The organism is Methanohalophilus sp. DAL1, from assembly GCF_001683555.1.
Classification (GTDB): Archaea; Halobacteriota; Methanosarcinia; order Methanosarcinales; family Methanosarcinaceae; genus Methanohalophilus; species Methanohalophilus euhalobius.
This window is the reverse complement of record NZ_MAFX01000049.1, coordinates 1-56955: the sequence shown is the minus strand read 5'-3', so window position 1 is coordinate 56955 and position 56955 is coordinate 1. Positions and strand designations below refer to the sequence as shown.

Here is a 56955-nt window from a genome sequence, read left to right as displayed (position 1 = left end):
ACAAGAAATATGAGAAATTTGCCGCTGCAATCGGAACTGAATGTGATTACCTGATCGCTATCGGTACAGACTGGAAAGTCATCCCTCTGGAAAACCTCATAGCACAACTCCAGGAAAAAGAAGTGAGTATAATATCCGGTGTCAGAGACGCCGATGAGGTTAAACTTGCCCTGGAGACCATGGAGCATGGGTCAGATGGCGTCCTGCTGGATACCGCCAATCCCGATACCCTGAAGGAAACCGTAAAACTTGCAGAAGAAGCAGGTGTAGAGGGAATTGATCTTGTACCTGCCACCATCACCAAAATAGAGCCTGTCGGAATGGGGGACAGGGTTTGCGTGGATACCTGTAACCTGATGGAAAGAGGGGAAGGTATGCTTGTGGGCTCCCAATCCTCCGGAATGTTCCTTGTACATTCTGAATCCGAAGAAAGTCCCTATGTAGCATCCAGGCCATTCAGGGTAAATGCCGGAGCAGTTCATGCTTATGTTAAGATCGGGGATAAAACAAGATACCTGTCCGAGCTGGAAGCAGGTGACGAAGTAACGATTGTCAATTCAGAAGGCCAGCAGCGTAAGGGAATTGTGGGCAGGGTTAAGATCGAACGCCGCCCCCTGATGCTTGTGGAAGCCCAATCCAAAGACGGCAATACAGTGAAAAATATCCTCCAGAATGCAGAAACAATAAAACTGGTTTCAAGCAATGGAAAACCGGTATCCATAGCCTCTCTGAAGGAAGGGGACGAGGTCCTGGTGCATATGGAAGATACTGGCAGGCATTTCGGGATGAAAGTCCAGGAAACAATCATAGAGAAATGAACATGACAGATTTTGTCCCCGACAAAGATGTAAAAATTGTCGCATCCATTGACAGCGACCCTCTTTTACAGGCACGCATCGCCAAAGTGCTTGGTGCGGATATTCTGGAAATCAGGCTGGATTTGCTTGAACAAAAAGAGGCTGTGCAGGCAAAGAAATTGTTCGACTTGCTGGATTCACAGGGTGAATTACCTCGTATTGCAACCAATCGTGCACATTCCGAAGGCGGCAACTGGCAGGGACCAGAAGAGCAAAGAATGACCCTGCTGGAAGATTTGATTCCTTATGTGGATATGATCGATATCGAGCGCAAAAGTACCGATTGCCTTCGAAACCGTTTGGTAGAGGAGGCAAAATCACAGGGAACAAAGGTAATTATGTCCTCCCATTTCTTTGAGACCACACCTCCTCTAAAAGAGATGGTTGCTATTCTCAACGAATGCACGGATAAGGGAGCCGATATAGCCAAACTCGCCGTCATGCCTCAAAAACCCGAAGATATACTGGAACTTTTCCATGCTGCATTGCAGGCAAGGGGAGAAGTTTGTGTTATTGCTATGGGGGATTTGGGACGTCACAGCAGGGTTATTGCCTGCAGATACGGTTCATTACTGACCTACGGCTGCGTGGAAAAACCGGTCGCTCCGGGACAGATCAGAATAGACCAGCTTAAAAAGGCCCTGGAGACTATTGTATGAAAAAGGTATTCGGTGTACTGGGAGACCCTATCGAACATTCCCTCTCCCCGGCAATGCACAATGCAGCGTTCAGGAAACTGAAAATGGATTGTGAATACCATGCATTCAGGGTAATGAAAAAAAATCTCAAAGACGCCATTCAGGGAGCACAGGCAATGGGTTTTGGCGGCCTCAATATCACTGTGCCCCATAAAGAAAAAGCATTAGAATTTACAAACCCTGATACACTGGCCCGCAGGATAGGGGCTGTCAATACTGTATCCTTCAATGATGGGATACGTGGCCACAACACAGATGGGCTGGGAGCTGAATTGGCTCTGCGGGAAGCAGGAGTGGGAATAAAATCCTCTAACGTCGTTCTTGTCGGTGCCGGGGGTGCCGCCCGTGCAATTGCCTTTCATTTCGCAGAAAAGGGAGCTTGTGTAACAATTGCAAACCGTACCCCTGAAAAGGCAGAAGCTCTTGCAGAGGATGTCGGTTGTAGTCATGCAGGACTGGAGGATCTAAAAGGACTGTTGCAAGACAGTGACATACTGATCAATGCCACGTCCGTGGGAATGCATCCACATATTGATGCAACCATTGCCAATCGGGATATCCTGCATCCGGATCTGGCTGTTTTTGACATAGTTTATAATCCCCTGCAAACAAAACTGCTGCATCAAGCAGAACTTGCAGGCGCCAAACCTATCAACGGGGTTGCAATGCTTGTCCACCAGGGTGCCGAAGCTTTTAGGATATGGACCGGCCAAAAACCACCGGTGGAAGTCATGCGCAAGGCCGTACTGGAGGGCCTGGATTGAAAATACTCATTATCGGTGGTACGGGGGAAATGGGTCAGTGGTTTGCAACCTTTTTCAAAAAACGTGGTTATGAAGTATGGATAAGTGGCCGCAGTGGAAAAGTGGAAGTTGCCGAAAGACTGGGTGTGCATTTTACAGCTGAGCCTGAGATTGTGATCCCGATATGTGACATTGTGATAATTTCAGTACCAATCAACATAACACCTACCATTATAGCACAGACGGCCCCTAAAATGAAAAAGGGGAGTTTGCTCATGGACCTGACATCATTGAAGAAAAAACCTGTTGAGGCCATGAAAAAATATGTTCCTGAAAATGTAGAATTTCTGGGGACCCATCCAATGTTTGGTCCTTCTATTCCCTCCCTGCAGGGCCAGACCTTTATACTCACCCCCGTAGAAGGCAGGTGTGATCAATGGTTTGACCATATATTCAACCTCTTAAGTGAAGAAGAGGCGAATATAGAAATCATAACTCCCGATGAACATGACCATTTTGTATCCATTGTGCAGGGACTCACCCATTTTGCCTATATTACCATTGGCGCAACCATGCAGACGCTGGATTTTGATGTGAAAGGTTCCCGGCGTTTTATGAGTCCGGTATATGATATAATGCTGGATTTTGTGGGACGTATTCTGGGGCAAAACCCCGAACTTTATGCCCTCATCCAGATGGAGAATCCTGAAGTTATCCACGTACATGACGTGTTTATAGATCAATGCAGACATTTTTCTTCAATGGTACGTTCCCATGACACAGGACAATTCTGTGAAGAAATGAAAGCCGCAGCCCTACATTTTGGCGACACGGCCTCTGCTTTACGTCGCTCGGACAAACTCATAAACAGTAAGGTAGCCGAATTCGAGGAACTCGTACACTCCACAGGTCAAGAGAGGGGACTTTTGCACATATATTCCAGAAATATACATGTTGGAATTATCAAAAAGGTTACTTCACATAATGTAACCCTTAAAGAAGGGAAAAGGGAACTGCAACTCAAAATAGGTAACATAAGGACCCTGTCAGCAGATGAATTGAATCACTGGAAAGAGAATAAACTCAAACCAACTCTGCGCGACATCTCTGTTTTCATTCCCCGTTCTGCCAGACCTTTTACGATACAACAAATCCTGGATTGTCACATAGATGGGGTAAAAGTCGAAACAATCGATACGTATCTCCACAAAATGGGTCCTAGTGCAACCTTCCGTTTGAACATACGCGGCGATCTGGATGCCTGCGAAATACAAAGGGATATGGAAGAATTATTGGAAGGTATGGGATGTAGCCTGCGCAATTAAAGCAATTATTTATGCCAGCAGCCACATATCCAATCGAAGATATAGCAGGGTGATAGGTTGAAAAAACAAACACAAAAAAGCGGAGTGAAAGCTGCTTTCGGCAAAGATATTACCGAATATCTCAGGTTTTACAAAATGGGACTGATCCTGATATCAGGACTTGGCATATATCTGGGACTCCTGGGATTATACCTGATAATTGTTGATAATAACTATATTCCAGGCATTGCCCTCTTTATTGCAGCCCTGCTCATATCCCCGCCACCTATCGGGATATCAAATATGATTATGAGGCATTTCAACATAGAACTTTCAATGGGATTAAAATTAGGAATAGCCACCTTGCTTATGTTTATTGCATGGTGGCAACTGGGTTTTTAAATCTGGCTGACAAGATCTTCCAGGGCTGACCTGGGATCTTCTGCCTTTACTATACCTGATGCAAGCAAAACGCCTACAGAACCAAGATCCATTGCGGCGGAGAGGTCTTCTCCCCGGGAAATACCCGCCCCACACAAAACCTGAACATCAGGATTTATTCTTTTTACAGCTTCAACCGACCCCCTCACTACCTCCGGATCAGCCTGGGAGACCGGTACACCCGTGCCAATGAGCTCGGGAGGTTCCACTGCAACATACTCCGGATTCAAAGCTGCAGCTGCTGCTGTTGTGGGAATGTTATTGGTGCACACAATCGTGGTAATGCCTTCTGCCCGGGCTGCACGCACCGATGCTTCAATATCCGCCAGTTTGAGCCTGCGTTCGGAATGGTTGATAAGAGATCCCACCGCCCCTGCCTGTTGTACACAGGAGGCCATTACATGGCCGGTATTGCTACCCGGGGAAACACCATCCACATGCTGGGCATAGACAGGTACATCCACCTGAGAAGAAACCCTGTAGATGTCACAAAGCTGGGGAGCAACCCCAATGGTCACTCCCGCATCTGCGGCTACATCCCTGCAGGCAGCAGCAATTTTTACTGCTGCCTCACCTGTACTCTGTGAATAGGTTTTGAAGTTCACAACTATAAGGGGCGAGTCCATGGGAATCTCCTCAGAAATCAGTCATTACTCTGAACTGGTCTATCTCGGGTTTGTTCAGGCCTTCGACGAACTGTTCTGCAGACTGGCGAATTTCCCTGGAATTTGTAATTGCACGTCCGACAACAAGGATATCGGCTCCTGCCTTGAGAGCATCAGGTATCGTATGCACACGTACACCACCGGCAACTGCCACAAGGATCTTCGGGGACAGTTCCTTGATAGCCTCAATACTACCCCAGGCATAAGCGGTATCCTCTACATCTATGGCGCGGTGAAGTTCCACAACATCAGGAAGCTCATCGAGTTTTTCCAGTACATCCATAGGATCAGGATGATTGAGTGTGTCCATTACAGCATAAATACCTGTCTTGTGGGCCTCTGAGATTGCCTTTTCAAGAGTTGGCACCGGTGCAAGGGCGGAAACCACAATTGCATCAGCTGTGGCATCTGCCACCATACGTGCCTCAAGGTTACCGGTATCCAGTGTTTTCAGGTCAGCCACGATGAAAGCATCAGGTTTGACTTCACGCAGTTTGGTGATTACATCCACACCGTAACGTTTTATCAGAGGAGTGCCTGCTTCAAGGATGAGGTGGTCACTCTTGGGCAGCTGTCTTACAACATTGAGCACTGCTTCCAGGTTTGGATTATCCAGTGCTACCTGCAGGTATGGAGGGTCCCATAGTCTGGAAACTTTGAATCCCATAACTGCATGGGAACCTTTGTCTTTTTCATCCAGTACAGTGTCTATGGCAGGGAAATTCTCCATTGCTCTTTTCAGTGCAAGTTTGGTCGCACCGTAATTATACCTGTAGATGCGGTTGTAATCCAGAGCCTGAGGGTGTATGAATACGCTGGCCACGATCACAAGATCGTCAGCTTTTTCTTTGGGTACAATTCCTTCTTCCACGGCATCTGCAACCGCTTTTGAAACAGCTGCCTGTGCAGGACCAAATATCTGGGATGCCTGGTCCATATTCTTTACCGTTACCTTGGGAACGATGAGGGTCGAAGGTTTTGTGGGTAGGTTCGGCCTGATCACAGAAAGCAGGGGAGTATGTCCTGCGGATAACTGAGTCATACCGGTAGCAAAGGCCTGCCCAACAGGTCCTTCCTTATCACCGATCATAAGATCAATATGTGCGAGTTCGGGTTCCTCGCCAATAAGTGCTTCTCCAATTAACATCATGCTCGATCAGCTGCTAGATTGGAATGAACGTATATATGATTTCTGATGAAATGAACTCGAACCGTATATACATAATTATTTATTTTTTGTGCAACTGATAGTGATATGTGCTGCGGAAAACCTATTCCATGATATCGGGAGACAAAAAAATAAGAAAATTGCATCTGTTAGTCGCTTTTGTTGCAACATATTTTGCCATCTGGTTTCCTGACATACAGGGAGTTTTAGGAATGGAGAATGTGAAAATTAGTTCCACACTGATTTTCGGCACACTGAACGGACTGCTTCTTGGCCCGGTATATGGAGCCATTGTATCCCTTGCAGCTATTTCAGTCCACCGTATAGTGCATGTTGATATGTTGCTCAATAACCCATTCTATCTCATAAGCCCGCTATTTATTGCAAGTGCCTCCCTTGTAGCTGGATTGGTAATAACAGGGAAGAAAAAGAGAGCAATCATTCTCCCATGCCTATTAATCGCCATCTGGTTCGCAACAGGAGTGGGAAGAGAGGTTTTTTATTATCCCTGGTTACATGTATTATCTATTGTATTTTTCCTTACTTTTACCAGAATAGAAAACAAAATATCCTTTTTTTCCAAAAACAAAGGATATCTATACCTTTTTGCATGTTCACTACTTGCCGTCTCCACAGACCATCTTGCAGGAAGCCTGTCAGCACTCTTTATTTTCGACCTTGGAAGCAGTATGTATAAAGAGGTAATATTTGTATACCCACGTCAACTACCCCTCCCTGACGGAAGGGGCTTGAATGTCAATTAAGCATTCGTCCGGGTGGCTGACAAGCACCCCTGAGATTCCAGGATATACCTGTAATCCCGTGTTTTGTGTTCAATGTTCATTGCACCGATTAGGTCGGCATTGTTTTCATAACCACATTTTTCACATCTAAAAGACAACCTGTTACGATTGTTTTTTGAGATATGATTGCATCGAATACATGTTTGAGAGGTATAAGAGGGGTCAACATAATGTGTAATTATACCTGCTTCTCTTGCTTTGTATTCAATGAATGTTTGTAATTGGCGGAAAGCCCAACTACTGTGGTTATGTCTTCTCTTTTTGGGAGTTTTATAAAGAGTGGAATCACGTATTCCTGATAAATCTTCCAGACCTATTACAGATACACCTTTTTCAGTTGCGAACTTCACAATTTTCTTTGAGATTGTGTGGTTTACATCTCGCATAAGACGTTTCTCTTTACCTGCAATATGTTTCAACATACGTTTTGCAGATAAAGTTCCCTTCGATTGTAAACGCTTTCGCATTGACTTGTATTGGTTGCGAAGATTCTTAATTTCACCACCAGCAAAAAAACTACATTTCTTGTCAGTGGTAGAAGCAACAGCAAGATAGTTCATACCTACATCTATACCCATGAATGTAGAAGCGTCTGTTATTTCTTTATCAGGAACTTCTTTTTCAATAGATAAATGGAAATAATAATCTCCATCTTTATGTTTTACAACTTTGGATGCCTGATATTTCCATGAGCCATCAAAATACTGTTTCGCATGTTCATAATTCAAAATGGAATATGCTTTTCTTCCGTTGATAGTAGTTATTTTGACCGTATCTTCATCAATTACAAAATCCCTTTTGTATGAAAAAGTCATTGAGGATGGCGAAAACTCTACCTTTTGCCATTTTGCCTTTTTCTGTTTCTTCAATGTTTTGTAACATCCAGCAACCTGTCTTGGAATGTTACAACTCATCTGAGATTTCAATTTTAATGTTTCACGAAGATAGGAGTAAACTTCCTGCTGTAACTTCATTGCTGGAATTGGTTTACCTTTATCAAAAAGAACTTCAGAAGCATAGTTCATTCCATCTGAATATTTCTGCATAGTTTCCACCAAATCATTATCAGGATTTGCTATTTTCAGGATAACTGTTTTAGTGAGAAACATATACTACTATATTCACACGTAAATTATAAATACTTTACTGTGAATCAATAGACGCATTCCTCCCCTACCTTACGGAAGGGGACTCCTGCTCGGTAAGTTGAAAAAGAAAAATGAATTAATAATCGATACTATTCTTCAACCTATCCATAGCACTGGAAAAGGGATGGGAAGATTTTTCGACAGTAAATATTTTGGATAGGCCATGCGCGGACACCTCACACATGCATGGAATCGAAGTAAGTACAGGCACTCCATATTTTTCACCCATTTGCAATGATTGTTCATCAAGACACATGTTTTCCACAATCCCACATTTTTTGCCCAGGGGGGTGTATATTCCATCAATTGCCTGCTTTATATTTGTGAGACAGTATTCATTGGGTTTTACTACCATCAGGACGTAATCACTGCTTGCCACAACATTGACCGATGTGAAATCCACCCCGGGACTTGTATCCATAATTACAACGTCAAAACCTTCCTTATGAAGATCTTTTTTGGATTGAATCAATGCTTTGAGTGCATTTGATTGCCATTTCCTGTCCTTTGAAGAAAATTCCCTGATTGCGGAAATTTCGGGATTTGAGTAACCTACATAGAAACGAGCCTCTGAAGCAATGCTTTTTGAACCATCCACTATTACTTGACGTATGTTTTTTTTGTAATCAAAAATATCATTTATCCACTCACTCGAGGGAGGGAACATGCCATTAAATGTGCTGGGAGATTTCAGGTCCATGTCAAGCAAACATACATCCTTACCTTCTTTTGCATAAGCACATGCAAGATTGATGGCAACACTTGTTTTTCCCGTACCCCCACGTGGAGAGTGGACTGCAATTGTAAACGTATCTTTCATTTGATTTGCCCACAGATTAATTGCTTAATTAAATAAACCACCATCAATAATAAATTCGTAACAATGACACCAATTCTTGATGGAAATATCTTTTGTTTTTAAATATAGAGACCCATTCTTCAGAATGAAGATGTATTATACATTAATTATTCTGCTGAAGATTAATCACAGTGATTAATATTAATTTTTCTTCACTCAGAAATATGTTATCTTTATTGAACTGTAAAAAAGACTTTTCTGCCATTTCTGTACTTGTGTACATGACCCATACGTACAAGCTGATTGAGATAATTGCTTTCAACTGCTCTTTCCTTAGATGTTTTTTCCGAAATCTGTGCAGCGGTTGCAGTTCCCATTTCAAATAAGACGGTCGCTGTCGTGCGCAAATGATCCGGCAGGGAAAGAAGGGTCATTACATCGAGCTCATTTAAACCATCTTCCTGTGAAACATGAGACGAAGAATCCTGCTGGAATAACAGCCTGTCGAGCTTATCATTGATTTCATTCAAAGCTACAAGAATATTGTTCATTTCAACTTCTGAAACCATGTGACCACCATAATTTGTATCCTGGTATTACAGTAATACTGTATTCCAATAAAACTATAAAAAAGTACAGTATACACAGAAAAGAATTGAACTACTCCACGCTTACGCTTAAAGATATTTTACCATATAAGGGCCTTCCAGAACATAACCCAGTTTCCGGTAATATTCACGTACACCAATACCGCTGATAATACTGAGTTTTTCAAAACCGGCATCTTTTGCCATTTTCTCAGCCTCAGAAATCAACCTGAGACCATAACCCCTGTGTTGCCAGTCGTGATCCTTTGCAGATCCACCCACGACAACCATTGAACCATAAACATGTAATTCCCGCACAAGAGCCGAATTATCAAGTTCAGGCCGATGTGGATTGTTCGGAAACCTCAACCTCAAAAATCCAATCAAGATGTCCTGACTGACATCCTCGAACGATAGGAAATGTTCCTCCCCACCACAGGAAGAGTAGGATTGCACCATAAATTCAATATCTTCTATTGAAGGTGGCCTTTCTTTCAGGATATTATGACCAACTTCCCTGCAACGTATACAACTGCATTTGCCACCTTTTTGCAGAAGTCGCTGGCCTGCAAGCTGGCGAATATTACTCTTTTTCACACCGGCCAATATCTGCTGTGCAGGAATATCCCGCTGGATACGTTGCAGCCGCACCCACCTGGGGAGCATTGCTTTTATGTCAGCAAGCAGTTCCACAGCTTCTTCATCATAGAGGGGATCGTACTTGCCTGCCCTCCACATTTTTTCAAGCTCTGTACCTTCGGTTACAAGAGTGGGATAGATCTTCAGGAAATCCGGCATGAAACGTGAATCACTGAACAGTTTTTTAAATCCCCGCAGGTCCCGCTCATTATCCGAACCCGGAAGATGGGGCATTATATGGAAACCTACTTTCAGGCCACTATCGCGTAATACGCGATTTGCCTCAGCGGTGTCGGCAACTGTATGGCCCCGACGCATCCTTGAAAGTACAAAATCGTATACACTTTGCACCCCGATTTCTACTTTTGTAGCACCAAAATCCAGAAGCCGGTCTACCTCCACAGGAGATGTCCAGTCGGGACGTGTCTCATAGGTTATACCTATGTTGCGAACCGCAGAACTTTCATTGGTCTCCTGTACATCTTCGATAGGAATATAGCCGTAAACATTATGGACACTATCCCGCCATTGATGCCCCTTAAAATCATTCATCGCCTCAAGACAACGTTTGGTGAACCATTCCTGGTAATCCATATTACGGGATGTAAATGTACCTCCCATGACTATAAGTTCTGCCTTATCGACTTCGTGCCCGATTTCCTGCAACTGTTTCAGGCGTGCGTGCACTATCCTGTAGGGGTCATACTCATACTGTATACCCCGCATGGCGGCGGGCTCCCTTCCCATATAACTCTGAGGAGACTCAAAAGCAGATGCAGGCCCGCCGGGGCAGGGCACACATACACCGTGAGGACAGGGTGCAGGAGATGTCATAACCGCAATAACCGCCACACCGGATATTGTCCTTACAGGTTTACGCCGCAGCCGGCTGCGCACATATTCTTTTTCACTATCAGAAGCAGCGGCTATGACATCGGAATTACGAGGAAGCGTTGACAGCCCATATTGCCTGCTTATGTTCAGTTTTTCCCTGTTGAACTGCACTTTATCCAATGTTAAATCTTCAAGAACCAGCTCAACAAGTTTCCTGCAGGCTTTAGCAAAATCACTCTCATCAGACATTGGCCATCTCCGTGACCAGTCGTTCAAGATGTATCCTGTCGTTAGCGGCACTCCTGACATTCAGGTCAGCATCGGCAATCTTCAACAGGATCCGGGCAAGGATTGCGGGAGATTCACCGGTATCATTCACAATCCGATATAAATGCCTGACAATTTCCACCCCTGACATACCGTCTTCAATAAGCATTTTATCAATCGCTTTACGTGCCAGGGGAAAATCCGCAGCTGAGATGGCTTCCTGAAGGGAAGAAACACCCGCAGGTACATCTTCCATTACTACCTCAAAGATTATGTCTGCAGATAGTTTTTCGCCGGCATGTTGAAGAGCTGCAGACTGGAGAAGCCGCAGAGCACAGTCCACGTTGCCCTTACAATGACGCGCAAGACTTACGAGAACTTCTGGCTCATAAGCAAGACCCTCCCTATCAGCAACATCACCAAGGAAACCTACAAGTTCTTCATCCGACACGTAGGTGAAAAATAATTGCAGACCACGGGAGCGCAGAGGGGAGATCAGTCTTGAGGGTTGGGTTGTGGAAAAGATGAACCTGCAGGTGCGACTGTAGCGTTCCATAATCCGGCGCAAAGCATGCTGGGCGCTTTCATTGAGGGATTCCGCACTATCGACAAAGATTATCTTATAATCTGCATCAATTGAGCCCATACTTGCATATTCATTTACCAGGTCCTTAAATATCGAAATTACACTTGACCTTATCTTTTTGGGATCATCCGTACCCAGAATACGCACAAAACGTTTGTCCCTTACAAGATAACGTTTCCCCTGATCGAAAAAATCTGAAGCATTGAAATAGGTGAAGTTGTGCTCAAAGTTATCACCATAAATGCCTCTTGCAAGGGCAAATACAGCAGATGCTTTTCCACTTCCTGCAGGACCGTGGACTACAAGGTGTGGCAATTTCCCGGCAGATACCAGATGTTGCATTATTGATATTGCCTTTTCATTGCCTACAAAATCACCCAGGTCCTGTGGCCTGTATTTCAATGTCCAGAGATCTTTCATTGCCCCTCTCCTTTTTCCTGAAGCACTTCCTTTATCACCTTACCGTATACCGGACGGGCAATAAGTACACCGATCAATACACCGACAATGGTAGTTATGGCGAAACCTTTCAGGGCCCCAAAGCCCATGACAACCAGGGGCGACATTGCAATAATCGTGGTTGCAGCTGCTGCAAAGATTATACTGAAAGCCCGGGTAATCCTCGAAAGATAAACTTTGGTTGGTGGTAATTTACCCTCATAGAGCACCTCGTCGGTAATTATCACAAGGTGATCGATACCCGTACCTATCACTGCTATTATACCGGCAATGCTTGGAAGGTCAAGTTGCCACCCTACAGCTGCAGCAAACCCGAGGATCATGAGTACTTCACTAACAGAAGTTGCCACCATCGGCACAAGAATCTGTTTTTTACCATAACGTCTGTAGACCACACCGGCAACTGCAAGCATTGAAAGCAATCCTGCAAGCACTGCCTGTTTCTTGAACTGGTCTCCCAGTGAAGCATCGACCTGTCCGGAACCTACGAGCTCCACATTGACCGGCAGGGCTCCTGCACGCAGGTGTATCTGGAGTTGCTCGGCCTGTGCCTTACTTTCATTATCTGCACCTGTGGAAGCTTCCCAGGAATAAATTGGGTTCGTCCTTATACGGGATGCAGCTGAAGGGCTTAGCGGAGCACCATATACTTCCTTATCATCAAGATACATGTAAAGCCAGTGAGAATTGGGATCGTTTACTGCACCTGTCTCTATTGCAGCTTCTTGGAGAGCGTTTGCCCCATCAAGGGTCAGCTTAAATGGAGTGTACCACTGTCCATCATGACGTGAGGGGACACCGACACTGGAAATATCGTCACCGTAGAGCACATGTTTGGTATTGTTGCCTTCGGTTTGTATCCGTATTTCAAATTTACCAGGTTTTTGGGCAATCTCCTTGGCAGTTGTAAGATCGATACCTGCAAAGTCCATCAGTATGTATTCATCACCCACCGTACGTACCGGTATATCCTTCAGACCAAGGGCATTGAGTTTTTCACTGAGGATCTCTTTAGTAAGGTCCCGTGTCTCTGTGCGCACACCCTTCCGATAGAGTTTGTCACCGTTTTCATCGGTCAGCAGAGAACCGCCAACATCAGCCAATAAATTTTCAACAGTTTCCTGTTCTGCTTTGGTCCTGATTTCATATTCCACACCGCCGGGAACTGCATAGGGAATTACCTCGGCATTGAGTTCCTCGGAGAGATATGTGGCTATCAGTTGTTGTTCTGTTGTGTAAAGAGTGATCTCTGAAAGATTGCCTTCTCTACTTACTGAAGAATCACTCAGACCCAGTTGATTTAGCTGGGATTGGGTCACTGAAGCTTGTGTTTTTAGGGAGATGGTGATTGTGGATTGCCCTTCAGAGGGTGGTATGACATTCACGACTTCAACCGGAGAGCCAACAATATTTTCGACAAGAGCACTTGCAGTCATTCCAGAGTCTACATTGGCCTGTATTACAGCACCCTGCAGGCTTACCTGTAACCAGGAACCCCCTTCAAGATCAAGTCCATAATCGAGGTTGGTATCAAAACCTTCATCTGCCGAATACCAGGGCTGGATTGCAACAAGAGAAAGCAGAATGGCTATTATGAATATACGTACACGCCAGTCACTCAACAGCCCCTTTGGTTTTTCTTCGCTCATGTCTTCACCCCCTTGGGATTCTTATTCACATACCACCTGAGGATGCCCGTATTCAACAGCCAGGTATTCATCAGGTCAGCAAGTAGACCGAATATCAGTACAATGGAAATGTCAGATAAGAGGTTTATCTGTGAGACAGTTGAAGTCAGGACATAAGAATATGTGGAAACAATATACATAACCACTAGCGCTGCAAGGGTCGTGGTGGTCATCGTAATACCTGTATGCATTGCTAGGGATATTTTTTCATTTGCAGATCCGCGCCGTTTGAGTACACGGGTTGTGAGTAAGATATCACTGTCAACAGAGTAACCAATAAGCATCAATAAAGCTGCAACTGTACCAAGGGATAGTTCAATTCCTGTGATATTCATGAATGCAGCGGCTATGCTGATATCGGAAAGTGCAGAAAGGACCACTGCTACGGAGGGTATGGTGCTGCGGAAGATAAGGAAAACTACTATTGCCATGCCTATAAAGGACAGAACTACAGCCTGGAGAGCCTGTACCTGCAAATCCTTGCCGTAGACAGCTCCTACCTGCCGGATCTCTACGGATGAATACGCAGATGTTATTTTCTTTTCAAGTTCCAGCTGTTCGTCATTGTCCATAGGCCCAAACTGGAGTACTGCCCTTTGTCCGGTTTTACGTACATCGGCCAGAGAATATCCTGAATAATCGACCTCCAGTTTTTCTATCGGGTCGTCTGTCTGGAAGGAAATCATTGTTCCGCCCTTAAATTCCATACCCAGGTTCACAGGGGACCCGGATGTGGAATACACAAATACCATAATCAGTAAGGCTATTGCAAACACCGCAAGAGGTATAGTTACAAGTTGCCTCTCATTATGGTTCTTAATGAAGTTTTCAAGTTTATCAATAAACAGCGCCATAAATTGTATGCTCCGATAACATAGACTCAGAAGTCAAATTACACTTTTCCATACTATGAAGTAATATATACTATTTTCTTGTGTTATTGCTTTTTGGTGAAGTCGCCTGGAAATGGCTAATACATAACTAATATATACTGCCGACAACCCATTTTACAGGCATGCCATACAGACCATCTGTTGACGAATATTTTCTTGAGATCGCTACCGTAATAGCCAAAAGATCCACATGCCTTCGCAACCGGGTGGGAGCGGTTATCGTGCGGGATAAACAAATCCTTTCCACAGGTTACAACGGAGCCCCAAGTAATATGGAACACTGCCTGGATATCGGATGTATCCGGCAAAAAAACAATATCGAATCAGGAACACGTCATGAGAAATGCCGGGCAGTGCATGCCGAACAGAATGCCATAATCCAGGCAGCACTGCACGGAGCTGGAATCGAAGGGGCAACCCTCTACTGTACACACCAACCCTGCATCCTGTGTACCAAAATGATAATCAATGCCCGGATAAAACGGGTGGTTTACCTGACATCATATCCGGATACTGATGCCCTGGATTTCTTTAATGATGCAGGAGTGGAGATAATAAACCTGCCAGTATCAAGACTCCTGGAAGATGCGTAAGGCCTTCTTTATAATATCCATGTTGTCCGGCCGGTAAAGCTGGCGGGCAGATGTTTTTTCCTCGGTAAACAGGGGTATGCCCCGTACAACAACTACCGGATTACCTCCACTCCCTTCTCCCATCAGCAGGTTTGCAGCAGCTGCCACTTCATCGGCAACCGCCTCCTCACTGATCTGCATTTCATAACCGAAAAGGTCCTTTGTACCTCTCCAGTAATAAATGGGTGTAGCATGATACAGCCCTATTGCAACACCTGTCTGACCCAGTCTGAAAGCCCTGCCATTGGTGTCAGTTACCACAACAGCAACCCTGCAACCTGTAATCTCTTCAACTCTCTCTCCTATACTTCTGGCACTGGCATCCGCATCCCGGGGGAGATCGGCAAGTAAATCGTTCTCGACATTGGAATCATCCACTCCCGCATTGATACATACATGTGCCCTGTCGGATTGCACAAGCATTACAGGAGATTCGACAAAACACTCACTGCACCTGTCCAGTACCGCCTCTACAAGCCGTGGGTCTTTATCGTCCTTTTTGCCAATCCCGATTGCCCGATCAGAGGGCGTAATGTCGTCAAGGGAAAACAGTTCATTTTCGGCTTTTGCAATGATGGTAGAAGCAATAACCAGCACATCGCCATCTTCCAGAGCGGCACGCTCACATATCATAGCCGCAATGTCGTCACCGGGTTTTACAAGGGGTATATCATCAACAGTAAAGGCTTCCATCCTCACCTTTTTTCAACTCCACAGAAAAATACAGCAGCTCATGAACGTCGGGAGTGCAGAGGGTCGTGGAAACCCATGACTTTAGTCGTGGGAGGAAACGTACCCTCGCCGCCCTTTTCACCTCTTATACTTTTTATTGTTTTTAAATATGAAATGAAATAAATACTATCAGCCCCTATATTATGTTGAGGAACAAACTGTCCTGATACCCCTTGTGGGAAAGGCACAATCCGACAGGAAGTAAACGGTTGAAGTTCAGGGTAACAGTTTGAACACATTGCTCTTTCGGGCAAGGTGGTTGGTAACAACCCCGTGGAAACGACATTTGAAGCGTCTCGATTGAGTAGGCTGCCACTTTCGTAAGAAAGTCTAACCCGTTGTCCGGGCAGTGTCAACCAGTCATATGCGAAATGAATGTTACTTGTTAACATGATGATTTACCTGCAAGCCCTCTACTTTAGTCGTGGGTAGTTGACAAATAATACTAGCCCTATATATTGACCTGCGGCGATGATGAGAGTTACCCCCACTGAGCAAAGTATGAGGACAGAACTTAGCTGATGCCGCAAAAAATGAAACCTCCCTGCAACCTGCAGAGAGGTAATATCACATTTAGCTAATTTATTCGATTGGGATCTTCGGCTTTTCAGCTTCTTTGGTTTTTGGTAATGTGACTGTCAGCACCCCTTCCTCAAGTTTGGCCGTGGCGCCTTCCTCAGTCACAGAAGCCGGCAAAGAGACAGCCCTGGAGAAACTTGAATAACTGCGCTCTTTCTGGAAATAACCTTCTTCCTCCTTCTCTTCTTCCTTCTTGCACGTTGCACTGATCTCAATCATGCCCTCGGATACACTGATGTCCACATCCTTCTTATCGACTCCAGGAAGATCTGTGGTGACAACTACTGAATCATCCTTTTCCTGAACATCCACAAGGGGAGCCAGAGTTTCGCCCCCTTTCCACTGTACCGAAGGTAAGAATTCCCTGAAAAGGTCGTTTAGGTAATCCTGCGTCTGTTTTATCTCATCGAATGGATCCCATCTGCTTACTGAAGGTGAATTTTCCCTGCGTATTAATCCTCTTTTCATATTATACCACTCCTGTTATTCCTGTTTTGAAATAACAGACATAATATGTGCATGTACTTCTATAAGAAGATTGCGGTTGCTCAAAGGGATAGCATGGTATGTATCAAGTCACAACCCCTGACAGTTGAAAGAATACCATCTGCTGCTGCATCTTCTGAGTAGGTTTTGACAATATCAGCATCCTTATTGAAAGATGGATAAATCACAAAGGGTACAGGATCGGGCGTATGAGTCCTAACTACAATTGGTGTAGGGTGGTCAGGAAGGACAAGTACGTTACACTCTTCAGACATTTTATCTATTCCTTCAAGGATGGTACCCACAACTTTGGAATCAAAATCCTCGACTGCCTGTATCTTGGCCTCCAGACTACCCATATGTCCCGCTTCATCCGGAGCTTCCACATGGACAAAAACAATGTCATGATCTTTCAGGGATTCAAGAGCATATTCTGCCTTACCTACATAATTTGTATCAAGATATCCGGTAGCTCCGGGAACTTCAATCACGTCCATTCCTCCACAGATACCCAGACCCTTGATAAGATCCACTGCAGATATTACAGCTGCTTTTAGTCCGTACATTTCTTCAAAAGAAGGCATCGAAGGAGCATAGCCCTGACCCCAGAACCATATGGAATTGGCAGGTCTCTTTCCCTCTTCAATGCGTTTTTTATTAACAGGATGCTCGGAAAGAATATCCCAGGATGCCCTTATCAATTCTTCCAGTTTTTCTGCTGAATCCCTCATTGGCATGTGATTTGAGGCCGGGTTCTCAATCACATCATGAGGAGGAGTACAGATAGCCTCCACACCAAATTGGGCAACCATAAGATGGCGATAGCTGATCCCCGGATAAAAATGGACATCTCCACCCAGTTCATCCTCAATTGCCTGCATGAGTTGACTTGCTTCTTCGGTGGAAATATGACCGCCACTGTGATCCAGTATATTACCATTTTCAATTGTTATCAGGTTACAACGAAAAGCAACATCATTTTTATCCAGCTCAATTCCCATACTTGCTGCTTCCAAGGGAGCACGTCCCGAATAATGTTTGGCAGGATCATAACCCAGAATGGACATATTAGCCACATCACTACCTGCGGGCATCCCATCCGGAACATTGGTAGCCAGCCCGTTTATTCCCTCCAGTGCCATACGGTCCATGTTGGGAATATCCGCAGCTTCTAATACAGTTTTGTCTCCCAGTTCCCTAATAGGATAATCTGCCATTCCGTCACCGATTAATACAATATGTTTCATACAAACACCTGCCATCTTTTTAAATACAAAACTGCCAATTATTCATAAGACAATTAAAAATATAATCATACAAGGGTGAGGACTAATGAAATATATACGTTTTGCAACTGCCGTCATTTGTGTATTCATAATCTTCTGTGGTTTTGCCAGTGCTGCAGAAGAAATAGAGGAACAAATCCAGCATGCTGAAATCACGGTGGGAGCAGGAGACAGCATCGTACTGGATCAGGGTTATTCCATCAATGTAATTGATATAAACAGTGAAAATGGAGATTTGCTCATAGAAGTTTACGTTGATGAGAAAAAGGTAGAACAGGGAATTGTCAAAGAAAATAAGCCTTTCAGATATCTGAAGACAATAGAAGATGAGGATGATGAAGAAACTGACTACCTGATATTCAATGTCAGCCTGCAGGATACTGAAGAAAAGGACGGCGAAACATATTCCGAGATCATAATCAAACAGTATATCGATCCAGAAATTGCTCCTGATGACTATTTGATATCGGAAAAATCAGATAAGTCGAACAAGTCGTTGTCCATGATTATCGGAAAAGAAACAGAACTTAAAGAAGATTACACCATCAAGGCAACAGATCTTGACGATAAAACCGTAACTATCACACTTCGTAAAAACGGCAACATTGTAAAAATGACAGAAGACCTTGGTGAGGGGGATGTTTTTGCCTATACACGCAAAAATGGAGATCGTCTGAGGACTATTTTTATGGGAGAAATTGATACAATATTTGAAACTACGGATTCGGATCATGTAATCCTAAAAAAAGTTATTCAAAAAACCGATAAGGTAATGGGGGAAGGACTGGAAATCAAAATAGAAGTCCCTGAAAAAAGTCCGGCAAATGAAAAAGCCATCATAAGTTACACCCTTGATGGTTATGCAGACAAAGTCGAGATCTATGTAGATGGAAATCTCATTGACCAGAGAAAAGAAGTATATGAAGATACCTACGACGCAGTTACCGACAGATTAAGCACCGGGGAGTACAATATCGAGGCAAAAGCAATAACATCCGAAGGAATGGTGGGAACCGAGTCTGCGCTGTTGATTGTGGGGGACATAGCAAAAGAAGGAAGCCTGGAAAATGATGCCGCAGATATCATTGAAAGGGCAGAAAATGTGACTTCAAGTGCATCAGAGGCCGTGGACAAGATCTATGAAACTGCCAATACCCTGGAAAAAACTCCTGCACCTGGCGCATTTTTTGCTATATTCATACTTCTGGGAGCATGGATGTGTTGCAGGAGGAGGTGACAATATTTATATGCGCTTCTTCCCTATAACAGCCAGAATTTTACAAATCATCAATAACGTGATACTAATATGAGATATGTAATGAAATTCGGCGGGACATCCATCGAGAACGGGGAAAAGATCCGCCATGTCGCAGAATTACTGAAAGACTACAGGGGACAGGGACACGAAATCGTGGCAGTGACCTCGGCCCTTGGTGGAGTCACCGACGGGCTGATGGAAATAGGTATTGATGCATCCCATAAAGGCAAGATTTCCCGGGTAAAGGAATTTATGGCAGACCTTGCCAAAAAACACTACGATGCAATTGAGATTGCCATCGATGATGCCAGCATTGCCGATGAAACAATCCGCACGATCGATGCTCTTATCGATGAACTCGAAAAAGCACTCATCGGCATCTGCTATCTGGGGGAACTCTCCCCGCGTTCCATAGATTACATATCCTCCTATGGGGAACGTCTTGCAGCTCCTGTTGTTAGCGGAGCTGTGCAAAGTAAGGGAATTAATTCCAATTCATTTACCGGTGGAGAGGCAGGCATTGTAACCAATAGTGAATATGGTTGTGCCAGACCTTTCGAGAAAACCTATGAAAATGTTGGCAACATCCTGAAAAGGGTCGTTGCAGCATATGTTCCTATAGTTACCGGTTTTATCGCAGAGAATGAAGAAGGAATCATTACCACCCTGGGACGCAGTGGATCTGATTTCACTGCTTCGATTATAGGGGCTGCTATAGAGGCTGACGAGATCTGGTTATGGAAAGAAGTTCACGGCATAATGACCAGTGATCCCCGGATTGTCCCTGATGCACGTCCGATACCCCAGATATCCTATATTGAAGCAATGGAACTATCCTATTTCGGCGCAAAGGTACTTCATCCCCGTACAATTGAACCTGCAATCAAGCATGGAATACCCGTACGGGTGAAAAATACATTTGATCCTGATTTTGAAGGAACATTGATTGTTTCAGACCAGCGACTGCGCAAGGATGTAGTAAAAGCCGTGACCTTGATACGATCGGTAGCCGCAATAAACATCTCTGGGGCCGGTATGGTGGGTGCAATCGGTACAGCCGCCAGGGTATTTTCCACACTTGCCAATGCTGGAGTGAACATTATAATGATAAGTCAGAGTTCCTCGGAAGCAAACATGTCATTCGTTGTGGATGAGGCTCATCTGGAAGATGCTGTAGTTGCCCTGAAATCCGAGATGAACCGGGATGTAATAGGAGAAGTGGCCTGCGATAGGGATATCTGTGTGGTAGCGGTTGTCGGTGCCGGTATGGATGGCATCCCCGGTGTGGCAGGCAGGGTATTCAGCACACTGGGCAGGGAAAAAATAAATGTTATCATGATCAGTCAGGGTTCTTCCCAGCACAACATTTCATTCGTTGTCAGCTCCGATGAAGCTGAAGAGGCAGTACGCCTGTTAAACCATGAGTTTGAACTTGGAAATTAAAACAGAGGGATAAAATGGACAAAAAACTTACCTACGCTGATTCAGGAGTTGACATTCATCAGGAAGAATCCACCATAGGCAATCTCACAGGAGGCATGACCTACAGCAGGGAAGGGTTGGGAGCCCCAATGACATGTATTGGGCATTATGCCGGCCTGATGGATTTTGGAGATTTTGCGCTTGCAATGGCCACCGATGGCGTGGGCTCCAAGGTGCTGATTGCAAATGAGATGAAAAAATGGGACACCGTGGGGATTGACTGTATTGCCATGAATGTCAATGACCTGATTGCCATTGGCGCCGAACCTGTCAGTTTTGTGGATTACCTGGCAATCGAGAAACATTCCGACGAATTCGCACGGCAGATCGGCGAAGGGCTTGCAAAAGGTGCCGAGATTTCCAGAATGTCCATTGTAGGCGGGGAGACCGCAACTCTTCCCGAGATAATCAAAGGATTTGACCTGGCAGGTACATGTCTGGGAATGGTGGACAAGGATGCCATCATTACCGGGGAGAAAGTAACAGAGGGTGACGTGCTTGTGGGTGTTCCCAGTAGCGGGGTCCACAGCAACGGCTATACCCTTGTCAGGAAGATCATTGGGAATTCCGATTATTCCTATCATGACCCCCTGCCCTATGATAGCTCCCGCACCATCGGCGAGGAACTGCTAACCCCCACACGGATATACATGGAAGTGCTCGATGCAATCCATAAGTGCGAGGTACACGGCCTGGCACACATTACCGGCAGCGGCCTGCTGAAGTTGCGCAGGGTAAGCGAACTGGGATTTGATTTCACAGACCCTATCGAGCCACCCGAGATCTTCCGTTTCCTCCAGAAAAAGGGCAATGTCGAGGAACTGGAGATGTACCGCACCTTCAATATGGGGATGGGCTTTCTGCTTATTGTCCCGCCACATGAGGCTAAAAACGTTGCAGAAATAGTCAACGGGAAAATTGTGGGCAGGATTACGGAAAAAGATATCCGTGTAAAAGACCTTATTATTGAATGATCAACATGGCATGTATCAGTGACCTTCCCTATGAGATCCTGCTAAAGGGCGCATCCGTCAAGAAAAGTGAGGAATTCATTCGTGAGAACTGTGACGAGGTCTACCACGTGCCGGGTGGCTATAGCCTGGCCGGAGTTATGCTTAAAGGCGGCAAGACCATACCCATAGGCGTCAAGGGCAATTCTATTTATTTCCAGTACGTCAAACCCTGCAAGGGACTGTTCGTCCTCAAACTGGATGATGCACAGGAAGAAATTGAAAAATTGAGGCAGGGAAATTACCAGTAATTACAATCTGGTATTCTTGCCCTGATCCACCGCACATCCCAGGAAATCCGCAGAAGGGAATTCATGGACAGTCGTGGCAATGATCAAACCCTCACCGAACTCTTTTTTCACCATCACAGCCCGGCCCTGCTCATCTTTAAGAATCACTTCCCCATCGGCCCGTGAGAAGTAACCATCGCATTCCACCGGCTCCTGAGGTTCTCCAATAATACAGGGCATAGAATCATCCACAACCTCCAGCGGGGATTGCATGTGCTCTTCCACATAGGACAGTTCAAAGGGCAGCCATTCATATTCATATTCCGGCATACAGGCCCCGAATACCACAAGCACACCGCCCCTTTTCACAAAATCGGCTATCTTGTCGCCTTTGTTCTCAATACCTTTCTGCACTTTCGTATAGGCCGGATTGGCAAAACCGGTGGGCACCATCAGGCATTTTGACGAGGGTAAAAAAGGAGTGCCCAGCGAATTGCCGTCCACCCGCAGGCATTCATAGCCGTGTTCCTTGAACAGTTTTTCAAAAAGGAGGGGAGTATCCCAGAGCAGCATTACGTCGGTCATGACTGGGAATTGTCAAGCAGGTATTATAATTGTGGCGGGTGATGTATAATATCTAAAACAAATATTTCATGAATAATCAAAGAAACTTATTTATAGATCAGGTTGACCACTGTAGATGAAATAATTATTATGGAGTAATCGTAAAGGTTTTACTTTTTTGATCACTCTCAACGGTGTAATTGATTGTTATTTCTACATCTTCACCCTGCATATTTATATTTTTAATTTTACCAGATCCCCCAGTAGGTTCATAAAATTCATAGACATAGAATGTCATTACATTATTGCTATTTACCTGTGGACTTACCCCATTAGTTTCATCACCATCTTGACCTATTGCAACTTCCAAGCCTCCAGTAGGAATCTCTATTCCACTATAAAACTCGGAATAGCCGTCAATATCACTCTCTGCATAAACCTCTACATATTTCTTATTGTCATTCGGAGCGATATCATCACTAAGATAAACAATATCATCATTCGCAGGATTTATCTTTATGCTGTCTATTGTCACAGTGCTGCCATATAGGTTTTGTATGGAGAAATAAACACCACCAGCCTTGTCGGGTGAAGGGTTGTCTGGTCCATCATCTGCTATTGCATCATCGTTATATCGCAAGAATCCTGCCACATTGACAGTTTTCATGGTACTGTTTGTATTACCCTCATCATCAGTAACCCTGAGTTTAACATCATAAGAGCCGGGACTTGAATATGAATGAGTTGCACTAACACCTGTTGCATCATAAGAACCATCATTTGTCCAATCCCACACATAATCAGTGATTGAACCATCTGAATCAGAGGAATTACTTGCATCAAACGTAATGTCCTGATCCACTACAGGAGATGAAGGAGAATAGGAAAAACTTGCTACTGGTGGTTGGTTCTGTGGACCACTGCCGCCGCCACCAGCTCCACTGTCCCCTATGGACCCATAGGCATCATAGATTACCAGACTGGAAGCGGTATGGACCAGTTTGGTAGGCACCCTGTCATCGGTGATGTCGTAATTGAACTGTGTAGAAGTATTAATCTCTATTACATCCCCCAGAGCCCATTCGTCCGAATCGTAATTGGCCCGGATCTGCTCTGAAGTCAGGGTTTCATAGGAACCATTGACATTGACCACAAGTTCAAGGTCTTCCACATCAACAGTTTCGCCTCCACTGTGGCGAAAATAGAGGGTGTCGGAATCCTTATCGGCCCAATGGTCGATGTCCACCCTGACGTTATCGGGTCCATCAAGAGAAGATAAAACAAAAGCAGCGACTGCCGCGATTGCAAGAACGATGATGCCGGTCAGCAGTATTTCACTGAAAACCTCGATGACCGCATCATCTTTTTTGGCAAAATCCTGCAGCCGTTTTGTCATGATACGCTTTATGATATCATGAATATATTAATTTATCTTATATATTATACTGCATTGAGATACCGTTTGGTTTCCCAGTCATGCACCTGTAATTTGTAGGCATCCCACTCGGCATAGGCAATCCGCAGCAGGTTCTCATGCACATGCGCACCCAACGCATCCCTGAGGAAATCATCCTTTGCCAGATGATTGGCTGCATCCAGCAGGGTTGGAGGCAGGGTTTCGATATTCCTGTCAGCAAGACCCTTGGGAGTGAGATCATAAATATTCACATCGGTGCCTTCACCCGGGTCAATCTTCTCTTTTATACCTTTCAATCCGGCAGCCAGAATCGCTGCAAAAGTAATATAGGGGTTGCAGGACGGATCGGGACTTCTCAGTTCCACACGGGTGCTCTGGCCTCTGGCGGCAGGAATCCTGACAAGGGAACTGCGGTTCGGGCCGGACCAGGTAATGTACACCGGTGCTTCATAACCCGGCACCAGACGTTTATATGAATTGATCAATGGATTGGAAATTGCAGTGATACCTTTGATGTGTTCCAAGACCCCGCCAATGAAATGATAAGCCATCTGGTCCACTTCTTCCTCATCCTGCTGATCATAGAAAGCATTCTTGCCATCTTTGGAAAGAGAAAGATTGACATGCATTCCCGAACCGTTTTCCGAAGTAAGGGGTTTGGGCATGAAAGTGGCATGCAGACCGTTGAGTTTGGCAATCGTACGGGTTACATACCTGAAGGTTACCACATTGTCAGCGGTTGAGAGAGCATCGTCATACTTGAAATCTATCTCATGTTGTCCGAAAGCAACTTCGTGATGAGCGGCCTCGATATTAAAGCCCAGATCGATCAAACCGAGAACAATCTGCCTGCGTATATCCTCTGCAAGGTCTGCAGGTGCAAATTCAAAATAGCGTCCGAAATCATGGGGTTTGGTGGTTGCCTTGCCGTTTTCAATCTGGAAAAGGAAAAATTCCAGTTCAGGACCTACATTGAAAGAAAATCCCATATCATGGGCCTCCTTCAGGACCCTGCGCAGGACATACCTGGGATCTCCTTCAAAAGGAGAGCCATCCGGTTTGCAGATATCACAAACCATACGGGCTACCACTCCCTTTCCCTGGTCCCAGGGGAGCAGGGCAAAAGACCGCACATCAGGTCTCAGTACCATATCGGATTCGTCTATTCTCACAAATCCTTCGATTGATGAACCGTCAAATGAAATACCTGTTGTCAGGGCTTTTTTAACCTGCGTGACAGGAATTTCCACATCTTTGACTATTCCCTGAATATCGGTGAATTGTAGTCGGATGAATTTGACATTATTGTTCTCTATCGCGTTGTATACGTCTTCCTTGCTCTTAATGTTCATTAAATCGCCTTAATAGCTTTGTACGAACTATATGAATGTGTTTTTTAGGATTAATATTGTATATCATGTTTTTGGTTTGGGAGAATGATACAGGAGAGATTGAGATAACCTTGATAAAAATCGTAGAGGATTTTATTCTGGATCCGGGAATAAACCATGTATCTAAGAAAGAGGCCACAGATGAATCGGTAGTAGGACTGAAATTATTTGAAAAACCTGTTATTGGATATGCCAGTGCAAACGATGAGTTATTTGAAAAATTCAAAACCGACGAGAAGATAACACACGGTCGTTTTATTCCACCTCAAGAGTGGCTTGGAAGATGCTAAGACTGGCATATCGATTTTTTAGCCATATTCAAAACAGGTAAAACCAGGCAATAGTCGTAATATGAGGGAGCCATCAAAAGAATGGCTGCATGTTAGGCGTGAAGGCAAAAAGGCTATCGATGAACTTTCCCGGTATATTAAAGAGATTCTTACACAGAAGGGGTATTTGTGCGTTGCGCCTGGTATTGAGGATTGTTTTGAAGAGATAATAGACATCTGGCTTGATATCAATAGATCCCTTGATAACAGTGACTTTGGAAGTAATTGGTCACAAAGACACGTAGCTTATGTTGCTGGATTGGGCACCTTTGGTTTATCGAAAACTCTGATTACTAAGAAAGGAGTAGCAGGGACTTTTACAAGCCTTATCACGAACATGGAACATGAGCCTACAAAAAGGGACTATCAGGGAATTTATGATTATTGTTCCATGTGCGGAGCCTGTATCTCTAATTGCCCCCCCAAAAGCGATCACTTTTGAAGGAAAGACTATACACGTTGCTCTAAATTATAGATAATATCGCTAAAAATATGGACCCGGATATGGATGTGACAAATGTCAGGTTAAAGTTCCATGTGAAAATGGCATACCAAAAAGAAAAAATCAGTGACATGGGAATTAATGGAATGTTAAGTAATATGGAAAAACCTGAAAAATGTAAATGTTAAGAGATTGATATTAACATCATTCTTCGTAAAGAAAGATATCTTCAATTGAACATTCGAAGAATCGTGCCATCTTGAACGCCAGTTTTATGCTTGGATCGTACTTGCCTCGTTCTATGGCATTGATGGTTTGCCTTGTCACCTCCATTTCCCTGGCAAGGTGTTCCTGAGTAATATCCTTCTTTGCTCTCCAGACCTTTAGGGTATTTTTCATTCAACATCCATCCTAAAATTACATTTGTCTTTTGTACCAGTGGTAAAATCCCGCATAGGATAGCATTGTTATAGCAAACAACAGGGACACAACAGGATAGGCCTGGATATCGAATGCTGTAACCCCCAGCAATGCCATCAGTGTACCTTCGAGGATAATGAGTATGACCAGGGTTTTATGGCTGGCTTTCTCAGCAATATGAAGGATTCTTTCATCTTCAACTACGTTTCCCTTGTTTTTGAGGCGGATTTCACGAAGAGTGACCAGGAATAATGCAACTCCCGCACCTATGAAAGCCCCACCTGCCCCGCTCGGATTTATGATCCGGTCCGGCTCAAAAATGTGAATACCTGAACCTATCAGGAACAATATGAATCCAACAATTAACATATCTGTTTCTTTGACTTGCATATAACTCGCTATGTGAAGTATACATTACATTTTGTACATATAACTTTTCATAAAGGCATGTTATTGCTACATATTGTCATGTATATTTTGAGCGAAATGTGAACCGTTCATGATCAAATTGAACACATTACTCGATCGACCATATTAGGCAACCCTTTTACTAGTAAAACTTATATAATATGAAGTCTACAGTCAGTTACCGGTTTCCTAATAGAGAGGTGAATGAGAAGTATGTTAAAAAATATGGAAAAGTTTGGAAAATTAATGATACTAACCTGTGTGATACTTATTGCATTGTCATCACCAGGAGCAGCTGTTACGGCAGAAGAAAATGCGCAGGCAATCAATGACGTGCAGACAGCACTTACTTTTGTCTGGCTACTGGTAGCAAGTGCCCTTGTATTCTTCATGCATACCGGGTTCTCATTGGTAGAAATCGGACTTACCAGAAGTAAGAACACGGCAAACATCCTCATGAAAAACTTCATGACCATTACCCTCGGCATTTTGGTCTACTGGGCTGTGGGTTGGGGAGTTATGTACGGTGCTGATGCCGCAGGCCTGATAGGGACTGACCAGTTCCTCCTTATGGGGGTCGATAATGCGACTTTCAACGGCTGGTTCTTCCAGATGGTCTTTGCAGCGACCGGAGCAACGATTGTATCAGGAGCAATGGCTGAGAGGACCGGTTTTAAGGCTTATCTGGTCTATTGTATTCTGATGGTCGCCATTATATACCCCGTATACGGACACTGGGTCTGGAGCGGAGCTGATGCAGCACTCCTGACCGGGGCTGAAAGCCCGATCGTAAAGGCTATCGGGGTTGCACACCACGACTTTGCCGGATCAGGGGTAGTACACTCCATTGGCGGATACGCTGCTCTGGCTGGAGTGCTCCTTGTCGGAGCAAGGATTGGCAAGTTCAGGAACGGAAAACCCCTTGCTATTCCGGGTCACAACCTGACCTACGCTTTCATGGGGACTTTGATCCTTGCCCTTGGCTGGATAGGATTCAACGGAGGAAGTACACTTGACGGAAACGACCCTTACATGAATCTCGTTGTTGTCAACACCTTCCTTTCAGCCGCCGCCGGAGCGGTCATGGTAATGTTGATCACCTGGATGAAAACCGGAAAGCCTGACCCGTCCCTTACCGCAAACGGACTTCTGGGAGGGCTTGTTGCAATTACCGCTCCCTGTGGATCTGTCTCCAACGGAGCATCTATCGTGATCGGAATTATTGCAGGAATTATTATCTACGCAGGGGTCATGTTCAACGAAAATGTCCTCAAAGTAGACGACCCTGTAGGTGCCATCGCAGTGCACGGGTACTGCGGAAGCTGGGGCCTGCTCTCAGTAGGACTCTTCTCAATAGGGATAGGAAACGGGATCCTTGCAGATGCAGCCTATGCAGCTGAAGTTCCGGGATTGCTCTACGGAGGCGGTGTCGGGTTACTTGCAATCCAGGCAACAGGAGTAATCCTGAGCATCGTATGGGGCCTGGGGGTATCATATGTAATCTTCAAGATAATTGACTTGGTTATCGGACTGCGGGTTCCTGAGGAGATAGAAATCATGGGCCTGGATATCGCCGAACACGACATTAGGGCATACCCTGAACACCAGTTAATAGAGGACTGAGGTGATTGGAATGTACAAGGTAGAAGCAATCATAAAACCCACTAAATTACATGAAGTAAAAGATTCTCTTGAGGAAGCAGGATTTGCAAGCCTCACTGTGACCGAGGTTAAAGGAAGAGGGCAGCAAAAAGGGATGGTGCAGCAGTGGAGAGGAAGGAAATACTGTGTAGACCTCCTTCCCAAGACCAAAATAGAGATCGTGCTGTCTGAAGATGAAATCGATGAAGTTGTCGAGCTTATCCGGAAAACAGCTTCCACCGGAGAAATCGGGGACGGAAAAATCTTCATATACCCGGTAAAATCCGTGGTCAGGATCCGTACCGGGGAAAAAGACGGGGATGCACTCTGAAGGCATCCCTTTCTCATTTTTCTTTTTTTGAAGTTCCAAAGAGGCTAAAAAATAAGAAAACAGATCATATCAGTTGAACTGTACCAGAATATGTAAGACGAGTTAGAATATTTTAGAGATTCTAACATTTATTTGAAACAACTCCACTATTAGTAGGTATCCATAATGTCAGAATCCGAATTATTATCAAAACTCAACCCCAAAAATGTACACTTCGAGGTCCCTCGGGGATATGGCATGTCCGTTATCAAACTCTATTTTTGGGTAGGACTCGTATCCGCAATTCTCCTCAGGGTTATAATAATAGCCGACCACTACAGCGCATTCTATGCAAAAGTGATCTGGTATCTCGGAGTTGCAGGATACCTTTGGTTTTTCATGCACAGATACCATATAGCAAAGCGCAGGTTCAGTGTAATCAATGACCTTGAACTGCTAAAAAAGGTCCAAAACCAGCAAAATCTCTCGGAAAAAGATATTGAAGGGCTTAATTATCTGCTCTGGAGCCTCTCGGTTTCCAAAGAAAGTTCAAACTATCTGATTATCTCGGTATTTTCCGTGCTTGCAATCGTTTTATCTCTTGTCCTGGACCTGGGCATCCTACATATTTAAATGCTACCTGCAGGGTCCCTATTACTTTTTTATAAATTGTTATTTCTACAGAGCCCAAAAGACATTTTCCGAGTTGGTGTTTTGATCAGGAAATAGGTTATTTGACTACAACGTAGGGTACTTTATGGCAAGCTCTGACCCTGAGCAAACTATAAATAGAACCGATACGGTAAACGATTAGTTATTAGTGACAAAAGTCACATTCATACATTAAGGAGTAATTAAAGATGGGCAATCTTAGACAACCAAATGCAAATGAAGCAACAAGGACTTTCAACAGGTCCAAAAGTGTTGCCCCGATGTCCGGAATCTGCACACGCTGTGTAGATGGATGCCGTGGTAACTGTGAAATATTCAAATCATCATTCAGGGGACGTGAAGTCCTTTATCCAGGGCCTTTCGGAGAAATAACTGCCGGTGCAGACAAGGAATATCCTGTAGACTATTCTCACCTTAACATACAGGGATATGCAGTGGGTGCAGTTGGTCTCCCTGAGGGAATGGAAGCCAGCCCCGAAACCGCAAGGTTCCCCAACGTAGACACCGAAACCGAATACGGATGGAACAAAAAAGTAAAAATGAGGCTGCCCGCATTCACCGGTGCCCTCGGTTCCACCGACATCGCAAGGAAAAACTGGAACGAGTTCGCCGTTGGTGCAGCAATCACCGGAATCACCCTTGTATGTGGTGAAAACGTGTGCGGAATCGACCCGGAACTCAAACGTGACAACAACGGTCTGGTCACCGAGTCACCGGAAATGGACAGAAGGATCGCAGCCTACAACAAGTTCCACGAAGGCTACGGTGAAATGCTTGTCCAGATGAACGTAGAAGACACCAAACTCGGTGTTGCAGAATACATCTCCAGCAAACACGAAATGGACACCCTTGAACTCAAATGGGGACAGGGAGCCAAATGTATCGGTGGAGAAATAAAGGTCCGTGACCTTGACCGTGCACTTGAACTCAAAAGACGTGGCTACATCGTAACCCCTGACCCCGAAAATGCAGCCGTCCAGGAAGCTTACAAGGTCGGTGCAATCAGGGAATTCGAACGCCACTCAAGACTTGGTTTTGTTGACAAGGAAGGCTTCCTCGAAGAAGTTGACCGTCTCAGGTCCATCGGCTATGACCGTATCACCTTAAAGACCGGTGCCTACTCCATGGTTGAAGCCGCAATGGCACTCAAATACTCTTCCGAAGCAAAGATCGACCTGCTCACCTTCGATGGTGCACCAGGTGGTACAGGTATGAGCCCCTGGCCAATGATGGAAGAATGGGGTATCCCGACATTCTATCTCCAGTCCCTTGTATATGAGTTCGCAGAAAAACTCAACAACAAAGGCGAAAGAGTACCCGACCTTGCAATGGCCGGTGGATTCTCCAGTGAAGATGGCATCTACAAAGCACTTGCAATGGGTTCCCCATACTTCAAGGCAGTATGCATGGGCCGTGGTCTCATGATACCAGGAATGGTCGGTAAGAACATCGGCAAATGGCTCGATGAAGATAACCTGCCAAAAACCGTCTCCGAATTCGGCCACCGTCCAGAGGAAATCTTTGTCCACTATGAAGACCTGGAAGAACGCTATGGTGAAGATATCAAGGACATCCCACTCGGTGCAATGGGTATCTACTCCTACGGAGAAAAACTCAAAGTCGGTCTGCAGCAGCTCATGGCCGGTTCACGTAGATTTAACATCAACACGCTGTCCCGCAAAGACGTAATGGCTCTTACAGAAGAAGCCGCAGAAGTCTCAGGCATCGATTATGTCATGAATGCCTACAGAGACGTAGCAGAACAGATTCTGGACGAATAAGGGTAAATACCCTTATTTTACTTCCTTTTTTAAAAAAATATATAAGAGAGCAGCTTTGCATGCTGCCAGCTTTAAATGAACTTTACTCCCACATCATCCATATTGTTCCTGGCTGCTATGTTTATCAGCAGAGGAGTAAGGGATTCGATCATGGAAGAAGCCTCAAGAGGGCCTGCATCCAATGGTCTCAAATTTGGTATATCATCTGTGAGTTTGCAGATAACTTCTTTTGAAGCCATATCATTCCCACAGACAGCAATATCATAATCCAGCGCAAGAGAGAGATCTTCAAGATGTTTGGCAGGAACATTGTGAAAACCCGATACCAGTCGAATGTCTTGGGGGAGGAGTTGTGCAATTTCCTCGGCGGCACTGCCACCGGCAGGTTGTGTATAGCAGAAATATTCCGCATTGTATGCAGAATCCCGTACATCGACTTCCATATGTTTTGCATCTGGAACGATACAGCAGCTGTCCTTTTCCATAGGAACAACCACAGAAACCACAATCTGGTCATGAAGCACGGGAGTAATAGTTTCAATAACTGATGAAACATGACGATACTTTATTGCAAGCAATACGACATCGGCCATTTGCGCAGCTGTTTTATTATCTAAACCTTCAAAGGAGCCTTTCTTTCCAAGACCTTCCAGCATACGCCTGTACTCTTTTGCAGCTGAAGACGCTCTTTCTGCATTTCTTGAGCCAATGATGATATCGTGCTTCTGGCTCCATCGCAGAGCAAATCCTTTGCCGATATGTCCCGTGCCGCCCAGTATCGCTATTTTCATGAACCTTTCATCTCTCATAATAACGTTTATACCTATTGGTTGTCAGACGTCAGATATATAACGGAGAATCCCGGTACTCCTATTTGCGTATTGTAAGGTCCTTGCACAAGAATATGGCACAAGCCATTCGATGAGTGTACAGACAACCTCAGTACGCTACAAAAAGGAGACGGTGTGACATTACGCCTGTCACGAGGGTAACCGGGATGGACAGCGGATATTCCATAGGATGATATCCTGGAGTTAGTGCGTCGGGTTACAGCATCGCTCTCCACAAAATATAGTTGATGGAATAATATGCCTATCCGGGATGCCATACATACAAAGGGGAATGGTTGTATAATTGATTTTGAAATAAATCCCGGCTCCAGCAAACTGGTAGTTCCTTCTGGTTATAATATCTGGCGCAAAAGGGTCGAGGGCAAATTAACCGAACCCGCACAAAAGGGAAGAGCCAACGACCAGCTTATACAAGAGCTCAGTCATATATTTAAAATAAAAAGCTCCTCCATAACCATTGTATCCGGTGCAAAAACTACCAAAAAGTAGGTATATCTTGAAAATGTGGGCCCAAAAGCAGCAGAAGATGTTCTGGAGCAATACCTGTGAGAAAATAATATGCACAAAGTTACAAATGTCCTGATCCTGCTAAAAAGCATGATTTACGAAAGTACCGGTCCACTGGAGACCCTTAGATTTGCAAAGCACTACAGTGAACAGGGCCTGAATGTAAATATAGTCCTCTTTGGTCCCATGGGAGTAATGCTTGCCAAGAAGAATAAAGCAGGAGCACTGGAATACGACCAGAAAATCGATGAATGTATGAATCTGGGTGTGAACTTTATGTGTTGCAAACTTGGTTCTTCACTTGTAGGGCTCAAATATGAAGAAATGATACCGGGCATCGAGATGGTCGAACCTGAAGCTATTGCTGATACCATTCTGGAATTTAGCCAGAAACAACAACTTATTATTACGCTTTAAAAAAGATTACAGGGATTTGATATAATCCCTGACCTGCTGGGCAGTACCTACAGCCTTGAAGGCCCCGAGGAACATGAGGGTCTCAGCATAGACCTTTGCATCAATGACACGCCTTGTGTTCTCATCAACAGCATCTATGCGGTCAAAGAACTGCTTTACTGCATATTTGCTGAATTTGCCGAATATCTCATTATCACCCTTTTCGGGAGCTTTACTGCGGAAATTCTCAATAGTCCATTTCCGGATGTCACTGAAAAGCTCAGGTTCATATATCCTGAACACTTCCCATACAATATTCTGGAAAAATGTGGCAACATTGCCCTTCAGTATATCCCCGTGAGGGAAATGCTCGTAAATGAGTTCCCTGGGAGTACCGGTAATCCCGTGCTGGGCAATCCTGACACTAAAGCCATTCTCTTTCAGGGCATCAGCAACCGCAATGGTCTGCTCTATATCAACTGAAACCTGCTGGATAAGATTTCCATTTGTGTCATAGGTGTTCCCATGGGCACTACCGTTTGCGATTGCGATCACATGTGGATATACACCGTTTTCATTAAGCGCTTTGATGAAGGTTACTGCTTCTTCAGGTTTGGTAAGTACCCTGCCGTTTTCATCCTCTCGGCCTATTTCACCAACCTCAACTTCAAGCCCGTACTTACGACCATCCATTTTATCCTGGATGTGATGGGCGATCTCTGTAGTTGCATCAATATTTCGGGAGAGTTCTTCCCGGAGATTGCCACCCTGGAAATTGAAAAGATGGGAAGCATCGATTGCAAAAGAGGTATATCCTGCATCAATCTGCCCACTTACAAGTTGCCTTGTGGATTCAATATCCTCAGGAGTACCTTTTTTGATTCCAATATGATCTGCATGCAGAGACCATACATCCAGACCAACTTCATTGGCGGTTTTTTTGCATCTTTTTGAAAATTCAGCCGGGGTCATACCTGAATAACCACCGTCCAGATCGGATTCAGAACGGGCGAGTTCTACTATCAGGGGAGCATCTGCATCTTTGGCTGCCTTCATAATCCCACGCATAACAAGAGAGATACGTGGATTTGCAGCGAGTATTATGGTATCTTTATCCAGCAAACTGTTAAATAAATAGGAACTTGGCAACGGTTCATATTTGGATTCACTCATATCTTTTAAACCTCATTCTGTTTTATGATACCTACATGTACCTTGCAATTCATAATGATTTCTGTCCGGGAATACAAACAGCATAAGGAATAAATAGAAAAACTAGAATTTCTCACAAAAAACGACAGGAGGAGAAAGATGGAAGAATTGCTTAAACTCAAGGACAAACTTGAAAAAATGACGTCTGCCGAACTCTATGAATATGTAAAGGAGAACTATCCGGAAAAACCTGATGCGGGTCTGGGAAAGAAAAAACTGGTAATCCGCAGGATCTTGAACCTGGAAAGAGAAAAAATGAACAAGTGAGAGTTAACCTCTCAGAAACCAGCGAGCATAGGCTGGATCACCAGTTTATATATTACAAATCCCAAAAGGAAGATAACGATCAAAACAAGAATTGCGACCAAAAAACATTCCCTGTTCAATTTCTTATTTTTATCTTTGCAAAAATGCATAGATATACCCCCGACAAAAGGGTGGTGTCCAATAGTATATCAACCTTCTGAAGGAAAAAAGAGGCTTTTTCAGGCCTCTTCATCTATCAGGCGGGTACCAACTCCCATAATCCTGATTTTGGTTTCCATTGGGAAATCCCAACCTTCCGGCACAATCTCATCCTTCTTGACATCAATTTCCACATGATCCGGGTCCAATCCGGCGTCTTCCATGTATTGCATGACCATGGATTGTCCTGTTTCCCTGGCGTATTTTATAGCATCTTTATACTCATAGAAACTCTGTCGCCCTTTTTCGGAAAATACATAGTATTCCCAATCAGGAGCTGCCATGGAAGCAGGTCTTATAAGGAAATCAACCCTCCTTACACCTTTGGCTGCAAGGGCACCTGTGGCATTACCGACATCTGAATATTCTGGTACAATGATCTCGGCATCAATAATACTTCCAAGTATATCCTTATAAGCAACCACAGGCCCACCAATAAGAACAACCGGGATATCAACCTTAAACTTTGTAGGACAATCTATATCGAATATTTTACGAATCTCTTCTCCTGGAATGCCTTCCAGGAAAAAGGAAATCAGGTCTGAGGCCATATTCTTGGCAAAGGTTTCCTTGACATATTTGGCAAATTCCTCCCCGGTTCTCTTACACAGGGAACCCAGATATTCAGCACCTACCTCAGCTGCCTCCACATTGCAGGCAGTATAATCGCCAAGTACATGCAGAGCATCCGTGGAAGTGAAACCAATACACTGTACAAGCCTTTTCTGAATAAGGCTGTCCAGAATCCGGGTTGAGGGATACCGGCCCATACGACTGCGTAACTCCCGCAGAGAAGTAGGACTACTAGAGATGGAATCAAGCAATTCCTGCTCCAGATCATTAAGGCCCATGGCTTCATATTCAGTACGTGTAAAAAAGGTCGTGGGCTGGAAATTCATGCCTATCAAAGTTTTGGTTGGCATGGGATTGATCTTGAGAAGTTCCAGGAAATCAGGATAGAGGTCGGCTGCTCTGCAAAGGGGAATTACACGCCGGGGTCCGACATTCAATTTACCGTCCTTTACCCATATGTGACTGTCACCACCCATTGCAGACGTTTCCATCTTAATAGCTTTGACACGGGTCTTCCATCCACCTACAACCGCCCCCATCTCACTCATTTCAGGTACGCCGTCTTTTATAACCGATATATCGGTACTTGTACCTCCCACATCAATAACTGCGCATGAATCATTTCCTGTCAAAAAGGAAGCTCCTACAAGGCTTCCTGCTGGTCCCGAGAAAATAGATTCAATCGGCTTTTCCAGTGCACTTTTGATACCTATAACAGAGCCATCGCATTTGAGCATGAATATCTTTGGACTGATTCCCCTGGAAGTTACATCCTTTTCCACAGTGGACATGAATCTTTCTGTAATGGGCAACAGCTGAGCATTGAAAAAAGCAGTCGTTGCTCTCTCAAAGGCACCCAGGTCCTGAGAAAGCTCGTGTGCACATACCACTGAAAATTACCAGTACCCACACGATACTTAAACCGATTGCAACGAGAAGATACCCTGTCTTCCTTTCTGAAGCCAGGAAGCCGGCGCCTCCTCCCAATACATCCAGAGCCCCGATATAAGCGATCACTTTAAGGATATAACTCAAACTGTAAGTTTGAGGGTGAGTACTTATTCCTGAAAGATGCCCGTAAATCATAAGGCTGGTTATTGGTACCACTCCTACTACAATCCCTCCCACCTTCTCTTTTGTGACCCATCCATAAATAATCGGTATAACAGGCAAAAGAAAAACCATTTCACCAAGTGCTATTTTATTGCCTGTTGTTTCTTCAAGTGCGTGCTCGAATGCATCGATGTTCATAAAAAATATGACTATCAATACTGATAAAATTATTGAATATATTAATGTAGTATTCTGAATATATTTTGTATATTTCTGTAAATCCATATAATTTCCTCAAAAATAAGAAGGTGATCAAATCACCTTCTATTTATAGCGCAGCCTTTACAGTTTTAACTTCCGACCTTAAATATACAGGTCGCTTCTCCGTCACAGAATGGTTCCTGATTTGGAGTTCCTTCTTCATTGTCGAGTTCCTCATAATCATAAAGTACCCACCAGTTAGAAACATCATTATCAAAGAAACCAGCAACCAGGTCTTCAGCAGTTTCAAATTCAATCACTTCATGGAGTGGCAGGCTGTCACGATGTGCATTTCCAACAATATCTTGAGTGGAAAGATCAAATAATCTAACATGATAGCGCTCAGTAAGCAAACCTGTTTTATCGTCTGCCACACCTTCGTCTAAAACCCAATCATATTGCGGATCAGATACATACTGGTTATGCTCATATGGATAAGCTACGCTAACCCAACCTTCATCCAATATTTTTCCCTTTATTGTGTTCATATTGGTTCCTTCCCATGCCAGATTAATCGGATCAGCTCTGGTATATACACCGTAGTATTCAGACCACGTGTATTGCGGGTATTCATACCCTATGTCCCACCATTCAAATGGGTCAGTTTCCGTAGTCATTACCACTGTTTTTTCAGTTACAGTGATTCTTTGGTTCCCTTCGGTAAGAGCAAAAGTTTCACCATTTAATGACAGCGCTTTTTCGGCATTTTCAGGAACTTTAAGTTTTTCCATCTTTTCGAACTTATTGATTCCTAGATTCTTTTTCAGTTCTCTGCCGGTGTAGGTCTCTTTGATTTCAATCAATCCGTCTTTGTACGTGTATGTCTTGGTTGAAGTGACATTCAAAGTATGGTTCTGCATCCATTGTTCAGTCTGTTCTTTCATCCAAAGTTTAGTTTCTTCATCCTTTTGGGTTTCCATTATCCATTGTTTTAGTTCTTTTGGCATCTGTACTTTGTCAGATGTGCTTGAATCTGCACACACAGCTGGTACAAAAACCAAGTTTAACAGCAATATTGCTGCAAGCATTGCACCTATGCCAAATTTAACACTTGTTTTCATCGATTTACCTCTTTGATTTTACTCCAGAGGCAAAGCTATGTTTATATAATGTAAAGAGCAAACTAGCTCTGCCTCTGGGCCGATGTGGGGTTCTGGTTGGTTAACATTCATTGGAACTCCACATTGTAAATATATAATATCTGCATGATACTTATTGTTTGTGCAGGTATAATTTCATCACATGCATTTATATTAATCATTTAGATTAATCCAGTCTCTTTAATCCTATAAGTCACACAACTATTAGGCAATCGGACGAAAAATATTAATCGGCTTCTCTCGCTTTATCCGGTATGGAAAACAAACTGGCAGTGGTCTTTGACAGTGCGGGAACATTGTTGCATATGTATCGTGTTGCCAGGGATATGTCCAACGGGATGATGCTGGAAGATATAGAAAGCACGATGCTGGTGGCCGGGCGCAGGGGACGGGCCCTTGTAGTGCTCCATGCAGATGTGGAAATGATACTGAAGGCCCAACCCCGCCGGTTAATTTCGGATTTCATGGAAAAAGAACACGTAGAGCTGGATGTGAGTTGTTCCAATGGAGAGGTATCCCCTTCGGAAATCTCAAAAATCGTCCAGCAAAGCGATTTGGTGCTCGGGGATGTCCAGGAAGTATTTTGCAGGGTAAAGACTCGTTGTCCCAATATATTTTACCTGGCGTGTGGGTTTATAGTAGATGTTGTTGAGCAGTCAGTAACCTATGTGGTTAGTACCGGAGGGCGCCTTTATCCTGAAAGCAAGGATACTTTGCAAGCTCTTCATCAGAGGGGAGCGGGTCTTTATATTGCCTCAGGAGATAGCATGAAAAACCTGAGCAGGCTCTCCCGCTGCATAGGTGTTCCTATTGACGGGGTTTTTGATATCGCTTCTACTTTTGACAAGGAAAGGATAGTTAAGGATCTCAAAAAACAATACGATAAAGTCATTATGGTGGGCGACGGGATGAATGATATGCTGGCATTAAGGTCCGCTGATATAGGAATTCTTACAGTTCAGCAGGGTGACTCCCGCCCTTCAAGATTGCAGGAATCTGCTGATGTAGTGGTGGGCAATATTTCCGAGGTTGTCAGATTTGCAGATGAGGCAATTTCATCTTAACGCTACCGGAAGCAGTTTTTCAGAAGTTAACAGCGATATAATTATGCGTTACGTTTATGTAGTGTTCAATGCAATCCAGATATAAAATACCAGATTTAAATTTTTGGTTATGTTGGGCCTGCTCACAGGTTTATGGTTTTGTGCATACCGTGCAAAAAGTTAAGTACATATACGACTGTATAATCTCAAAACAGGTCTGATAATATCCATGTTGGAGGGACTCAAATGTCATTATTCATCGAGATCAAAGACCTTACCATTTCTTATAATGGTGCAGCGGTCTTAAAAAATATCAATCTCAACATAAATGAAGGTGAAGTTGTCGGAATCCTGGGGAAAAGCGGTTCCGGTAAAACTGTATTGATGCATGCGCTTCGTGGTGCAGAGGAATTAAATGAAATCACAGGTTCAATAATCTATCACGTTGCACGCTGTGAAAAATGTGGTTATATAGAACCGCCCAGTATGGTGGGGAAGGCCTGTTCGCATTGCGAGAACGGTAAATTTGGAGCCTTCGAAGCGGATTTTGCAAAACTTGGTATTCATAATAATGAACGCAGGGCAGTATCCCGTAGAGTTGCGATTATGCTCCAGAGGACCTTTGCCCTTTATGGTGATGACAGGGTAATTGCCAATGTAGTAAATTCCCTGACAGAAATTGGTTATAGTGGCCCCGATGCGATGGAACGTGCCGTAGAACTGCTGGAAGAAGTCCGTCTTTCTCACAGGATGATGCACGTGGCCCGTGATTTAAGTGGTGGGGAGAAACAGAGGGTAGTTCTTGCGCGCCAGCTTGTGAGAGATCCCATGCTGCTGCTTGCCGACGAACCTACAGGAACCCTAGACCCCAGGACAGCAAAAGTTGTACATGATGTTATAGAGGATACTGTTTCATCCCACAACATGACAATGGTAATCACTTCTCACTGGTCGGATGTCATTGAAGACCTGGCCGATAGGGCAATTCTCCTCGAGGAAGGGGAAATTGTATGTGAAGGTGATGCCTGTGATGTCTCCCGCGACTTTATGAAAATGGTTACTGATATTGGAGAATGGAAAAAAGCCAATGTAGGCGAGGACATCATCAGGGTGGAGAACCTCGTTAAAAAATACATCTCCGTTTCAAGAGGTGTGGTCTATGCCGTAGGCGGTGTGAGCTTTAATGTGAAGGAAGGAGAGATATTCGGGCTTGCAGGTACCAGTGGCGCAGGGAAGACCACGACTTCTGAAATGCTCATGGGCAATGTACAACCAACAAGCGGGGCTGTGCATGTTCGCGTTGGTGATGAGTGGGTGAATATGAGGGAACCCGGAGCTGACAACAGGGGTCGTGCGGTTCGCTACATGGGTATCCTGCATCAGGAATATGGTCTGTACACACACAGGACAATCATTGATAATCTGACTGAATCAATCGGGGTTGATCTTCCCTATGAACTTGCTACCAGGAAGGCTATCAATACCCTTGTGACAACCGGTTTTACTGAAAACAAAGCCAAATCCATCCTCCCTAAGATGGGCGATGAGATTAGTGAAGGAGAGAGGCACAGGGTTGCTCTGGCCCAGATTTTAATGAAAGAGCCAAATATCATTTTAATGGATGAACCAACCGGCACAATGGATCCGATCACAAGGACCGAGGTAACCAAATCCATCCTAAAGGCAAGGGAAGAGATGGGCAATACATTTGTGATCGTGTCACATGATATGGATTTCCTTAATGATATCTGTGACCGTGTAGCACTAATGAGGGATTCAAAGATAGTTGATATAGGAGAACCAGAAGCGGTTCTATCCCAGCTTACTGAAAAGGAACTTGAGGAAGTTCCTCAACAGTAACTTTATTATTAAGCGCTCTCTATGTAGTGATTGGAGGAATTAGGGACGATTCAAGTGCTTGTTAACGGCGAGAAGTTATCTCTCCCGGATGGTGCTACAGTACAATCAGCCATCGACACAGCAGAGGCACCATACAAAATAGGTGCATCCGTGGGCATTCTCAAAAAGTCGGAAAGTGTCCGCTCTGAAAGTGTAAGGGAGTATCGGGTCAAGACCACAAAAGGAGAATTACGCCTTGAAATAATTGATCATCTTTCCGCTTCTGCCCGCAGGTGGATGGAAGATTTCAGGCAATATGAAGGAATTTCCCTGCGCTGGGGTAGCAAGGATGCCACAGCCTTTGGCCCATTTTCGGAATCTCTGAAACCGGAAAGAAATCTCACAAAGCTGGATAAATATGATGTAGCATTTTCAGCTGGGGGATATAATCCTTCTAATTTCCATCTTCTTTTTTCCCTTGCAGAGCATTCTGCAGACTACGGTGCACCTGAAGATGGTCCTTTTGCCAAGGTCGTGGGCGGTAAGAAACTTCTGACCAGTTTTGAGCGTTCAGATCGCATTCTTGAAATTGAACCCGTAATAGAATGGCAGGAATCTGCAAAACACCTGGTCACAGATGATACTAACACAATCCTGGAGGACGGTGATGGTCTCTTTACCTTTATAATGGTAGAACTTGCTCTTGAATCCCCTGAAGGAGCTGAATTTTTCTTTGGATTAATCAAGGATGGGTTTTTCGAAGTTGATTATGAATCCAGTTCTTTTATAAGTGACACTAGTTTAAAAGGTGAGATCTGCTCATTTGAAAACTTTGAAGCACGAAAGGATGGTGCGGTATGGGTACGAACTGCAGGTTATGGTACCGGTAAAGTGTTCATCTCCCGTGATGAAAGAACTGCCAGTGTTGTACATTCTGTAATTGGCCATATACAACAAGGTATTGAACTGATCCATATGGCAGGCAAGGGTCACTCTATATTTGTAAAGACGGACCCTGCTCCCATCAATATACTTGGCATGGGCTTTAAAGAAGCTGAAAAACATCTTGAAGGACTGGGAGTTGAACTGGTACGTGAAGGGTATAAAGAAGACGATGCTAATATTGTGAAATTAAACCCCTCCAGTACTATCGATATCCTGCTGGCAAAAAAAGTAATTGCAACCGGGGCACCGGATTCCCTTGTTATTCGTGTTGAACTGTATGATGAACTCGCTCCTAAAAGCGTGGATTTCTTCAGGCACGCAGTAGGTCTTACCTTCAGGCCTATAGGTACACTGCCTGTGATGATGATATATGAAGATACATACCTGTTTAAAGCCGCAAAGTCCGCTGAAAAATATAAGGAAATATTGCCGGAAAACGTGCTTGTGGACAAAACCAAAGCTTTTGAGATTGGGATTACTAACCAGGCCGCTAAAAGAATGGGTATTGTGGGAGTTAAAACAGAGGATGACGATCTGTTTGGTCCCACCGGAGAGAAATTTTCAAGTACCAATATAATAGGAAAAATCCTTGAGCCCGAGAAATTCAAGGCATTAACCGAAAAGGATACCATGTACGTTCTGGAAAGTAACAAGGAGGAGATTGAATGAGCGGGGAGGATGTTGATGAGATTACAAAGATCGTGGTGATAGACTCAGAAAGTGTGCTTCCTTCTGATGCTGCGATGAAAATTTATGAGTCCGATGTAGATATTACCATTAAGGAAACCTGTTTCGGCACAATGGTAACAGGTCCGCGTGATTCCGTGGAAAAGGTAGTAGCCGAAGTAAGGGCGCTTGATCCGAATCATGTTTTTGTGAAACAGAGGGGTTTCCCACCAGGTGATGAACGTCGCTGCAGGGCTTCCAGAGGCGGAGGGCCAAGACCGGGGTTTCATTACCTGAGAACCGAAGTCGCATCATTGCCTATCATCAGCAGAGCTCTTGATGAGTATGAAACATATAATCCGTCTGAAAAGGAAGAATCTCCTGACAAAATTTCACCATCCAAACTTAAAGATATTATTGAATCCGAATTATGAGGTGACACATTGGCAAAAATTTTCATCTATCCCACAAACAGCCTTATCCTTTCTGATCTTGTTGAAAGGTTTGGCCATAAACCCCTTGCAATGATGGAGAAGATCCGGGAAAAAATCACTACAGTAGGAATAGATTCTCCGCCGATAAATATTACTCCCGAAGATCCCAAACTTGGTTTGAAATATGCTGCAGTGGAAGTTCCTGCCGGTGTGAGGGGCCGCATGTCCATAGTGGGTCCCCTGATTGATGAAGCCGAAGCTGCGATCATAGTGCTGGATTCGGCATCTGCTTTTGGTTGCATGGGCTGTGCACGTACCAATGAACTTACTAAGTTCCTTGCACGCCAAAAGGACATCCCCCGTCTTGAAGTCAAATATCCTCGCACCGAAGAAGAAGGTAAAGATTTTGTATACCAGATTGCTGAATTCCTGAATTCCCTGCCTAACGAGGAGGATGAAGAATGAGTAATTCTGATAAAGTAAAGATAGCACTGGTTTCATGCGGTTCTGAATATGCAGGGGTCCAGAAGGAACTGGAATCGGCAGCATCTTCCTTGAATGCTGAACTTGTCTATCCGGAGATGGATGTGTCATCTCTGGATACCATAGGGCAGGAATTCGGACTGGAAGTTGCAAGTCCTGATCTGCGTCTCATGATGGCCAGGGCAAAAGCCGTAGTAGAAGGCGTGGCGAAGGTGGACGGTGTATTTGTTGCTACCTGTTTCCGATGCGCTGAAGCTGCGATTGTTCGTAATGAAGTGCGTCGTTATATATTTGAAGATTCAGGTCTGCCGGTTATTAGTTATTCCTTTACCGAGCGAACAACTGCAGCTACCCTGCTGACACGTATGGAAGCCCTGACAACCATTGCAAAGAGCAAACATTTACTTGCAAGGGAGAATCAGGAAGGATTGACTGCAGGTATTGATTCTGGTTCAACTACTACCAAAGCTGTGGTTATGAGGGATGATGAGATAATCGGTGAAGGCTGGGTGCCCACCATCAAAGTGCTTGAAAGTGCTGAAAAAGCCCTTCGGCAGGCACTGGACCAGGCTGGTGTGAAGAGGGAGGACCTGCAGGCAATTGGTACAACAGGCTACGGACGTTTCCTTATAGGCGATCACTTCAATGCCGACCTTATGCAGGAAGAAATCACGGTAAATTCCAAGGGCGCAGTTTACCTTGCAAAGGCACAGCAGGGCGATGCCACTGTAATTGATATTGGTGGAATGGATAATAAGGCCATTTCTGTACAGGATGGTATTCCCGGCATGTTCACCATGGGAGGTGTTTGTGCCGGTGCTTCGGGCAGATTCCTCGAAATGACTTCCAAGAGACTGGGTGTGGATATCACGGAACTAGGGGATCTTGCAATCAAGGGAATGCAGAAAAATGTAGAAATGAACAGTTACTGTATTGTTTTCGGAATCCAGTCTCTGGTTAATTCCCTTGCCAAGGGAGCTACGCCCGAAGATGTGGCTGCTGCTGCCTGCCACAGTGTTGTGGAACAAATATTTGAACAGCAGCTTCAGGAAATTGAAGTTAAAGAACCTCTTATCCTAGTGGGTGGTTCATCCCTGATCGCAGGTGTACCCAAAGCTCTGAAAGAACTGCTCAAGATCGATGTCGTTGTTCCTCCACATGCCCAAGACATCGGTGCAGTGGGTGCTGCATTGCTTGTTTCCGGTTTTGTGGATAAGGAGTGATTTGAATTGGCAACCCTTGAAAAGTTTGTGGTTGAAACCACAGTTGAAGAGGAAGCCCCACCTTATCGAAAGATTGTATCAGATATAATCTCCGATCTGGGCATGGCAGGCAGAATCGCAAAAATCAAAGTAGCAATAAGGCCCGAAGATTCCCTTTTCCAGCTGGTGGCAGTTGTGCGTGGTGTTCTTCCACAGGTAATATTGAAAGATTTTGCTGAAATACAAAAAGGGGACCATGAAGGAGAAATTTTGATTACTATCTCTGTAGAAAAACATCTTCCACGCCTGTTGCAGATTCTCTGGGATCGCTATGGACGTGACAGCCTTGAGCAACCGGACAGGTGGACTATTTCCCTGTTTGTGGATAATCCGGAGGAGGAGATAGGCTCTCTCGAAAATCTTGTTGTGGATGACCCGCGGCGCACACTCAAGTCCAATCTGGCGGATATGGCTATCAGGGTTGCTCCTGAAGGTTTCAGGGTACGTTATCATTCCTTGAACGGTAATGATTTCATATTTGTGGCATCCGAAGATACGATGCAAAAAGAATGGATTGATGAAGCCCACGCGATGCTGAAAGAACTAAAAGGAGATGATGCCAGTGGCAGCAGTGCTTGAACCCTATGTCTATGAAGGCGGTGTGCACAAACACGGCCTTATTATTGAACTCCTGGAAGACCTGGGCGGCTATCTTGTACAGAGTACGCCGGCTGCCACGGAAATTAATCTTGTGATGTTGATTCCCCGTAAAGATGTCCCCCTGATGGAAGAACTTGCAAAGAATATACTGGGCAAACTCACGCGAGCTCCCTTAACAGGTACCGAAATCGCTGTAGTGTCCCCAACCCTTGCCTACCATCATCTTCCTCATTCTGCATGTGATGTTGCCGAACATCTGCGCAGGGATGGTGCTAATACCAATATGCTGGGACTTGCACGTGGTATGGGCCGAAGAGTGGCTCTTTCTCAGGATTATGAAAGAAAGCTGATCAACGAACATGATATTGCCGTTTACAGTTTTGGTAATTTCAGTGACTGTATAATGAATAAGAAACCCAAACTTTTCTCGGGTGTTGATGTTCCTATCGTGGCTACAGGAGGGCCGGATCTCAGTACTGACGATGTAGAAGGAGCCGATGTCTATGTTGGAGGCATCGGACGTGTATCTCACAGGCTGCGTAATGAAGGTGAAATTGACAGCCTTGATGTATTGAATAAAACTGTCGGGGAAGTTGTGGATAAACTGCGTGAGGAAATATCCAGGGATCCTCTTGCGGTATTGCCTGCACGAGTTATGAAGGAGATTAAAGAGCAGGTGCCTGAAATTAATGATGTGTTAACTCCTGCCCCCATAACCCTTCAACTGGATGGCATGAGGGTAAAACTTCCCTTTGATCAATTCCACGAAAAGCTGAAACAGCTGGATCTGGATGAGGATGTTTCTCTCTCTGATGTGGCAAATATCATGCCTTCAAAAATGAAGGATTACATTCTCATAAAGATACGTCGTCGCTCAGAGACCGGATTTACTATATGATAAAGAGGGTGTGTAATGGATCTGGAAAATATCAGGCAAATTCTTGAAAAGGATGAAGATGAAGCGGTTTCCGATGTGCTTTCAACAGTTGAGGAACGATATGGGGAAGTACCCTATATACTCAATTTCATGAAAGATATGCCGGAGCTGTTAATCCCTAAAGTAATGTATGATAATTCTATAATGCGGGAGTTTGAAAGACTTGATCCAGAGACAATCGAACTTATCTGTGTGGGTGTTGCTTCTGCACTGAGATGTGACCATTGTCTCAAGATGCATATCAGGGTTGCCCGCAGGCTTGGTTTGACAAGGGAGCAGATATTTGATGCTATTCTTATAGGCGGCGCTCTATCCAATGCCTCGGTGCTTGCAGAAGGCACACGGGCCCTTGATGACGAGGGAAATGGTAACTCTCCTTCCTGTGACAGTGACTGCGATTCATGCAACATCACAGGTTCGGACAGGTAATTTTATCCCAGAAGGGGCATCCCGGCTATTAAGGCACCAGCCACATAACCCAGAATTGCCCCGCTATTTAAAAATGGTAGGCCTGCCTGGGGTTTCCCCTTCATGACCAGGATTGTCAGGGCAAAAAATCCGATAAGGGTGCCGATCATTGCTCCAATGGCGGGAACTCCTATGAAGCCTTCATGGGGAAGGAATACATTTGCAGAAACGACTATTATTGTTGGCATTATAGCATCACCCAATCCCATGTAGAAGGCTTCTTTTTCCCCTTCTGTTGAGGGGGTGTCCTCAATAAATGAGTAATTTCTTTTTTTGGGTATAACAAACAGGATTGGCAGTTTCAGGTCCATCACGCCTTCTGCAAGAGCAATCATATGTTTTGTCTTATACACCGAGATTGCATCGTAGGCTGCAAGCAGACCCAGCAGCACAATTGCAGGCAAAATGCCAAATGATATTCCAAATATTGAACTTGCCGCTGCTCCCACAATGATTCCTACAAAATCTATTATGTACCATTCAGGATGGAAGTAAAGCAGGATGGTGAAAACAGTTGCCATTAACAGCCCTCCGATTACCGGACCTTCTCCTCCCAATCCTGTAAGGTGGAAGAGGGGATAGAATCCGTAATACATGGTAGAAGCAACAGCAACAAGGATAATCATCTGGATTACCCATTGTATTTCTTTCTTGATGGCGAAAAGTAAAAACAGGGTGAATATGAGAATTGCAATTATGTAGTATATGGAATTGGTTGCGGATTGGGGGTTATCTACTGCCTGCATACCCAGATCGTTCATTGGTTGTGCAAGGGTAAGTGCAATGATCTGGATGACCAGTATAAAGCCGGCCATTACAATCATCGGGAAGTATTCCTTGATTCCGTTTTCATTCTTGCTCAAATTTTCTCATCCTGTTTGTATGATACAGAACCTAATGCAATATCCATTAATTAAGTTTATGTAATACTTAAGTAGTAACATGGATTAAGTAAAATAGAGGTCTTACCATGGAAACAAGGGACATTGTTTTTTCTATCGTTATGGTTGTATCAGCTTTTGTGTTGACATATGTATGGCTGGGCAGGTTCAAATACAGTCCGGCTAACTCATTGATCGTTCTTGCTGCCATTGTAATGGTAGGAGCTCTTGCAGCGATGCTCCTTTCCCTGGATATGCGGATGCGTAAGATTGAGGAGCAGCTCGATCTAAGAGAACGCTCTCTTCGGATTAATATTCAGAGTGTTGAAGATAACATGGGTAAAAAAATAGATACTGTCACCAATGTGGTGGATGATGCCATGGAAACCTTTAACAGAAGAAATTATCGTTAATCTTTTCTATTCTTCATTATTTTTAATCATCGACATATGCCGAAAACAATATTAATGTGATGGTTTGTATGGGCAATTATCAACAAGTTTCATAATGGTGGGTGGGCTCAATGCAAATTAATCTTAAACCAATTGGTGTCATAAAAAAATCCGGGAAAAATTCAGAAATTCTGATATATTCGGAATTTGAGCAGGTAATCAGGAATATGCTCTCCAGGACAGGTAAAACTGCTGTTGAAGGAAATGATGTGCTGGTAGTCCATAAAGGTGACAAGAAGGATGGTCATCAGTTACAGGTTTCCAGAACAACTCTCCTTGAAAGGGCAGGTAATGTACTGAAGGTAGGGCGGATGAAAGCCGATTATGACTCAGTGCTTGATATACGCCTCGATACGGATATTCAACTTCATCAAACCAATGTAAGAGGACACTGAATGGGTGTAGATATAGGTGACATACTGGAAAAAAGACAGGTTGGATTGGATGATCTTGCTCACAGGACTGTGGCGATTGATGGATATAATACCCTTTACCAGTTTTTGAGTATCATCAGGCAACGTGACGGTACCCCCCTGAAGGATTCCAGGGGCAATATCACATCCCATCTTTCCGGTATCCTGTACAGGATGACAAACCTTTTTGAAGCCGGTATAAAACCTGTTTTTGTTTTTGATGGCAAACCTCCTGATTTCAAGGCAGATACAATTAGCCAGCGTAACAAGTCCAGGGAAGAGGCCCGTACAAAATGGGATGAAGCAAAAGAAAAAGGCCTGTCAGAGGAAGCCTACAAATATGCACAGGCTTCTTCAAAGGTAGATACCCGTATAGTGGAGGATTCGATGCAACTTCTGGATTTCATGGGAATTCCCTGTGTACAGGCTCCTTCTGAAGGGGAAGCGCAGGCAGCCTATATGGTGAACAAAGGTGATGCAGATTATAGTGCCTCCCAGGACTACGATTCTCTGCTTTTCGGTGCTCTGCGGGTAGTGCGCAATCTTACAATTACGGGTAAACGCAAATTGCCGGGCAAGAATGTTTACATTGATGTAGAACCCGAATCTATTGATCTTATGCAAAACATCAAGTTACTGGATATAGACCGTCAGCAACTGATCGGTATTGCCCTGTGTGTGGGTACTGATTACAATAAAGGGCTGAAGAAAGTTGGCCCCAAAACCGCCCTTAAATTAATAAAACAACATGGCAGTATTCATAAGGTTCTGGAGCACAGGGGTGAAGCCATTGATGAGCTTGATGCAAAGATCGATTTTTTCCTGAATCCGCCTGTAACTGATGCTTATGAACTGAAATGGAAACCTCCACAAAAGGAAAAAATAGTGGATTTCCTTTGCAAACAGCACGATTTCTCTGAGGAGCGAGTTCTCAAAGCTGTAGATCGGCTTGAAAAAGCCGGCAAACAGCGAAGTCAGCAAACCCTGGATCAATGGTTTTGAACAATCAGGGATTTACCTGTCATTTCTTCGGGTTGTTTTATTGCAAGCATTTGCAGGACAGTCGATGCAACATCGGCAAGGATTCCGTTTCTCATTTCAATATTTTGTCTTTCTGAGATAAATATGCATTTAACCGGATTGCTTGTGTGGGCGGTATGGGGCTGGTCTCCATGGGCTTCTTCCATTTGTTCCGCATTTCCGTGGTCGGCGGTTATCAATGCTTCACCGCCTTTTTGTTGTATTTTAGTTATTACTTTTCCCACACATTCATCCACAGCCTCTACGGCTTTGACCGTCGGTTCAAAGAAACCGGTATGCCCCACCATGTCCATGTTGGCAAAATTGAGTATGATCACATCATAGTTTGCTGATTCGATCTTTTCGGTGAGTTCTTCAGCAACTTCATAGGCACTCATTTCAGGTTTAAGATCATAGGTTGCAACCCCGGGTGAGGGGATGAGACATCTTTCTTCTCCTTTGAATTTCTTTTCCACTCCACCATTGAAGAAAAAGGTGACATGAGCATACTTTTCAGTTTCAGCGATACGCAACTGGGACATATTTTCCCTGCTCAACACTTCGCCCAGTGTATTTTTTATCTCTTTGGGGGGATAGGCAACAGGTACGTCCAATTTTTCATCATACTGCGTCATGCAGACATAGTGCACCTGTGGATGCTTTATCCTCTCGAAGCCTTCGAATCCATCTTCCACAAATGCATAGGTAAGCTGCCTTGCCCTGTCCGGGCGGAAATTGAACATGATCACAGAATCGTTATCCTCAATCGTGGCTACAGGTTTGCCCTTCTCCTGTATAACAGTGGGTTTGACAAATTCGTCATTTTCCCCCCTGTCGTAGGCAAGCTGTACCGCTTCCACAGGATCTTGAGCAGTTATTCCTACACCCTGTGTCAGGGCATCATAGGCAAGTCGGGTACGCTCCCACCGTTTGTCACGATCCATTGCATAGTATCTGCCGGATACACTGGCAGTCTTTGCGATACCATTTTCCCTGCAGAATACTTCATGCTCTTTCATATCCTCAAGGGCGGCTCTGGGGGCTACATCCCTGCCATCCAGGAAAGTATGGATGAATACTTCACTTAAGCCTTCCCTTTTAGCCAGCTCTATCAGGGCACGCATGTGTTCTATGTGGCTGTGGACCCCTCCACGGGAAAACAGGCCCATGATATGCAGTTTTGAATTTTTTTCCTGGACATTCCTGAAGGCATCAAGCAGGACCGGGTTTTTGAAGATCTCTCCATTTTTGATTGCCAGATTTATCCGGGTCAGGTCCTGATAGACAATTCTGCCTGCACCGATGTTGAGATGGCCCACTTCGGAGTTTCCCATCTGTCCCTGTGGAAGGCCCACAGATTCGCCTGCAGCCTGCAAAAGGCAGGTGGGGTTTTCTCTTTCTAGTCTGTCAAGGACAGGGGTGTTGGCCTGTGCTACAGCATTTCCTTTTAATGTGGGTGAGTATCCCCATCCATCCAGTATCATTAACAAGAGAGGTTTTTGGTCCAGTGTCATGCTTTCACTCAAGCTTTTATGCTATATAAGGGGTCAGGAATGTATGATTTAATGGCAATATATGAACCATCAAGCTTTATCATGATAGAGTAAGAAGACCACCGTTTTCAAACGGTGGATGAATTACCTGAATAAGCAGAAGACTCCTTCTGAGAGATAGGAGATGAATGCGTCTTTTTGTGGTTTTGGCACAAAGTATAAATAGTGTCAAAGGCACACGTGGATATGCATGTTGAAAGCCTACAAATATAGAATGTATCCTGCAAAACAGCAAGAAGAAATGTTCAGTAAGCATTTTGGTTGTGTGAGGGTAATCTATAATTGGGCGTTAGAACAGAAAATTAAAACTTATGAACAAGACGGAAAAGCAATTTCCAGATTCACATTGAATAAAACAATTCCAACATTGTATAAAGATATGGAATGGTTGAAAGAAGTCAATTCACAATCTTTGCGTGGTGCTACCCTAAATCTGGATAATGCTTTTACCAGGTTTTTCCGTGAGAAAAAAGGTTTTCCCAAATTTAAATCAAAGAAAAATCCAGTGCAATCCTTTTCAATTCCACAACATTATAAAGTGGATTTTGAGAAGAATAAAGTGAAATTACCTAAAATTGGATGGGTGAAAACAAAGTTACATAGATATTTTGAGGGAAAATATAAAACTGCAACAGTATCAAAGATACCGTCTGGCAAATATTTCATCAGCATTCTTGTAGATGACAATAAAAAATTACCTGATAAACAGGATTTTGATGAAAATAGTACGGTTGGTATTGATGTTGGAATCAAAGATTTTGCCATCATGTCTAATGGTGAAAAAATAGATAACCACAGGCATCTTAATAACTCAATAAAAAGACTGAAGGTATTACAAAAGCGTCTCTCACGAAAACAAAAAGGTTCAAAAAATAGAGGTAAAGCAAAACAGCAGATAGCAAAACTTCATGAGAAAATAGCAAATCAGAGAAATGATTTCCAGCATAAATTAACTTCCAGATTAATTAGCGAAAACCAAGCTATTGCACTGGAAACATTAAACGTATCTGGAATGTTGAAAAATCATTGTCTTGCACAATCCATTAGTGATGTATCATGGAGTTCTTTTGTAACTAAATTGGAATATAAAGCAGAATGGTATGGTAAAACCATACTACGCATTGGACAGTTCGAGCCAAGTACGAAAATCTGTAATGTATGTGGGTATCATAACAAAAACATTACACTTGCAGACCGTAAATGGCAATGTCCTGATTGTGGTGCATCCCATGACAGAGATGTCAATGCTGCAATTAACATTAAGAAGTTTGCCTTAAATAAACAGAATTTGATAGGTATTTGAAGCACCGTAGGAACTACGGGGAGAGCCTGTGGACTTGTGAACATAAGTTCAAAGAATGAAGCAGGAAGCCACCCTATTCATAGGGTGGCAGTTCACTATATAAGCTGTAAATTCATGAAGGTCCTTTATGAAAAATGCACAAATAATGATAGTTGAGGATGAAAATATAGTTGCTATGGGAATTAAAAGCAAACTTGAATCTTTAGGCTATTCCATTCCCTGTACGGCATCTTCTGCAGAGGATGCTATACGCAAAGCCGATCTTTTTTATCCGGATCTGGTTTTGATGGATATTTTGCTGAAAGGAGAAGACGACGGGATTGTAGCAGGAGATTATATCAGGAAAAATTTTGACATTCCTGTAATATACCTAACTGCTTATACTGATGAAGATACCCTTGAAAGGGCTAAATTAACACACCCTGCCGGCTATATATCCAAACCTTTCAAAGTAGAGGATATCCATACCAATATTGAGATTGCTCTGCACAAAAATGACCTATCTGCTGATTCCTGATATAACGGAGTATTTTAATACATGGTGAAAGCTTTGATTTTCGATATGGATGGCATTCTCATAGACTCAATGCCCCACCATGTTAAAACAATTAACCGGGTATTCGGTGCTGTGGGAATACATCTTGATGAGCAAACCATCTATGACATGGAAGGTTCCAGAACAGTTGACATTGTAACTTACATATTAAAACACAAAAACATCGATCCTCAATCTATGGATATTGAAGGCCTTCTTGCACAATATCAGGAGGAATTTAAACGCACGGCCAGTTTCAGGCCCTTTGACCAAATACGTGCGATTCTGCCACAGCTAAAGGGTCATTTTCTGATATCCATGGTTACGGGTGCCGACAGGTCAATTGTCAGGCATATAGTGGATGATTTTTTTCCGGGCATCTTTGATGCGGTCATCAATGGGGAGGATGTCAGCAAGGGTAAACCCGATCCGGAGCCATTCTTAAAAGCTGCGCGTATGCTTGAAGTGGATCCCAAGGATTGTGTTGTGGTGGAGAATGCAACAAAAGGTGTAGAAGCGGCTAAAAGGGCAGGGATGTATTGTGTGGCTGTCCCTACTTATGTCTCCCCGGATAAACTGGAGAAAGCAGATAGGGTATTTGAAAATCACGAAGATTTGGCACAGTACCTTTTATCCCTGGAATAAGTTCAGATAATATCTTCAATTAGGTTTCTTTTCCGGTATGCAAGCCCTTCGAAACGGGCAACAGTGTCTCCCCTTTCATCTGTGACCGTTACTGTATAGGTTGCAATTTTGGGATTCAGGGATGTTTCGAAAGCTTCTGCTTTAAGGATTCCCTCAATTGCCGCCTTTGGATAGCTTATGTTGGCATTGATGGCAACAGCCACTCGGCCATGGGAGTTTGCTGCTGCGGCAAATGTGAAGTCTGCAAGGGTGAATATGGCACCTCCCTGTACTGTACCGACACCGTTTTTGTGCTTGTCTTCTATTTTCATGGAAGCTTTTGCGTATCCCTTTGAAACTTCCATCAATTCGATTCCGATATAGCGGGCAAACTGGTCTTTTTTTAGCAATTCTTCTGCATCTTTCATATTTCACACTCCCTTTAAATTATAACTGGATCCAGATTTTCAGTGTTCCCTCTTCGATGTTGTATTCCCTGACATTAGTCAATTCCATATCAGCAGGTATATGTATGTAACCCAGACGCTTCTTTTTTGTAGCCTTTTTACCGCAGCAGACATTTCTATCCATCACAGTATTCAGCTCAACTCCCTTGAGTTCAGCGTCATCGATCTTTTCAATCTGGTTTTTGTACCATTTTTCAGTAGGATCATGTTATTCTTCTCCTTGAATTAAAACATGAAGATTACAATAGTTTCATTCTTGCTGTTATCAGCAATATCGACTATAATCAGAGGAATTGATAACTCAACCGATAACAGTAAAAAAAGTTGATGCGGACCCGGTGGGATTTGAACCCACGACCACCGGGTTAGAAGCCCGGTGCTATATCCTGGCTAAGCCACGGGCCCAGGATAGTGAAGCGACATGAAATAGGATTTGGTGCATAAAAGCCTTTTGTCAACTGTTGGATATGAGTTTGCAAATATTCATATATATTATGATTACATTTGTCCACCTTAATACTGATAAGTCATATTAAGAGGGCTGAAAATGAGTGAAGTTCTGGTTTATTACAACGGTGATTATGTCCCCAAATCCGAAGCAACCACTTCTGTCTATGACCATGGTTTCCTCTATGGTGACGGTGTCTTTGAAGGAATTCGGGCATACAATGGCAGGGTATTCAAGTTAAAAGAGCACATAGATCGTTTATTTGATTCTGCAAAGGCCATTGCAATGGATATTCCCATCAGCAGGGAAGAGATGAGTCAGGCAATTCTGGAAACCCTTAGAAAAAATAATCTCAGTGATGCATACATAAGACCCATCGTATCCCGTGGTGTAGGGGATCTTGGTCTTGATCCCCGCAAATGCAAAACTCCCAATATATTCATCATTACTCAGGAATGGGGGGCAATGTACGGAGATCTCTATGAAGTTGGTTTGAAAGCAGTTATGGTAGCAACCCGGCGCAATGCTCCCGATGCCCTCTCTCCTAATATCAAGTCTCTGAACTACCTGAATAATATTCTGGCAAAGATCGAAGCCAATGCCAAGGGGGGTGACGAAGCGATATTCCTGGACAGCAACGGCTATATCTGCGAAGGTTCCGGGGATAATATATTTATCATAAAGAATGGCAAAGTCTATACTCCTCCAACAATTTCCAATCTGAAGGGTATTACCCGTGCAACAGCTATTGAGTTACTTGTGGAAAGGGGTTATGAGGTACTTGAGGTAAATGTAGGGTTCTTTGATTTATTCACAGCAGATGAAGTTTTTGTAACCGGTACTGCTGCAGAAGCCGCCCCCATTACAAAGGTTGACGGAAGGCTCATCGGAGATGGAAAACCCGGGCCCATTACCGGGGAAATGGTAAAGGCTTTTGAGGAGATCACAGGTACTACCGGTACTGCGATATATGAATAACTATTGAAGGTTGCATAAATTAAGATGCGCAAAATACTCAATCACCTAACATCGCTGGATGAAGCCAGACAAATTCTGGCCTCTCTGTCCGTCGATTGCGGAGAGGAACATGTTTCACTTGAACGTGCCGATGGTCGCATACTTGCAGAAAATATAGTATCTGACATCAATATTCCACCCTTTGCCAAGGCACTCAAGGATGGTTATGCTATCCGTGCCAAAGATGTACCAGCGCCGGGTGCATGTCTGTTGCTGAAAGATTATGTACCTGCGGGCAGGGGGGATATCCTGTCCCTTGGAAAAGGTGAAGCTGTGGAAATTTCCACCGGGGCACCGATTCCACAGGAAAGTGATTCTGTTGTTATGGTGGAAGATACCACCCTTGCAGAAGGGAAAGTGTGTATCCACAGTAAGGTGCGGCAAGGTCAACACATCCTTGATGCAGGCACTGATATTTCCAAGGGAGAGACTGTTCTTGAAGCAGGACAAATGTTGTCTCCTGCAAAGATTGGTATTCTTGCAGCGCTGGGCATCAATAATACAATTGTGAAAAATCTGATAGTGGGCATTATATCTACCGGGAATGAATTGACCGAGCCTGGCAATCCCCTCGGGCCAGGCAGAATATATGATGCCAATTCCTATACACTGTCAACCGCAATCAGACGTTTGTCGGCAACTCCTGTAGCCTATGGTATAGTAAGGGATGAATCTGAGAAAGCCCGTTCTCTCCTTTTAGAGGCAGTTTCTGAATGTGATGTCGTATTGACAACCGGCAGCACATCGGCGGGTTCGGATGATTTCATGTACCGATTAATGGAAGAAGAAGGGCAAATCCGGATGCATGGTTTAAAGTTCAAACCCGGCAAACCGGTAATTATAGCATCAGTCAGGAATATTCCCGTGATTGGATTGCCCGGTAATCCCACAGCATCCCTGATGGTATTCAATGAGATCGTGTCCTTGCTTGTAAGAAAGGGGCTGGGGATTTCTGCTCCTGAAAGACAACGGATGAAAGCAACCCTTATGGATGACGTGTATTCTGATAACAGGCTGGAATACCACTGTGTGGAAGTAATTGATGGTTGTGCCTATTCGGTGGATAAAACCTCTGCTTCAATAACAACACTGGCAAAGGCCGATGGTTTCATTGTAATCGAACCGCAAATCACCTTTGTGAAAGCCGGGAATGAGGTAGAAGTCACTTTCTTTGAGAATTGATCCTGGCTTCATTGTCTCTTAAAGAAACTTATTTATTGCATGTGTATCAATGCACCGTTATGTTTGCCCAAACATATCGTTTGGAGCATAAGGTGGTTGAATGAAAAGAAATAATCAGGTAATACTTTTGGTAGCAACAATAGCAGTTTTAGCCGTGATAGGTGCATATTTAGCCAATTCCACTGCATCATCCGTACAGGAGGCTGACAGTGATGAAATCACGGTATCTGCTGCTGCCAGTTTGACGGAAAGTTACGGTGAGATAGTAAAACAGTTCGAAGCTGATAATCCTGATATTGATGTTAATCTCAATCTT

At 44.1% G+C, this 56955-nt stretch carries 64 protein-coding genes, 1 tRNA gene and 1 pseudogene (1 of these 66 only partly in view); 39 read left to right on the top strand and 27 right to left on the bottom strand.

Annotated features, from left to right (window positions below):
- The 5 genes in view from A9957_RS08750 to A9957_RS08730 are tightly spaced (at most 57 nt apart) and all read left to right on the top strand, a layout consistent with a single transcriptional unit that may run on beyond the window.
- Positions 1 to 818: the 3' portion of a 3-dehydroquinate synthase II gene (locus A9957_RS08750; RefSeq protein WP_292343936.1), read on the top strand. Its footprint begins 325 nt before the window's first position; only the last 818 of its 1143 coding nucleotides appear in the window; its start codon lies beyond the left edge, outside the window; it ends in the stop codon at positions 816 to 818.
- A 2-nt stretch (positions 819 to 820) separates the two neighbouring features.
- Positions 821 to 1516 carry a type I 3-dehydroquinate dehydratase gene (aroD, locus tag A9957_RS08745; protein WP_292343934.1) on the top strand — a complete coding sequence of 232 codons (696 nt, stop codon included), beginning with the start codon at positions 821 to 823 and terminating at the stop codon, positions 1514 to 1516.
- A complete protein-coding gene (locus A9957_RS08740; RefSeq protein ID WP_292343932.1) occupies positions 1513 to 2319 on the top strand; it encodes a shikimate dehydrogenase in 807 nt (268 codons plus the stop codon). The genes aroD and A9957_RS08740 overlap by 4 nt, the downstream gene beginning before the upstream one ends.
- A complete protein-coding gene (locus A9957_RS08735) occupies positions 2316 to 3623 on the top strand; it encodes a prephenate dehydrogenase (RefSeq protein ID WP_128754464.1) in 1308 nt (435 codons plus the stop codon). Before A9957_RS08740 ends, A9957_RS08735 begins: the two co-directional genes overlap by 4 nt.
- Positions 3624 to 3680: 57 nt before the next feature.
- Complete coding sequence (locus tag A9957_RS08730; RefSeq protein ID WP_292343931.1) at positions 3681 to 4004, top strand: hypothetical protein; 324 nt, start codon at positions 3681 to 3683, stop codon at positions 4002 to 4004.
- Here the strand turns inward: A9957_RS08730 and tpiA are convergent.
- Complete coding sequence (tpiA, locus tag A9957_RS08725; RefSeq protein ID WP_292343929.1) at positions 4001 to 4669, bottom strand: triose-phosphate isomerase; 669 nt, start codon at positions 4667 to 4669, stop codon at positions 4001 to 4003. The two genes, A9957_RS08730 and tpiA, sit on opposite strands and share 4 nt — an antisense overlap.
- A gap of 10 nt (positions 4670 to 4679) precedes the next feature.
- Positions 4680 to 5858 (bottom strand): bifunctional 5,6,7,8-tetrahydromethanopterin hydro-lyase/3-hexulose-6-phosphate synthase, encoded by a 1179-nt coding sequence (locus A9957_RS08720; protein ID WP_128754463.1) that lies wholly within the window; start codon positions 5856 to 5858, stop codon positions 4680 to 4682.
- A 230-nt stretch (positions 5859 to 6088) separates the two neighbouring features.
- Here A9957_RS08720 and A9957_RS08715 point away from each other — a divergent pair, with 230 nt between their 5' ends.
- Entirely contained in the window at positions 6089 to 6640 is a 552-nt protein-coding gene (locus A9957_RS08715; RefSeq protein ID WP_292343927.1) for a hypothetical protein, read from the top strand.
- Here A9957_RS08715 and A9957_RS08710 read toward each other — a convergent pair.
- From A9957_RS08710 to A9957_RS08680, 7 genes are all read right to left on the bottom strand, one after another.
- A complete protein-coding gene (locus A9957_RS08710; RefSeq protein ID WP_292343925.1) occupies positions 6637 to 7788 on the bottom strand; it encodes a transposase in 1152 nt (383 codons plus the stop codon). The two genes, A9957_RS08715 and A9957_RS08710, sit on opposite strands and share 4 nt — an antisense overlap.
- Before the next feature lie 115 nt (positions 7789 to 7903).
- Positions 7904 to 8647, bottom strand: a complete 744-nt coding sequence (locus tag A9957_RS08705; protein WP_292343923.1) for a ParA family protein — start codon at positions 8645 to 8647, stop codon at positions 7904 to 7906.
- Positions 8648 to 8859: 212 nt separating this feature from the next.
- A complete protein-coding gene (locus A9957_RS08700; protein ID WP_096712335.1) occupies positions 8860 to 9195 on the bottom strand; it encodes a transcriptional regulator in 336 nt (111 codons plus the stop codon).
- Positions 9196 to 9303: 108 nt separating this feature from the next.
- On the bottom strand, positions 9304 to 10935 hold the full coding sequence (locus tag A9957_RS08695) for a tRNA uridine(34) 5-carboxymethylaminomethyl modification radical SAM/GNAT enzyme Elp3 (RefSeq protein ID WP_292343921.1): 1632 nt from the start codon (positions 10933 to 10935) through the stop codon (positions 9304 to 9306).
- A complete protein-coding gene (locus A9957_RS08690) occupies positions 10928 to 11959 on the bottom strand; it encodes an AAA family ATPase (RefSeq protein ID WP_292343919.1) in 1032 nt (343 codons plus the stop codon). The genes A9957_RS08695 and A9957_RS08690 overlap by 8 nt, the downstream gene beginning before the upstream one ends.
- Positions 11956 to 13647 carry a preprotein translocase subunit SecD gene (locus tag A9957_RS08685; RefSeq protein ID WP_292343917.1) on the bottom strand — a complete coding sequence of 564 codons (1692 nt, stop codon included), beginning with the start codon at positions 13645 to 13647 and terminating at the stop codon, positions 11956 to 11958. Before A9957_RS08685 ends, A9957_RS08690 begins: the two co-directional genes overlap by 4 nt.
- Positions 13644 to 14540, bottom strand: coding sequence for a protein translocase subunit SecF (locus tag A9957_RS08680; RefSeq protein WP_096712339.1), 897 nt, complete (start codon positions 14538 to 14540; stop codon positions 13644 to 13646). The genes A9957_RS08685 and A9957_RS08680 overlap by 4 nt, the downstream gene beginning before the upstream one ends.
- A 161-nt stretch (positions 14541 to 14701) precedes the next feature.
- Here A9957_RS08680 and A9957_RS08675 point away from each other — a divergent pair, with 161 nt between their 5' ends.
- Positions 14702 to 15172 carry a cytidine/deoxycytidylate deaminase family protein gene (locus A9957_RS08675; RefSeq protein ID WP_096712340.1) on the top strand — a complete coding sequence of 157 codons (471 nt, stop codon included), beginning with the start codon at positions 14702 to 14704 and terminating at the stop codon, positions 15170 to 15172.
- Here A9957_RS08675 and A9957_RS08670 read toward each other — a convergent pair.
- The 3 genes from A9957_RS08670 to A9957_RS08660 form a co-directional block, all read right to left on the bottom strand.
- A complete protein-coding gene (locus A9957_RS08670; protein WP_164909036.1) occupies positions 15149 to 15910 on the bottom strand; it encodes a coenzyme F420-0:L-glutamate ligase in 762 nt (253 codons plus the stop codon). The two genes, A9957_RS08675 and A9957_RS08670, sit on opposite strands and share 24 nt — an antisense overlap.
- 615 nt (positions 15911 to 16525) lie before the next feature.
- Positions 16526 to 16990 (bottom strand): Hsp20/alpha crystallin family protein, encoded by a 465-nt coding sequence (locus A9957_RS08665; protein ID WP_096712342.1) that lies wholly within the window; start codon positions 16988 to 16990, stop codon positions 16526 to 16528.
- Positions 16991 to 17070: 80 nt separating this feature from the next.
- Complete coding sequence (locus tag A9957_RS08660; RefSeq protein ID WP_096712343.1) at positions 17071 to 18255, bottom strand: cofactor-independent phosphoglycerate mutase; 1185 nt, start codon at positions 18253 to 18255, stop codon at positions 17071 to 17073.
- Positions 18256 to 18340: 85 nt separating this feature from the next.
- Here A9957_RS08660 and A9957_RS08655 point away from each other — a divergent pair, with 85 nt between their 5' ends.
- The 4 genes from A9957_RS08655 to A9957_RS08640 all read left to right on the top strand — a co-directional run bounded on the left by A9957_RS08655 (position 18341) and on the right by A9957_RS08640 (position 22295).
- Positions 18341 to 19531: a hypothetical protein gene (locus tag A9957_RS08655; protein WP_292343915.1), complete on the top strand. Its 1191-nt coding sequence runs from the start codon at positions 18341 to 18343 to the stop codon at positions 19529 to 19531.
- Between the two features lie 69 nt (positions 19532 to 19600).
- On the top strand, positions 19601 to 20995 hold the full coding sequence (locus A9957_RS08650; protein WP_105460426.1) for an aspartate kinase: 1395 nt from the start codon (positions 19601 to 19603) through the stop codon (positions 20993 to 20995).
- 14 nt (positions 20996 to 21009) lie between these two features.
- Positions 21010 to 22008, top strand: coding sequence for a phosphoribosylformylglycinamidine cyclo-ligase (gene purM, locus A9957_RS08645; RefSeq protein ID WP_105460427.1), 999 nt, complete (start codon positions 21010 to 21012; stop codon positions 22006 to 22008).
- Positions 22005 to 22295, top strand: a complete 291-nt coding sequence (locus A9957_RS08640) for a DUF1894 domain-containing protein (protein ID WP_096712347.1) — start codon at positions 22005 to 22007, stop codon at positions 22293 to 22295. Before purM ends, A9957_RS08640 begins: the two co-directional genes overlap by 4 nt.
- On the opposite strand, the gene A9957_RS08635 is transcribed toward A9957_RS08640, so the two are convergent.
- The 3 genes from A9957_RS08635 to glnA form a co-directional block, all read right to left on the bottom strand.
- Positions 22296 to 22859, bottom strand: a complete 564-nt coding sequence (locus tag A9957_RS08635) for a hypothetical protein (RefSeq protein WP_128754397.1) — start codon at positions 22857 to 22859, stop codon at positions 22296 to 22298. It abuts the gene before it with no gap.
- Between the two features lie 127 nt (positions 22860 to 22986).
- Complete coding sequence (locus tag A9957_RS08630; RefSeq protein WP_292343913.1) at positions 22987 to 24234, bottom strand: PKD domain-containing protein; 1248 nt, start codon at positions 24232 to 24234, stop codon at positions 22987 to 22989.
- Positions 24235 to 24278: 44 nt separating this feature from the next.
- Positions 24279 to 25607: a type I glutamate--ammonia ligase gene (glnA, locus tag A9957_RS08625; protein WP_292343911.1), complete on the bottom strand. Its 1329-nt coding sequence runs from the start codon at positions 25605 to 25607 to the stop codon at positions 24279 to 24281.
- Between the two features lie 110 nt (positions 25608 to 25717).
- Here glnA and A9957_RS08620 point away from each other — a divergent pair, with 110 nt between their 5' ends.
- The 3 genes from A9957_RS08620 (at position 25718) to A9957_RS08610 (ending at position 26605) form a co-directional block, all read left to right on the top strand.
- Positions 25718 to 25936, top strand: a complete 219-nt coding sequence (locus A9957_RS08620; protein ID WP_292343909.1) for a hypothetical protein — start codon at positions 25718 to 25720, stop codon at positions 25934 to 25936.
- Positions 25937 to 25997: 61 nt separating this feature from the next.
- A complete protein-coding gene (locus A9957_RS08615; RefSeq protein WP_292343907.1) occupies positions 25998 to 26417 on the top strand; it encodes a hypothetical protein in 420 nt (139 codons plus the stop codon).
- 50 nt (positions 26418 to 26467) lie between these two features.
- On the top strand, positions 26468 to 26605 hold the full coding sequence (locus A9957_RS08610) for a hypothetical protein (protein WP_164909035.1): 138 nt from the start codon (positions 26468 to 26470) through the stop codon (positions 26603 to 26605).
- Positions 26606 to 26621: 16 nt separating this feature from the next.
- On the opposite strand, the gene A9957_RS08605 is transcribed toward A9957_RS08610, so the two are convergent.
- Both A9957_RS08605 and A9957_RS08600 read right to left on the bottom strand, forming a co-directional pair.
- Entirely contained in the window at positions 26622 to 26816 is a 195-nt protein-coding gene (locus A9957_RS08605) for a helix-turn-helix transcriptional regulator (RefSeq protein ID WP_096712352.1), read from the bottom strand.
- Between the two features lie 18 nt (positions 26817 to 26834).
- Positions 26835 to 27227: a DUF2178 domain-containing protein gene (locus A9957_RS08600; RefSeq protein ID WP_128754392.1), complete on the bottom strand. Its 393-nt coding sequence runs from the start codon at positions 27225 to 27227 to the stop codon at positions 26835 to 26837.
- Positions 27228 to 27458: 231 nt separating this feature from the next.
- Here A9957_RS08600 and A9957_RS08595 point away from each other — a divergent pair, with 231 nt between their 5' ends.
- The 4 genes from A9957_RS08595 (at position 27459) to A9957_RS08580 (ending at position 31649) form a co-directional block, all read left to right on the top strand.
- Positions 27459 to 28868, top strand: a complete 1410-nt coding sequence (locus tag A9957_RS08595; protein WP_096712354.1) for an ammonium transporter — start codon at positions 27459 to 27461, stop codon at positions 28866 to 28868.
- Positions 28869 to 28878: 10 nt separating this feature from the next.
- Complete coding sequence (locus A9957_RS08590; RefSeq protein ID WP_172425458.1) at positions 28879 to 29217, top strand: P-II family nitrogen regulator; 339 nt, start codon at positions 28879 to 28881, stop codon at positions 29215 to 29217.
- A gap of 165 nt (positions 29218 to 29382) precedes the next feature.
- A complete protein-coding gene (locus tag A9957_RS08585) occupies positions 29383 to 29829 on the top strand; it encodes a hypothetical protein (protein WP_096712356.1) in 447 nt (148 codons plus the stop codon).
- Between the two features lie 227 nt (positions 29830 to 30056).
- The gene (locus A9957_RS08580; RefSeq protein ID WP_292343906.1) at positions 30057 to 31649 is read left to right on the top strand and encodes a glutamate synthase-related protein; all 1593 of its coding nucleotides are present in this window, start codon (positions 30057 to 30059) and stop codon (positions 31647 to 31649) included.
- Positions 31650 to 31720: 71 nt separating this feature from the next.
- Here the strand turns inward: A9957_RS08580 and A9957_RS08575 are convergent, their stop codons facing one another.
- Positions 31721 to 32458 carry an NAD(P)-binding domain-containing protein gene (locus A9957_RS08575; protein ID WP_292343904.1) on the bottom strand — a complete coding sequence of 246 codons (738 nt, stop codon included), beginning with the start codon at positions 32456 to 32458 and terminating at the stop codon, positions 31721 to 31723.
- 279 nt (positions 32459 to 32737) lie between these two features.
- Here A9957_RS08575 and A9957_RS08570 point away from each other — a divergent pair, with 279 nt between their 5' ends.
- Positions 32738 to 32989, top strand: a complete 252-nt coding sequence (locus tag A9957_RS08570) for a DUF167 domain-containing protein (protein ID WP_096712359.1) — start codon at positions 32738 to 32740, stop codon at positions 32987 to 32989.
- Between the two features lie 69 nt (positions 32990 to 33058).
- Positions 33059 to 33424 (top strand): DsrE/DsrF/DrsH-like family protein, encoded by a 366-nt coding sequence (locus A9957_RS08565; protein ID WP_096712360.1) that lies wholly within the window; start codon positions 33059 to 33061, stop codon positions 33422 to 33424.
- 6 nt (positions 33425 to 33430) lie between these two features.
- Here A9957_RS08565 and A9957_RS08560 read toward each other — a convergent pair whose 3' ends face one another.
- Positions 33431 to 34576: a class II fructose-bisphosphate aldolase gene (locus A9957_RS08560; RefSeq protein WP_096712361.1), complete on the bottom strand. Its 1146-nt coding sequence runs from the start codon at positions 34574 to 34576 to the stop codon at positions 33431 to 33433.
- A 138-nt stretch (positions 34577 to 34714) separates the two neighbouring features.
- On the opposite strand from A9957_RS08560, the gene A9957_RS08555 reads away from it, so the two are divergent.
- Entirely contained in the window at positions 34715 to 34882 is a 168-nt protein-coding gene (locus A9957_RS08555; RefSeq protein ID WP_164909033.1) for a hypothetical protein, read from the top strand.
- Between the two features lie 218 nt (positions 34883 to 35100).
- On the opposite strand, the gene A9957_RS08550 is transcribed toward A9957_RS08555, so the two are convergent.
- From A9957_RS08550 to A9957_RS08540, 3 genes are all read right to left on the bottom strand, one after another.
- Positions 35101 to 36543, bottom strand: coding sequence for a hydantoinase/oxoprolinase family protein (locus tag A9957_RS08550; protein ID WP_292343902.1), 1443 nt, complete (start codon positions 36541 to 36543; stop codon positions 35101 to 35103).
- The gene (locus tag A9957_RS08545) at positions 36500 to 36904 is read right to left on the bottom strand and encodes a hypothetical protein (RefSeq protein ID WP_128754388.1); all 405 of its coding nucleotides are present in this window, start codon (positions 36902 to 36904) and stop codon (positions 36500 to 36502) included. Before A9957_RS08545 ends, A9957_RS08550 begins: the two co-directional genes overlap by 44 nt.
- 152 nt (positions 36905 to 37056) lie before the next feature.
- Positions 37057 to 38028, bottom strand: coding sequence for a hypothetical protein (locus A9957_RS08540; RefSeq protein WP_096712363.1), 972 nt, complete (start codon positions 38026 to 38028; stop codon positions 37057 to 37059).
- A gap of 293 nt (positions 38029 to 38321) precedes the next feature.
- On the opposite strand from A9957_RS08540, the gene A9957_RS08535 reads away from it, so the two are divergent.
- The 9 genes from A9957_RS08535 to A9957_RS08495 all read left to right on the top strand — a co-directional run bounded on the left by A9957_RS08535 (position 38322) and on the right by A9957_RS08495 (position 46705).
- A complete protein-coding gene (locus tag A9957_RS08535; protein WP_292343901.1) occupies positions 38322 to 39131 on the top strand; it encodes an HAD family hydrolase in 810 nt (269 codons plus the stop codon).
- A 225-nt stretch (positions 39132 to 39356) separates the two neighbouring features.
- Entirely contained in the window at positions 39357 to 40970 is a 1614-nt protein-coding gene (atwA, locus tag A9957_RS08530) for a methyl coenzyme M reductase system, component A2 (protein WP_096712365.1), read from the top strand.
- A 30-nt stretch (positions 40971 to 41000) separates the two neighbouring features.
- Positions 41001 to 42563, top strand: a complete 1563-nt coding sequence (locus A9957_RS08525) for a methanogenesis marker 3 protein (protein WP_292343900.1) — start codon at positions 41001 to 41003, stop codon at positions 42561 to 42563.
- A complete protein-coding gene (locus A9957_RS08520) occupies positions 42560 to 42994 on the top strand; it encodes a methanogenesis marker 6 protein (RefSeq protein WP_096712367.1) in 435 nt (144 codons plus the stop codon). Before A9957_RS08525 ends, A9957_RS08520 begins: the two co-directional genes overlap by 4 nt.
- A 9-nt stretch (positions 42995 to 43003) precedes the next feature.
- Positions 43004 to 43459, top strand: coding sequence for a methanogenesis marker 5 protein (locus A9957_RS08515; protein WP_096712368.1), 456 nt, complete (start codon positions 43004 to 43006; stop codon positions 43457 to 43459).
- Positions 43456 to 44700: a methanogenesis marker 15 protein gene (locus A9957_RS08510; protein WP_096712369.1), complete on the top strand. Its 1245-nt coding sequence runs from the start codon at positions 43456 to 43458 to the stop codon at positions 44698 to 44700. Before A9957_RS08515 ends, A9957_RS08510 begins: the two co-directional genes overlap by 4 nt.
- 6 nt (positions 44701 to 44706) lie before the next feature.
- Positions 44707 to 45318: a methanogenesis marker 17 protein gene (locus A9957_RS08505; protein WP_105461082.1), complete on the top strand. Its 612-nt coding sequence runs from the start codon at positions 44707 to 44709 to the stop codon at positions 45316 to 45318.
- Positions 45296 to 46237 carry a methanogenesis marker 7 protein gene (locus A9957_RS08500; RefSeq protein ID WP_128754383.1) on the top strand — a complete coding sequence of 314 codons (942 nt, stop codon included), beginning with the start codon at positions 45296 to 45298 and terminating at the stop codon, positions 46235 to 46237. Before A9957_RS08505 ends, A9957_RS08500 begins: the two co-directional genes overlap by 23 nt.
- Positions 46238 to 46252: 15 nt before the next feature.
- Entirely contained in the window at positions 46253 to 46705 is a 453-nt protein-coding gene (locus A9957_RS08495; protein WP_128754382.1) for a carboxymuconolactone decarboxylase family protein, read from the top strand.
- Positions 46706 to 46707: 2 nt separating this feature from the next.
- Here the strand turns inward: A9957_RS08495 and A9957_RS08490 are convergent, their stop codons facing one another.
- The gene (locus A9957_RS08490) at positions 46708 to 47607 is read right to left on the bottom strand and encodes a presenilin family intramembrane aspartyl protease PSH (RefSeq protein ID WP_105461086.1); all 900 of its coding nucleotides are present in this window, start codon (positions 47605 to 47607) and stop codon (positions 46708 to 46710) included.
- A 107-nt stretch (positions 47608 to 47714) separates the two neighbouring features.
- On the opposite strand from A9957_RS08490, the gene A9957_RS08485 reads away from it, so the two are divergent.
- From A9957_RS08485 to fen, 3 genes are all read left to right on the top strand, one after another.
- Positions 47715 to 48038 carry a hypothetical protein gene (locus A9957_RS08485; RefSeq protein ID WP_013038284.1) on the top strand — a complete coding sequence of 108 codons (324 nt, stop codon included), beginning with the start codon at positions 47715 to 47717 and terminating at the stop codon, positions 48036 to 48038.
- Between the two features lie 110 nt (positions 48039 to 48148).
- The gene (locus A9957_RS08480) at positions 48149 to 48472 is read left to right on the top strand and encodes a hypothetical protein (RefSeq protein WP_096712374.1); all 324 of its coding nucleotides are present in this window, start codon (positions 48149 to 48151) and stop codon (positions 48470 to 48472) included.
- Positions 48473 to 49492 carry a flap endonuclease-1 gene (gene fen / locus A9957_RS08475; RefSeq protein WP_292343898.1) on the top strand — a complete coding sequence of 340 codons (1020 nt, stop codon included), beginning with the start codon at positions 48473 to 48475 and terminating at the stop codon, positions 49490 to 49492. It abuts the gene before it with no gap.
- On the opposite strand, the gene gpmI is transcribed toward fen, so the two are convergent.
- Complete coding sequence (gene gpmI, locus A9957_RS08470; RefSeq protein ID WP_292343896.1) at positions 49480 to 51024, bottom strand: 2,3-bisphosphoglycerate-independent phosphoglycerate mutase; 1545 nt, start codon at positions 51022 to 51024, stop codon at positions 49480 to 49482. The two genes, fen and gpmI, sit on opposite strands and share 13 nt — an antisense overlap.
- A gap of 229 nt (positions 51025 to 51253) precedes the next feature.
- On the opposite strand from gpmI, the gene tnpB reads away from it, so the two are divergent.
- The 3 genes from tnpB (at position 51254) to A9957_RS08455 (ending at position 53546) form a co-directional block, all read left to right on the top strand.
- Positions 51254 to 52366 (top strand): IS200/IS605 family element RNA-guided endonuclease TnpB, encoded by a 1113-nt coding sequence (gene tnpB / locus A9957_RS08465; protein ID WP_096712377.1) that lies wholly within the window; start codon positions 51254 to 51256, stop codon positions 52364 to 52366.
- 127 nt (positions 52367 to 52493) lie between these two features.
- Positions 52494 to 52883 (top strand): response regulator, encoded by a 390-nt coding sequence (locus A9957_RS08460; protein WP_096712378.1) that lies wholly within the window; start codon positions 52494 to 52496, stop codon positions 52881 to 52883.
- Positions 52884 to 52904: 21 nt separating this feature from the next.
- On the top strand, positions 52905 to 53546 hold the full coding sequence (locus A9957_RS08455; protein ID WP_096712379.1) for an HAD family phosphatase: 642 nt from the start codon (positions 52905 to 52907) through the stop codon (positions 53544 to 53546).
- A gap of 2 nt (positions 53547 to 53548) precedes the next feature.
- Here the strand turns inward: A9957_RS08455 and A9957_RS08450 are convergent, their stop codons facing one another.
- The 3 genes from A9957_RS08450 to A9957_RS08440 form a co-directional block, all read right to left on the bottom strand.
- A complete protein-coding gene (locus A9957_RS08450; RefSeq protein ID WP_096712380.1) occupies positions 53549 to 53953 on the bottom strand; it encodes a PaaI family thioesterase in 405 nt (134 codons plus the stop codon).
- Between the two features lie 19 nt (positions 53954 to 53972).
- Positions 53973 to 54116: a hypothetical protein gene (locus A9957_RS08445; protein ID WP_292343894.1), complete on the bottom strand. Its 144-nt coding sequence runs from the start codon at positions 54114 to 54116 to the stop codon at positions 53973 to 53975.
- 206 nt (positions 54117 to 54322) lie between these two features.
- A tRNA-Arg gene (locus tag A9957_RS08440) sits at positions 54323 to 54397 on the bottom strand.
- A 142-nt stretch (positions 54398 to 54539) separates the two neighbouring features.
- Between A9957_RS08440 and ilvE the strand changes: the two genes are divergently transcribed.
- The 3 genes and pseudogenes from ilvE to A9957_RS08425 all read left to right on the top strand — a co-directional run.
- Positions 54540 to 55418 carry a branched-chain-amino-acid transaminase gene (ilvE, locus tag A9957_RS08435; protein ID WP_292343892.1) on the top strand — a complete coding sequence of 293 codons (879 nt, stop codon included), beginning with the start codon at positions 54540 to 54542 and terminating at the stop codon, positions 55416 to 55418.
- 24 nt (positions 55419 to 55442) lie between these two features.
- Positions 55443 to 56639, top strand: coding sequence for a gephyrin-like molybdotransferase Glp (gene glp / locus A9957_RS08430; RefSeq protein WP_292343891.1), 1197 nt, complete (start codon positions 55443 to 55445; stop codon positions 56637 to 56639).
- A 100-nt stretch (positions 56640 to 56739) separates the two neighbouring features.
- A pseudogene (locus A9957_RS08425) lies at positions 56740 to 56955 on the top strand (molybdate ABC transporter substrate-binding protein); the annotation flags it as partial.

Bases quoted from the DNA above. Each gene is read 5' to 3' on its own strand.
- aroD (WP_292343934.1), top strand. From the start codon at position 821: ATGACAGATTTTGTCCCCGACAAAGATGTAAAAATTGTCGCATCCATT.
- A9957_RS08740 (WP_292343932.1), top strand. From the start codon at position 1,513: ATGAAAAAGGTATTCGGTGTACTGGGAGACCCTATCGAACATTCCCTC.
- tpiA (WP_292343929.1), bottom strand. From the start codon at position 4,669: ATGGACTCGCCCCTTATAGTTGTGAACTTCAAAACCTATTCACAGAGT.
- A9957_RS08720 (WP_128754463.1), bottom strand. From the start codon at position 5,858: ATGATGTTAATTGGAGAAGCACTTATTGGCGAGGAACCCGAACTCGCA.
- A9957_RS08715 (WP_292343927.1), top strand. From the start codon at position 6,089: ATGGAGAATGTGAAAATTAGTTCCACACTGATTTTCGGCACACTGAAC.
- A9957_RS08710 (WP_292343925.1), bottom strand. From the start codon at position 7,788: ATGTTTCTCACTAAAACAGTTATCCTGAAAATAGCAAATCCTGATAAT.
- A9957_RS08705 (WP_292343923.1), bottom strand. From the start codon at position 8,647: ATGAAAGATACGTTTACAATTGCAGTCCACTCTCCACGTGGGGGTACG.
- A9957_RS08700 (WP_096712335.1), bottom strand. From the start codon at position 9,195: ATGGTTTCAGAAGTTGAAATGAACAATATTCTTGTAGCTTTGAATGAA.
- A9957_RS08695 (WP_292343921.1), bottom strand. From the start codon at position 10,935: ATGTCTGATGAGAGTGATTTTGCTAAAGCCTGCAGGAAACTTGTTGAG.
- A9957_RS08690 (WP_292343919.1), bottom strand. From the start codon at position 11,959: ATGAAAGATCTCTGGACATTGAAATACAGGCCACAGGACCTGGGTGAT.
- A9957_RS08685 (WP_292343917.1), bottom strand. From the start codon at position 13,647: ATGAGCGAAGAAAAACCAAAGGGGCTGTTGAGTGACTGGCGTGTACGT.
- A9957_RS08680 (WP_096712339.1), bottom strand. From the start codon at position 14,540: ATGGCGCTGTTTATTGATAAACTTGAAAACTTCATTAAGAACCATAAT.
- A9957_RS08675 (WP_096712340.1), top strand. From the start codon at position 14,702: ATGCCATACAGACCATCTGTTGACGAATATTTTCTTGAGATCGCTACC.
- A9957_RS08665 (WP_096712342.1), bottom strand. From the start codon at position 16,990: ATGAAAAGAGGATTAATACGCAGGGAAAATTCACCTTCAGTAAGCAGA.
- A9957_RS08660 (WP_096712343.1), bottom strand. From the start codon at position 18,255: ATGAAACATATTGTATTAATCGGTGACGGAATGGCAGATTATCCTATT.
- A9957_RS08655 (WP_292343915.1), top strand. From the start codon at position 18,341: ATGAAATATATACGTTTTGCAACTGCCGTCATTTGTGTATTCATAATC.
- A9957_RS08650 (WP_105460426.1), top strand. From the start codon at position 19,601: ATGAGATATGTAATGAAATTCGGCGGGACATCCATCGAGAACGGGGAA.
- purM (WP_105460427.1), top strand. From the start codon at position 21,010: ATGGACAAAAAACTTACCTACGCTGATTCAGGAGTTGACATTCATCAG.
- A9957_RS08640 (WP_096712347.1), top strand. From the start codon at position 22,005: ATGATCAACATGGCATGTATCAGTGACCTTCCCTATGAGATCCTGCTA.
- A9957_RS08635 (WP_128754397.1), bottom strand. From the start codon at position 22,859: ATGACCGACGTAATGCTGCTCTGGGATACTCCCCTCCTTTTTGAAAAA.
- A9957_RS08630 (WP_292343913.1), bottom strand. From the start codon at position 24,234: ATGACAAAACGGCTGCAGGATTTTGCCAAAAAAGATGATGCGGTCATC.
- glnA (WP_292343911.1), bottom strand. From the start codon at position 25,607: ATGAACATTAAGAGCAAGGAAGACGTATACAACGCGATAGAGAACAAT.
- A9957_RS08615 (WP_292343907.1), top strand. From the start codon at position 25,998: ATGAGGGAGCCATCAAAAGAATGGCTGCATGTTAGGCGTGAAGGCAAA.
- A9957_RS08610 (WP_164909035.1), top strand. From the start codon at position 26,468: ATGGACCCGGATATGGATGTGACAAATGTCAGGTTAAAGTTCCATGTG.
- A9957_RS08605 (WP_096712352.1), bottom strand. From the start codon at position 26,816: ATGAAAAATACCCTAAAGGTCTGGAGAGCAAAGAAGGATATTACTCAG.
- A9957_RS08600 (WP_128754392.1), bottom strand. From the start codon at position 27,227: ATGCAAGTCAAAGAAACAGATATGTTAATTGTTGGATTCATATTGTTC.
- A9957_RS08595 (WP_096712354.1), top strand. From the start codon at position 27,459: ATGTTAAAAAATATGGAAAAGTTTGGAAAATTAATGATACTAACCTGT.
- A9957_RS08590 (WP_172425458.1), top strand. From the start codon at position 28,879: ATGTACAAGGTAGAAGCAATCATAAAACCCACTAAATTACATGAAGTA.
- A9957_RS08585 (WP_096712356.1), top strand. From the start codon at position 29,383: ATGTCAGAATCCGAATTATTATCAAAACTCAACCCCAAAAATGTACAC.
- A9957_RS08580 (WP_292343906.1), top strand. From the start codon at position 30,057: ATGGGCAATCTTAGACAACCAAATGCAAATGAAGCAACAAGGACTTTC.
- A9957_RS08575 (WP_292343904.1), bottom strand. From the start codon at position 32,458: ATGAGAGATGAAAGGTTCATGAAAATAGCGATACTGGGCGGCACGGGA.
- A9957_RS08570 (WP_096712359.1), top strand. From the start codon at position 32,738: ATGCCTATCCGGGATGCCATACATACAAAGGGGAATGGTTGTATAATT.
- A9957_RS08565 (WP_096712360.1), top strand. From the start codon at position 33,059: ATGCACAAAGTTACAAATGTCCTGATCCTGCTAAAAAGCATGATTTAC.
- A9957_RS08560 (WP_096712361.1), bottom strand. From the start codon at position 34,576: ATGAGTGAATCCAAATATGAACCGTTGCCAAGTTCCTATTTATTTAAC.
- A9957_RS08555 (WP_164909033.1), top strand. From the start codon at position 34,715: ATGGAAGAATTGCTTAAACTCAAGGACAAACTTGAAAAAATGACGTCT.
- A9957_RS08545 (WP_128754388.1), bottom strand. From the start codon at position 36,904: ATGAACATCGATGCATTCGAGCACGCACTTGAAGAAACAACAGGCAAT.
- A9957_RS08540 (WP_096712363.1), bottom strand. From the start codon at position 38,028: ATGAAAACAAGTGTTAAATTTGGCATAGGTGCAATGCTTGCAGCAATA.
- A9957_RS08535 (WP_292343901.1), top strand. From the start codon at position 38,322: ATGGAAAACAAACTGGCAGTGGTCTTTGACAGTGCGGGAACATTGTTG.
- atwA (WP_096712365.1), top strand. From the start codon at position 39,357: ATGTCATTATTCATCGAGATCAAAGACCTTACCATTTCTTATAATGGT.
- A9957_RS08520 (WP_096712367.1), top strand. From the start codon at position 42,560: ATGAGCGGGGAGGATGTTGATGAGATTACAAAGATCGTGGTGATAGAC.
- A9957_RS08510 (WP_096712369.1), top strand. From the start codon at position 43,456: ATGAGTAATTCTGATAAAGTAAAGATAGCACTGGTTTCATGCGGTTCT.
- A9957_RS08500 (WP_128754383.1), top strand. From the start codon at position 45,296: ATGCCAGTGGCAGCAGTGCTTGAACCCTATGTCTATGAAGGCGGTGTG.
- A9957_RS08495 (WP_128754382.1), top strand. From the start codon at position 46,253: ATGGATCTGGAAAATATCAGGCAAATTCTTGAAAAGGATGAAGATGAA.
- A9957_RS08485 (WP_013038284.1), top strand. From the start codon at position 47,715: ATGGAAACAAGGGACATTGTTTTTTCTATCGTTATGGTTGTATCAGCT.
- A9957_RS08480 (WP_096712374.1), top strand. From the start codon at position 48,149: ATGCAAATTAATCTTAAACCAATTGGTGTCATAAAAAAATCCGGGAAA.
- fen (WP_292343898.1), top strand. From the start codon at position 48,473: ATGGGTGTAGATATAGGTGACATACTGGAAAAAAGACAGGTTGGATTG.
- gpmI (WP_292343896.1), bottom strand. From the start codon at position 51,024: ATGACACTGGACCAAAAACCTCTCTTGTTAATGATACTGGATGGATGG.
- tnpB (WP_096712377.1), top strand. From the start codon at position 51,254: ATGTTGAAAGCCTACAAATATAGAATGTATCCTGCAAAACAGCAAGAA.
- A9957_RS08460 (WP_096712378.1), top strand. From the start codon at position 52,494: ATGAAAAATGCACAAATAATGATAGTTGAGGATGAAAATATAGTTGCT.
- A9957_RS08455 (WP_096712379.1), top strand. From the start codon at position 52,905: ATGGTGAAAGCTTTGATTTTCGATATGGATGGCATTCTCATAGACTCA.
- A9957_RS08450 (WP_096712380.1), bottom strand. From the start codon at position 53,953: ATGAAAGATGCAGAAGAATTGCTAAAAAAAGACCAGTTTGCCCGCTAT.
- A9957_RS08445 (WP_292343894.1), bottom strand. From the start codon at position 54,116: ATGGATAGAAATGTCTGCTGCGGTAAAAAGGCTACAAAAAAGAAGCGT.
- ilvE (WP_292343892.1), top strand. From the start codon at position 54,540: ATGAGTGAAGTTCTGGTTTATTACAACGGTGATTATGTCCCCAAATCC.
- glp (WP_292343891.1), top strand. From the start codon at position 55,443: ATGCGCAAAATACTCAATCACCTAACATCGCTGGATGAAGCCAGACAA.